41 protein-coding genes, 3 tRNA genes and 2 pseudogenes are annotated in these 46,819 nt (G+C 68.3%); 13 read left to right on the plus strand and 33 right to left on the minus strand.

From position 1 onward, the window contains the following. The first annotated feature begins 349 nt into the window (after nt 1-349). A complete protein-coding gene (locus BKH32_RS01860; RefSeq protein WP_075248371.1) occupies nt 350-1,198 on the plus strand; it encodes a hypothetical protein in 849 nt (282 codons plus the stop codon). A gap of 144 nt (nt 1,199-1,342) precedes the next feature. On the opposite strand, the gene BKH32_RS01865 is transcribed toward BKH32_RS01860, so the two are convergent. The 7 genes and pseudogenes from BKH32_RS01865 to BKH32_RS01895 all read right to left on the minus strand — a co-directional run bounded on the left by BKH32_RS01865 (nt 1,343) and on the right by BKH32_RS01895 (nt 11,710). Then, nucleotides 1,343-2,167, minus strand: a complete 825-nt coding sequence (locus BKH32_RS01865) for a fumarylacetoacetate hydrolase family protein (protein WP_075248372.1) — start codon at nt 2,165-2,167, stop codon at nt 1,343-1,345. A 25-nt stretch (nt 2,168-2,192) separates the two neighbouring features. Continuing rightward, nucleotides 2,193-3,797, minus strand: coding sequence for an alanine/glycine:cation symporter family protein (locus BKH32_RS01870; RefSeq protein ID WP_075248373.1), 1,605 nt, complete (start codon nt 3,795-3,797; stop codon nt 2,193-2,195). Between the two features lie 241 nt (nt 3,798-4,038). Continuing rightward, a pseudogene (locus BKH32_RS01875) lies at nt 4,039-5,509 on the minus strand (alanine/glycine:cation symporter family protein). Between the two features lie 5 nt (nt 5,510-5,514). Then, the gene (locus BKH32_RS01880) at nt 5,515-6,969 is read right to left on the minus strand and encodes an alanine/glycine:cation symporter family protein (protein WP_075248374.1); all 1,455 of its coding nucleotides are present in this window, start codon (nt 6,967-6,969) and stop codon (nt 5,515-5,517) included. Beyond that, on the minus strand, nt 6,966-8,510 hold the full coding sequence (locus tag BKH32_RS01885) for an alanine/glycine:cation symporter family protein (protein ID WP_075248375.1): 1,545 nt from the start codon (nt 8,508-8,510) through the stop codon (nt 6,966-6,968). Before BKH32_RS01885 ends, BKH32_RS01880 begins: the two co-directional genes overlap by 4 nt. Before the next feature lie 123 nt (nt 8,511-8,633). Next, nucleotides 8,634-9,803, minus strand: coding sequence for a hypothetical protein (locus tag BKH32_RS01890; RefSeq protein WP_075248376.1), 1,170 nt, complete (start codon nt 9,801-9,803; stop codon nt 8,634-8,636). A 119-nt stretch (nt 9,804-9,922) separates the two neighbouring features. Then, nucleotides 9,923-11,710: an oleate hydratase gene (locus tag BKH32_RS01895; RefSeq protein ID WP_075248377.1), complete on the minus strand. Its 1,788-nt coding sequence runs from the start codon at nt 11,708-11,710 to the stop codon at nt 9,923-9,925. A gap of 152 nt (nt 11,711-11,862) precedes the next feature. Between BKH32_RS01895 and BKH32_RS01900 the strand changes: the two genes are divergently transcribed. Then, a complete protein-coding gene (locus BKH32_RS01900) occupies nt 11,863-14,553 on the plus strand; it encodes a DEAD/DEAH box helicase (protein ID WP_075248378.1) in 2,691 nt (896 codons plus the stop codon). Here the strand turns inward: BKH32_RS01900 and BKH32_RS01905 are convergent. The 5 genes from BKH32_RS01905 to BKH32_RS01925 form a co-directional block, all read right to left on the minus strand. After that, nucleotides 14,550-15,185, minus strand: a complete 636-nt coding sequence (locus BKH32_RS01905; RefSeq protein WP_075248379.1) for a GyrI-like domain-containing protein — start codon at nt 15,183-15,185, stop codon at nt 14,550-14,552. The two genes, BKH32_RS01900 and BKH32_RS01905, sit on opposite strands and share 4 nt — an antisense overlap. Beyond that, nucleotides 15,175-15,693, minus strand: a complete 519-nt coding sequence (locus tag BKH32_RS01910; protein WP_075248380.1) for a PadR family transcriptional regulator — start codon at nt 15,691-15,693, stop codon at nt 15,175-15,177. The genes BKH32_RS01905 and BKH32_RS01910 overlap by 11 nt, the downstream gene beginning before the upstream one ends. Before the next feature lie 84 nt (nt 15,694-15,777). Beyond that, on the minus strand, nt 15,778-16,755 hold the full coding sequence (gene mmuM, locus BKH32_RS01915) for a homocysteine S-methyltransferase (RefSeq protein WP_075248381.1): 978 nt from the start codon (nt 16,753-16,755) through the stop codon (nt 15,778-15,780). Nucleotides 16,756-16,880: 125 nt separating this feature from the next. Then, a complete protein-coding gene (locus BKH32_RS01920; RefSeq protein WP_075248382.1) occupies nt 16,881-17,255 on the minus strand; it encodes a YccF domain-containing protein in 375 nt (124 codons plus the stop codon). A 50-nt stretch (nt 17,256-17,305) separates the two neighbouring features. Beyond that, on the minus strand, nt 17,306-18,226 hold the full coding sequence (locus BKH32_RS01925; RefSeq protein ID WP_075248383.1) for an ATP-grasp domain-containing protein: 921 nt from the start codon (nt 18,224-18,226) through the stop codon (nt 17,306-17,308). A gap of 180 nt (nt 18,227-18,406) precedes the next feature. On the opposite strand from BKH32_RS01925, the gene BKH32_RS01930 reads away from it, so the two are divergent. From BKH32_RS01930 to BKH32_RS01960, 7 genes are all read left to right on the plus strand, one after another. Next, nucleotides 18,407-18,919, plus strand: a complete 513-nt coding sequence (locus tag BKH32_RS01930; protein ID WP_075248384.1) for a hypothetical protein — start codon at nt 18,407-18,409, stop codon at nt 18,917-18,919. A 175-nt stretch (nt 18,920-19,094) separates the two neighbouring features. Next, nucleotides 19,095-19,167, plus strand: a tRNA-Lys gene (locus BKH32_RS01935). A 48-nt stretch (nt 19,168-19,215) separates the two neighbouring features. Next, nucleotides 19,216-19,291, plus strand: a tRNA-Lys gene (locus BKH32_RS01940). Nucleotides 19,292-19,579: 288 nt separating this feature from the next. After that, nucleotides 19,580-19,804 (plus strand): hypothetical protein, encoded by a 225-nt coding sequence (locus BKH32_RS01945; protein ID WP_178384528.1) that lies wholly within the window; start codon nt 19,580-19,582, stop codon nt 19,802-19,804. Between the two features lie 155 nt (nt 19,805-19,959). Next, nucleotides 19,960-20,436: a thioredoxin-dependent thiol peroxidase gene (bcp, locus tag BKH32_RS01950; protein ID WP_075248385.1), complete on the plus strand. Its 477-nt coding sequence runs from the start codon at nt 19,960-19,962 to the stop codon at nt 20,434-20,436. Nucleotides 20,437-20,505: 69 nt separating this feature from the next. Further along, nucleotides 20,506-20,587, plus strand: a tRNA-Leu gene (locus BKH32_RS01955). A 114-nt stretch (nt 20,588-20,701) separates the two neighbouring features. Next, the gene (locus BKH32_RS01960; protein ID WP_075248409.1) at nt 20,702-22,054 is read left to right on the plus strand and encodes an SMI1/KNR4 family protein; all 1,353 of its coding nucleotides are present in this window, start codon (nt 20,702-20,704) and stop codon (nt 22,052-22,054) included. Between the two features lie 51 nt (nt 22,055-22,105). Here the strand turns inward: BKH32_RS01960 and BKH32_RS01965 are convergent, their stop codons facing one another. Both BKH32_RS01965 and BKH32_RS01970 read right to left on the minus strand, forming a co-directional pair. After that, complete coding sequence (locus BKH32_RS01965; protein ID WP_075248386.1) at nt 22,106-22,711, minus strand: STM3941 family protein; 606 nt, start codon at nt 22,709-22,711, stop codon at nt 22,106-22,108. 139 nt (nt 22,712-22,850) lie between these two features. After that, entirely contained in the window at nt 22,851-23,144 is a 294-nt protein-coding gene (locus BKH32_RS01970) for an antibiotic biosynthesis monooxygenase family protein (RefSeq protein ID WP_075248387.1), read from the minus strand. 153 nt (nt 23,145-23,297) lie between these two features. Here BKH32_RS01970 and rph point away from each other — a divergent pair, with 153 nt between their 5' ends. Beyond that, nucleotides 23,298-24,104, plus strand: a complete 807-nt coding sequence (rph, locus tag BKH32_RS01975) for a ribonuclease PH (protein WP_075248388.1) — start codon at nt 23,298-23,300, stop codon at nt 24,102-24,104. 3 nt (nt 24,105-24,107) lie between these two features. Then, the gene (rdgB, locus tag BKH32_RS01980) at nt 24,108-24,815 is read left to right on the plus strand and encodes an RdgB/HAM1 family non-canonical purine NTP pyrophosphatase (protein ID WP_075248389.1); all 708 of its coding nucleotides are present in this window, start codon (nt 24,108-24,110) and stop codon (nt 24,813-24,815) included. A 16-nt stretch (nt 24,816-24,831) separates the two neighbouring features. Here the strand turns inward: rdgB and BKH32_RS01985 are convergent, their stop codons facing one another. The 6 genes from BKH32_RS01985 to clpS all read right to left on the minus strand — a co-directional run bounded on the left by BKH32_RS01985 (nt 24,832) and on the right by clpS (nt 29,592). Further along, nucleotides 24,832-26,271: a L,D-transpeptidase gene (locus BKH32_RS01985; RefSeq protein ID WP_075248390.1), complete on the minus strand. Its 1,440-nt coding sequence runs from the start codon at nt 26,269-26,271 to the stop codon at nt 24,832-24,834. An 84-nt stretch (nt 26,272-26,355) separates the two neighbouring features. After that, nucleotides 26,356-26,886 (minus strand): DUF3054 domain-containing protein, encoded by a 531-nt coding sequence (locus BKH32_RS01990; RefSeq protein WP_256690436.1) that lies wholly within the window; start codon nt 26,884-26,886, stop codon nt 26,356-26,358. After that, the gene (locus BKH32_RS01995) at nt 26,883-27,680 is read right to left on the minus strand and encodes an MBL fold metallo-hydrolase (RefSeq protein WP_075248392.1); all 798 of its coding nucleotides are present in this window, start codon (nt 27,678-27,680) and stop codon (nt 26,883-26,885) included. The genes BKH32_RS01990 and BKH32_RS01995 overlap by 4 nt, the downstream gene beginning before the upstream one ends. After that, nucleotides 27,677-28,540, minus strand: a complete 864-nt coding sequence (gene murI / locus BKH32_RS02000; protein WP_218638454.1) for a glutamate racemase — start codon at nt 28,538-28,540, stop codon at nt 27,677-27,679. The genes BKH32_RS01995 and murI overlap by 4 nt, the downstream gene beginning before the upstream one ends. Before the next feature lie 30 nt (nt 28,541-28,570). Next, complete coding sequence (locus tag BKH32_RS02005) at nt 28,571-29,257, minus strand: DUF2017 family protein (protein ID WP_075248394.1); 687 nt, start codon at nt 29,255-29,257, stop codon at nt 28,571-28,573. Then, nucleotides 29,257-29,592, minus strand: a complete 336-nt coding sequence (clpS, locus tag BKH32_RS02010) for an ATP-dependent Clp protease adapter ClpS (RefSeq protein WP_075248395.1) — start codon at nt 29,590-29,592, stop codon at nt 29,257-29,259. The genes BKH32_RS02005 and clpS overlap by 1 nt, the downstream gene beginning before the upstream one ends. An 80-nt stretch (nt 29,593-29,672) precedes the next feature. Here clpS and BKH32_RS02015 point away from each other — a divergent pair, with 80 nt between their 5' ends. Continuing rightward, entirely contained in the window at nt 29,673-31,043 is a 1,371-nt protein-coding gene (locus tag BKH32_RS02015) for a nicotinate phosphoribosyltransferase (protein ID WP_075248410.1), read from the plus strand. 56 nt (nt 31,044-31,099) lie between these two features. On the opposite strand, the gene BKH32_RS02020 is transcribed toward BKH32_RS02015, so the two are convergent. From BKH32_RS02020 to BKH32_RS02080, 13 genes are all read right to left on the minus strand, one after another. Further along, the gene (locus BKH32_RS02020) at nt 31,100-32,923 is read right to left on the minus strand and encodes a DEAD/DEAH box helicase (protein WP_075248396.1); all 1,824 of its coding nucleotides are present in this window, start codon (nt 32,921-32,923) and stop codon (nt 31,100-31,102) included. Continuing rightward, entirely contained in the window at nt 32,920-33,285 is a 366-nt protein-coding gene (locus BKH32_RS02025) for a DUF3039 domain-containing protein (RefSeq protein ID WP_075248397.1), read from the minus strand. Before BKH32_RS02025 ends, BKH32_RS02020 begins: the two co-directional genes overlap by 4 nt. Before the next feature lie 92 nt (nt 33,286-33,377). Next, nucleotides 33,378-34,118: a glucosamine-6-phosphate deaminase gene (nagB, locus tag BKH32_RS02030; RefSeq protein WP_075248398.1), complete on the minus strand. Its 741-nt coding sequence runs from the start codon at nt 34,116-34,118 to the stop codon at nt 33,378-33,380. Nucleotides 34,119-34,258: 140 nt separating this feature from the next. Further along, nucleotides 34,259-35,983, minus strand: a complete 1,725-nt coding sequence (locus BKH32_RS02035; protein WP_075248399.1) for a transporter — start codon at nt 35,981-35,983, stop codon at nt 34,259-34,261. Further along, on the minus strand, nt 35,959-36,804 hold the full coding sequence (locus tag BKH32_RS02040) for an ABC transporter ATP-binding protein (RefSeq protein ID WP_075248400.1): 846 nt from the start codon (nt 36,802-36,804) through the stop codon (nt 35,959-35,961). Before BKH32_RS02040 ends, BKH32_RS02035 begins: the two co-directional genes overlap by 25 nt. A gap of 207 nt (nt 36,805-37,011) precedes the next feature. Next, the gene (locus BKH32_RS02045) at nt 37,012-37,293 is read right to left on the minus strand and encodes an HU family DNA-binding protein (protein WP_003783064.1); all 282 of its coding nucleotides are present in this window, start codon (nt 37,291-37,293) and stop codon (nt 37,012-37,014) included. Nucleotides 37,294-37,495: 202 nt separating this feature from the next. Further along, nucleotides 37,496-38,245: an N-acetylmannosamine-6-phosphate 2-epimerase gene (locus BKH32_RS02050; RefSeq protein ID WP_075248401.1), complete on the minus strand. Its 750-nt coding sequence runs from the start codon at nt 38,243-38,245 to the stop codon at nt 37,496-37,498. 36 nt (nt 38,246-38,281) lie between these two features. Next, a complete protein-coding gene (locus BKH32_RS02055) occupies nt 38,282-39,322 on the minus strand; it encodes an ROK family protein (protein ID WP_075248402.1) in 1,041 nt (346 codons plus the stop codon). Between the two features lie 173 nt (nt 39,323-39,495). Beyond that, entirely contained in the window at nt 39,496-40,416 is a 921-nt protein-coding gene (locus BKH32_RS02060; RefSeq protein WP_075248403.1) for a dihydrodipicolinate synthase family protein, read from the minus strand. 202 nt (nt 40,417-40,618) lie between these two features. Then, nucleotides 40,619-41,446: an ATP-binding cassette domain-containing protein gene (locus BKH32_RS02065; RefSeq protein ID WP_075248404.1), complete on the minus strand. Its 828-nt coding sequence runs from the start codon at nt 41,444-41,446 to the stop codon at nt 40,619-40,621. Continuing rightward, the gene (locus tag BKH32_RS02070; RefSeq protein ID WP_075248405.1) at nt 41,446-43,596 is read right to left on the minus strand and encodes a dipeptide/oligopeptide/nickel ABC transporter permease/ATP-binding protein; all 2,151 of its coding nucleotides are present in this window, start codon (nt 43,594-43,596) and stop codon (nt 41,446-41,448) included. The genes BKH32_RS02065 and BKH32_RS02070 overlap by 1 nt, the downstream gene beginning before the upstream one ends. Further along, nucleotides 43,596-44,561 carry an ABC transporter permease gene (locus BKH32_RS02075; RefSeq protein ID WP_075248406.1) on the minus strand — a complete coding sequence of 322 codons (966 nt, stop codon included), beginning with the start codon at nt 44,559-44,561 and terminating at the stop codon, nt 43,596-43,598. The genes BKH32_RS02070 and BKH32_RS02075 overlap by 1 nt, the downstream gene beginning before the upstream one ends. Before the next feature lie 208 nt (nt 44,562-44,769). After that, a complete protein-coding gene (locus tag BKH32_RS02080) occupies nt 44,770-46,395 on the minus strand; it encodes an ABC transporter substrate-binding protein (protein ID WP_075248407.1) in 1,626 nt (541 codons plus the stop codon). 191 nt (nt 46,396-46,586) lie between these two features. Here BKH32_RS02080 and BKH32_RS02085 point away from each other — a divergent pair. Continuing rightward, a pseudogene (locus tag BKH32_RS02085) lies at nt 46,587-46,819 on the plus strand (GntR family transcriptional regulator); the annotation flags it as partial.

Below are 46,819 nucleotides of genomic sequence, written 5' to 3' on the forward strand. Positions count from 1 at the left end.
GGGCAGAAACGCACGCGCACAGACGATGAGCCCTGCCCCGGAACGCCGGAGGCGGCTGCGGGCTCGGGGCGGACAGCGGATGAGTGATCACTGAGTTCAGGCATGATAGGTCCAGGATAGTCCCCTCAGGCGCCGCTCAGGGAACAGGGTGGGTAACCCCCTGAAGGGGGTTCCCCACCATTCCGAGAGATGGGGATCTCACCCCATCGCACTGCGCATACAGACGAATTAACGTGCCACCCATGAGAACATGATGTCGCCGCCAGGAAGTCCTCGCGGCTTCCACCAGAGGTGCTGACATCCCCAGCCTGTTCGGGAAGACCCCGACTCATCGTTCCTTGGAGGCCTCATGTCCCCGTCCCTGCATCCCTTGGCGCGTTCCGCCAACCACCGCCGATCGGCTCTCAGACTCCCTCTTGTCGCTGGGCTCAGCCTCGCTCTGGCCGTCCCGGCTCTCGCTGCGTGCCAGGACGAGTCCGGCCCCGCGCACCCCAGCGCCTCCAGCAGTGCGTCATCATCCGCTGAAAAGTCGGGCAAGAGCACGGAGCCGTCGGGAAAGCCCTCCAAGGGAGGTAAGAACAGTAACGTCGAGTACGTTCCTTCGTGGGAGTTCCCGCAGTCCCACTCCGGTTGGAAGGTAACCGTCTACGACACCGACGGCAAGAACAGAATGGAAAAGTCGAACGGATGCGTGTTCTCCGCGACGCAGAACCTGTACGAATCAAGCGGGGAAGGCGATCGCGCCGAGTCGGACTATCAGGCAGAAGCCTTTATCACCGCCTATCAGAAGCCGGACTTCACGAACGTCTCCTTCGAACCCACCAAGGACGATTCCACCCTGGTCAAGGACACCGATGGTCACGGCATCGAGACCAGACGGCTGGATTTCACATACACCGGTACGGAAGACCACAAGGACTACAAGGTCACCAGGGTCATCCGTGTATTCAGCACGGTGGGCACACCCGTTATGCTCCAGGCGGCGTACGCCTGCCCTGTTGACGCCTACTCCTCCAGCGAGATGGAGACGCTGTTCAAGGCCACGCCGATCAGTAACCCCGGCCCAGCCGACATGGATGAGGCCGGGCCCGACAACGGATCTGGCAAGGACTCCAAGAGTAACAACAAGGAGAAGAGCGATTCAGGCGACAAGAAGAGCGACGAGAAGGGCTCGGGAAGCTCTCCCAAGGACACCTGATCGGGCCCGCGGCTCCCCTTGAGCCGATGAGCAACACCGGTACTCACCGGGTATGGGTGGGGTTCTCGGGGCATGCCACGAGAACCCCACCCGTCGTCGTCTTCGGGGCGAGGACTCCAGCTCCTCGGCACCAGTCACATTGCCTCAGCGACGGACCACCGGGTTGGAGAAGAAGCCGATGCCCTCGACCTCGACCTCGACGCGCTGACCGGCGCGGATCTCGCCGACTCCCGCCGGCGTTCCAGTGAGAATGACGTCGCCGGGCAGGAGGGTAAAGATCGTCGATACGTAGGAGGCCAGCTCGGGAATCGTGCGGATCATGTCCGTGGTCCGTCCCTCCTGGACGAGGCGGCCGTCGACCCGGGCGCGCACCATCGCGTCGCTGGGTGAGAAGAGCGGCTCGCGGCCGGGCTCGGGAACCTCGATCCACGGCCCCAGAGGGCAGGAGGTGTCGAAGGCCTTGGCCCGCACCCACTGCGGCTCGGCGCGCTGGCGGTCTCGGGCCGAGACGTCGTTGGCGACCGTGTAGCCCAGGATGACGTCGTCGGCGTGGTCCACGGGAACGTCCTTGGCGAGGGTCTTGATGACGACGGCGAGCTCGGCCTCGTAGTGAACCTCCCCGCTCCAGGAGGGCAGGACGATGGGAGCATCCGGTCCGATGACGGAGGTGTTGGGCTTGAGGAAGACCACCGGGTCGCGCGGCGGCTCGCTCTCCCCCATCTCAGCGATGTGGCCCGCATAGTTCTTCCCGATCCCCACGACCTTGGAGCGCGGGATGACCGGTGACAGGAGCCGGACCTCACGCAGCTCGACGACCTCCCCGGTGGCCTCGGGCAGCGAGTAGAGGGGGTCCCCTTTGAGGACCAGGAGGTGCCCCTCGGACTCACCCGAGGCGGTCTGCTCCTCAGGCAGGCCCTGGACGATGCCGTAGCGGGGCTCGTCACCGATGGAGAAGCGCGCGATCTTCATGGGCCTCAGCCTAGCGCTGTCGGGCTCAGCTGCCCGAGGCCTCCTCGAGCGCGGCGCGACGCTCCGTGATGGCGGCGTGGGCAGCGCCGTCGACGGCCCAGATGTCTCCGGGGAGCGTGCCGGGCAGGTAGGGGTTGTCGGTGGCGATGAAACGGATCTCGTCCTTCTCACCGGCCTCGACGGCGCGGCGCTGGGCCTCCCAGTCGCGCAGGGCTCCGAAGGCCCAGCCTCCCAGGGCGAGGATGGAGACCATGTTGATGACAGTCATCGCCCCCATGACGAGGTCGGAGAGGCTCCACACGAAGGTGAGGGTGGACAGGGAGCCGACGGCGGTGGCCACGATGATCATGGCTCGCAGGGCGTAGTGCTTGTGCTGCTTGCCCTGGAGGTAGTCCATGTTGACCTGCGCGTAGGTGTAGTTGCCCAGGAGCGAGGAGTAGGCGAAGACGAAGATGATGACGGCCATGAGGTACTGCGCCCAGTCACCGAGGACGTTGGTGACCGATGCCGAGGTCAGGGTATTGGCGGCCTTCTCAGCCGCGTTGGCGGCCTCTTCGGAAACATTGGGGCCTGCCGGAGTGTATTCCCCGGAGAGCAGGACGATGAGGGCGGTGACCGTGCAGACCACGATTGTGTCGACGAAGACGCCCAGGGACTGCACGAATCCTTGCTGCGCGGGGTGGGGGACGGTGGCGGTGGCCGCAATATTGGGGACCGATCCCTCACCGGCCTCGTTGGAGAACAGGCCTCGGCGGGTGCCGTTGAGAAGTGCGGCGGTGAATCCCCCGGTAGTCCCCGCGAAGGCCTGGTTGGCCCCGAAGGCGCCCTCAAAGATGGAGAGGATCGCACCCGGGATCGCACTGATGTTCAGCACCAGGATGGTCACGGCGATGAGGGCGTAGACCACCGTCATGATCGGCACGAGCCACTCCGAGACGGCAGCCACCGACTTGATGCCCTTGAAGATGATCGGCGTGGTGATGACGACCAGAGCAACGGCGGTCATCCACGGCTCGACGTGGAAGGTGCTCTCCATCGTGGCGGCGATCGTGTTGGCCTGGGTGGCCTCGTAGGCGAAGCCGAAGACGAAGGTGATGACGACGGCGAAGACGCGGGCAGCGGGCTTGGACCCCAGGCCGCGCTGGATGTAGTAGGCGGGGCCGCCACGGAAGGTGCCGTCGGGGTGGGTCACCTTGTAGAGCTGGGCGAGGGTGGCCTCGATGAATCCGGTGGCCATGCCCACCAGCGCCACGATCCACATCCAGAACACGGCGCCGGGGCCGCCCATGGTGATGGCGATGGCCACACCCACGATGTTGCCGGTGCCCACGCGGGAGGCCAGCCCGACGGCGAAGGCCTGGAAGGAGGAGATCCCGCCCTCCTTGCTGTCACGGGAGGAGGTGATGGCCCGCACCATGTAGGGGAAGAGCCGCAGCTGCACGAATCCGGTCCGCACAGTGAAGTACATGCCGCCCATCACGAGCAGCCAGGCGAGCAGGTAGAGGAACAGGTAGCCGGCGGCATCGTCGAGGATCTTCGCTCCATCGTCGAAGAAGCGCTCCAAGGAGGCGGTCCAGCTGTTGTCTGCGCTGGATGCCGCACTGTTCAGGGAAGCCAGAACCGGTTGCACGTGAGAACCTCCGTAGGGGTGGGACGACGGCGCGGGCGAGGTGGGCGATAGGCGCGCGAACAGCACGGACATGATCCAGACCGAAACACACGCCCGTCCCATATCCGTCCCTCCTTCGGGAGGGGCGGGCACCGTATTCGCGAAGGCTACGGATACAGTGTTTCGATTCGGTGACAGCCCTGTGGCATTGCTGCCGCACGTGCACGAGGCGGAGTGGGGAGCCGATCGTGGGAGCGCTGTTCTACCGGTCGCTCGAACCCTCCCACGCACCTTCGGACAGGGGTGCCGGAAGGTAATCGGAGTCCCCGCGGAAGACCGGCTGGCCGTCCTCCGAGGTCGACGAGCCCCGCCTCCCAGTCCCTCAGCGCGCCGACCACCCATCGACTCAGGAGCACCAGCGCCACGAGGTTGATGATGGCACCGAGCCCCAGGAGCACGTCCGCCAGAGTCCACACGGTGGTCAGCTGCTGCACGCTGCCCACGCCGGCGCAGACGACGGCGCTGATCTGGAGCGCGCGCGAGACCTCGGGACGGTCGGTGAGGTAGTCGAGGCAGACCTGGGCGTAGGAGAAGGCCCCGATGATGGTGGTGTAGGCCAGGACGACGACGAGCAGCGCCATGGGCCAGCGGCTCCACTCCCCCACGAGGTGGGCGATGGCGTCCTGGGTCAGGGTTCCCGCACTCTCCTTGGCGCTCACCCCGGGCTGGAGGATGTTCGCACCGGCGACCAGGATCGCCAGCGCCGTCGCCGTGCAGACGAACAGGGTGTCCACCACGACCCCGAAGGCCTGGATGAATCCCTGCTGCACGGGGTGGCTCACGGTGGCCGATCCCGCGGCGCAGGCGGCCCCTCCCAGTCCCGCCTCATTGGAGAACAGGCCGCGGCGCACCCCGTTGAGCAGCGCGGCGGTCACCCCGCCGGCCAGGCCGCCCAGCCCCTGGCGCAGGCCGACGGCCCCCTCGATGATGGAGCTCAGCGCCTCCACCGTCTGGGCGGGGTGGGTCACGAGGATGGCCAGCACCAGCACGAGGTAGGCCAGCGCCATGAACGGGGCCAGGTACTCCGCCACCCGGGCCATGGCGCGCAGGCCCCCCAGGAGGACCGGTGCGGTCAGGGCCACGACGAGGGCGGCACCCAGGCTCGGCGAGAGCCCCCCGGCCCCCTGGAGGGATGCGGTGATGGCGTTGGCCTGCACCATGGGCATGACCAGGCCGTTGGCGATGAGGAAGACGACGGCGAACACCCCGCCCAGGATCGGCAGCCTCAGTCCTCGCGAGATGTAGTAGGCGGGGCCGCCGCGGAAGGTGCCGTCAGGGCGACGCACCTTGAACAGCTGGGCGAGCGTGGCCTCGCTGAAGGCGGTGGCGGTTCCCAGGATCGCCACGAGCCACATCCACAGCACGGCTCCGGGCCCGCCCATGATGAGTGCCAGCGCGACCCCGACGATATTGCCGGTCCCCACCCGGCAGGCCAGCCCGACGGCGAAGGCCTGGAAGGAGGTGATGCCGCCGTGGCTGCCGTCGCGTGAGCCGACCACCGAGGCGGCGATCGCGTCGGCGTGCCGCAGCTGGACGCCCCGGGTCCTGACGGTGAAGAAGATTCCCGCGCCGATGAGGAGCCACATGAGGCCCCAGGAGTAGAGCATGTCGGAGACGGAGGCCAGGACGGCGTCGACCTGCCCCATCCAGGAGATGCGCCCCAGAGGTGACATGATGATCAGCCCCGCTTCGCCACGTCGTCGGGCTCCCAGATGCCGGGGACCACGTCTCCGGGTAGGAGGGAGTTGCCGTGGCCCACGAAGGCGGGCTCGGTGATGCCCCGAGCGCGCTGGGACTCGAAGTCCCGCAGGGCTCCGATGACCCAGGGGGCCAAACGGACGATGACGACGAGGTTGAGCACGCCCAGGAGCCCCAGGGCGATGTCGGACAGGGCCCAGACGACGGGCAGGGTCAGGACGGTGCCGCCGAAGGCCGCGGCGGTCAGGACGATCCCGAAGATCTGCTCGGCCCGGCGCTCTCCGCCCAGGAAGTTGACGTTGACCTGCGCGTAGGAGTAGCAGCCCAGCACCGTGGAGAAGACCAGGACGAAGATGAGCACCACCATGGGCCAGGTGGTCCAGGCACCCAGGTGCTCGGCAACGGCCTGCTGGGTGAGGATCGCTCCGACCAGGGAGCCGTCGCCGGGACGGTAGGCCTCAGTGGTCAGCAGGATGAGCAGGCCGGTGGCCGTGCACACGAGGATCGTGTCGACGAAGACGCCGAAGGACTGGATGAGGCCCTGTCGCACGGGGTGGGCGACGGTCGCCGTGCCGGCGGCATTGGGGACGGTTCCGAGCCCGGCCTCGTTGGAGAACAGCCCGCGGCGCACGCCGTTGAGCAGCGCCGCGAGGATTCCTCCGGCGGTGCCGAACAGGGCCTGGTTGAGGCCGAAGGCCCCTTCAAGGACGCTCCCCAAGACCTCGGGGAGCCTGCCGATGTTGAGGATGATGACCACCACGGCCATGAGCACGTAGGCCAGCGCCATGATGGGGGCCAGCCACTCCGCGACGCGGGCCACGAGCCGGACCCCGCCCAGAACCACGGGAGCGGTCAGCAGGACGAGGAAGACCCCGACCATCCAGCCCGAGACGCTGGGGACGGTGGCGGTGATGACCTGGGCCAGCGAGTTCGTCTGCACCATCACCACCGTCACACCGACCGAGACGATGCAGATGGCGGCGAAGATCTTGCCCCACAGGGCCGATCCCAGACCGTTCTTGATGTAGTAGGCCGGTCCCCCGCGGAAGGTGAAGTCCCGGCCGCGCTCCTTGAAGATCTGGGCGAGCGTGGACTCCACGAAGCTGGTGGCCATGCCGATGAGGGCGACGGCCCACATCCAGAACAGGGCCCCGGGACCGCCGGCCACAATGGCCAGGGCGACTCCGGCGATGTTCCCGATGCCGACACGTGCGGCCAGTCCCACGGCGAAGGCCTGGAAGGAGGAGATACCGCCCTGCGCACCGGAGCGGGACCCGGACAGCGAGTTGACCATGGTGCCGAAGTGGCGCAGCTGAACCAGACGGCTACGTGCGGTCAGGTAGATGCCGGCCAGGATGAGCAGGGCGGTGAGAAGATAGGTGTAGAAGAAGTCGTCGACGGAGTTGAGCAGGTTCTCGATGCTGGTGAGGTTCATGCGTCGGCTCCTGTCGAGGCGGCGGGCTGGCTGCTGGACGGGGTGGCTGCGGGAACGTCGGCGGCGGTGCTGTCCGCCTCGGTCAGGTGGGTCCTCTCGCAGGTCCAGACGTCACCGGGGAGGTCACCGGGCAGGTAGGGGTTGCCCACGCCGTTGAACAGGGGGGCGACTCGTCCCGCCGAACGCTGGGCGTCCCAGTCCCTGAGCGCGCCCACGCCCCAGCGGGCAAGCAGGATGAGGGCGACCAGGTTGGTCAGGGTCATGACGGCCATGGTGATGTCGACGGTGTTCCACACGACGGTCAGAGAGGCGAGGGCTCCCAGCCCGGTGGAGACCACTGAGACGAGTCGGGGCAGCCAGCGCCACTCGGGCCGCTCGGAGATGAAGGTCATGGAGACCTCGGAGTAGGTGGCCGCGGCGATGATGGAGGAGAAGGCCAGGACGAAGATGACGATGGCCATGGGAACGGCCGTCCAGTCACCGAGGGTGGCGGCGACGGCGTCGGAGGTCAAGGTTCCCGCGGCGTCGGGGGTCAGCGTGCCGGCCTTGACGTGGGCGGGGCTGTAGACCCCGGAGACCAGGATGATGAAGGCGGTCGCGGTGCACACGATGATGGTGTCGACGAACACGCCGAGGGACTGAATGAGCCCTTGCTGGACGGGGTGGGCCACGGTGGCGGTGGCGGCGGCGAAGGGGGCGGTGCCCTGCCCGGCCTCGTTGGAGAACAGGCCGCGACGGGTCCCGTTGGTCAGGGCGGCGATGATTCCCCCGGTCACCCCTCCGGCGAAGGGCGCCGGGCCGAAGGCCGAGGAGATGATCGTGGCCAGCAGCACCGGGAGCTGAGTGATGTGGAGGGCGACGATGACAACGGCCATGACCACGTAGACCAGGGCCATGATGGGCGCCATCCACTCGGTGACGCGGGCGACCCGGCGTACTCCGCCCAGGATGACGAGGGCGGCCAGCCCCACCAGCACCGCGGCGGCGATGCTCGGGGGCAGGTGCAGCGGGGAGTCCGGGCCGATGACGCCGGCGACGGCGTTGGACTGGACCATGATGATGGAGAAGCCGCAGGTGAAGATCGTCAGCCCCGCGAAGGCGACGCCCAGGGGGCGGCTGCGCAGCCCACGCGCCATGTAGTAGGCGGGCCCGCCGCGGAAGGAGCCGTCGGTGTGGCGGACCTTGAACATCTGGGCCAGGGTCGCCTCGAAGAAGGCGGTGGCCATGCCGACCAGGGCGACCACCCACATCCAGAAGATCGCGCCAGGGCCACCCAGGATGAGGGCGGCGGCCACTCCGAAGACGTTACCGATGCCCACGCGGGCGGCCAGGGAGATCGTGAAGGCCTGGAAGGAGGAGATGCCTCCTTGAGCCCCGGAACGCGAGCCGACCACCTGACGGAACATGTCCGGCAGGCGGCGGAGCTGCACGAAGCCGGTGCGGGCGGTCAGCAGGATCCCGGTACCGACAAGCACCCACATGGTGATGTGGAGCGTGATCCAGTCCGAGACCGCCTCGAGCTGAGCGGCGAGGGCATCCATGGGAGATTCAGCCTTTCACGGTGTCGCGACAGGTGGGGACGGCCCGCATGCTCTCATGAATCGCCGCCCGGAACATAGTGCGGTCGTTCCTCAGGACGCGGGCGCGGGCCGACGCCGCACGGATCAGGACGTGGCCTCGGGCGGGTCGGCGGGCGCCCAGAGCTCCTGGTAGTCGAGCACCAGCTGGACGGGCCGGCCGTCCTCGTCCAGCCCCCAGTAGGCCTGGGCGACGCCGGGATGTCGGCCGGAGTAGGTCGAGGCGCCGATGGGCCCCGATCCCGGATCCATGAGGAAGGTCTGTTGCATCTGTCGCCATACTCGGGAGTACTGCCGGTGGGTCATACCGAAGTAGGCATCGGCGTCGGCGATGGTGCCGTTACCCGACCTGGTGTCCAGCTCAGGCCACGAACAGAAGTCCATGGAGCGCGCCGGCTTCGTTCCGACGATCGCGTGCTTCCACTGCACCGGTTCACGGTCCGCGAGGATGACGCGCAACGCGGCCACGCTCCGTTCCCCACCCAGTGTGGTGAGCAGGGCCTGAGCCCGCGCCATTCCGGGATCGATCCTGAGGGCACACAGGCACATCTTTCCGAAGGGGTCTCCGACCGCCAGGTAGCTGCCGTGCGGGAACTGACCGACCTCCTGAATCTCGACCGCTCCGACCTCAGCATTACGACGCGCCTGCTCAATGGCCTTGGTGAGCAGAGGGGCGAAGACCTCCGGGGTGTCCCAGTCGCCGTCTCCCTCCTGCCACTCCATGCCCTCCTCGATGAACTCCTCACTGAGCGCCTCGCAGGCCCAGGAGGCGGAGAACACGGCCGCAGGGTCGGGCATGTCCTCCTTGTGCTGCGCCTCCATCGGCTCCGTCTTGTCGGCGGCGGCCTTCCATGCCTCGAGCACGTCCTTGTCCACCAGTGGGGAGCCCGGCTCCTCGTCGTAGTCGTCAATGGTGTCGATCCGCCAGTCGTCGCCGAGGCGAACCAGCATCATCTCGATAATGGGGCACCCCATGGCGTGCCGGCTTCGAGCCAGCCGTGCCATAGCGCTCGTGCCGTAGACATCGATACGTTCAATCGTGACGGTCTGCGGACTGAAGGCTGCTGGCTCAGAAAAACCGGCGATGTCACCCTTGAGCGATCTCTCCAGCTGATGAGTAGCTCGGAGTTCTGCCGTCTTCGCAAACCACGTGGGGAACGGATCTGCCTCTTTCCACTTGTCGAACAGCGGCTTGACCTCGGCGTGGGCGGCGGCGTAGTCGGCGAGGAAGGCCTCGATGCGGGCACGGGGGTCCATCATTCTCCTACGGCAGACTGGACGGACGGTAAGTGCCCAGCATGCCACAGGCCGACCGCGTCCCCCTTCACAGCGAGCCCTTGACCGCCGTCCTGCCGAGCCGCCCCCGCCCGGCCCGATCAGGGAAGGATGTCTTCGTAGTACGTGCCTCGCAGGAAGCGGTTCAGGACCTTCTCGCCGGGGAGCCTGCCGTCATTCATCGTTTTCGCAGCCGCCAGCAGTGCACGGACGTCGTACTGGGCGGGCCAGATCGGAGGAACGTCTCGGTCGAGGTCGAGCAGCCCGTAGACGGCCATCATCGCCGTGCGCGCCGATCCCTCGGTCGTGAAGACGCAGTCATCGGGCGTCTCAACGAACTGCCCGAGAAGACCGAGGTTGACGCAGCCATCCGGAATCACCTCGGGCCTGTCCCCGCCACGTCGAGGCATGAAGAAGGAGGTGATGTAGGGCATCGTCGCCAGGCGAACCTTGGTGCGCCTTTTGATCTCCTCGAACTGTCCGATCAGGCCGAAGTGGTAGCAGTACTCCTTCAGGACCTCCTCACCGGTGCACTCGATCATCGGCTTGCGCACGCAGTTCCCCAGGGCGTGCGGATAGAGACCGTAGGCCCAGGCCACGCCCCAGTCCTTCGGCTGGGCCCGGAACTGGGGCTGACGATTCATGGTCAGTGACAGGCACCAGCCTGAGTCCTCCGCGGTGATGATGCCTCCGGTGACCGTACGGCCCGACAGGGGATCATTGCCGGTGAGCTCATGGATCTTCTTCAGGAAGGGGTGGTCGGCCCCGATGAAGCTGAAGGAGGCGGATTCCCACACGGTCTTGTGGGGCTCGGAGCAGAACACGTCAGGGCGGCCGAAGACCGCTGACTTCTTCGCGAGGTTGCGCCACAGTGTCCAGGCGCCTCCGGGCTGGTCGGTGAGGAAGGGAGGAACGGTGTCCATATCGCCGTAGCCGGTGGACTCGGTGCACGAGCCGATGGTGGCCAGGACAAGATCCTTCTCGGCGACGTCGATAGATCCCTCCTCCCCGTCAGCTCGATGGAAACGAATACCGGTGACCACCTTGCGCCCGGAGGTGATGATCATCTCCAGGTCGTCGACACAGGTGTCGTACTGGAAGACCACGCCCTTGTCCTTCAGCCAACGGGTCAACGGCAGGATGAAGGACTCGAACTGGTTGTAACGGGAGAAGCGCAGACAGGACAGATCGGAGAACCCGGGGAAGTACTGAAGGAAGCGGTGCATGTACCGCTTCATCTCGGTGAGGGACTCGTACTGCTGGAAGGCGAACATGGTCTTGAACAGCGTGTAGAAGTTCGAGGCGAGGAAATCGGCGTCGAACCAGTCCTCAATGGTCTTGCCGTAGGTCGCCTCCTCCTTGGCCATCAGCAGCTTGATGACTGCGCGCTGGCCCTTCTTGTTCAGCCCCATCTTGTAGGTGTCCCGACGACGCCCGCGGTGGTGGATCACCCGGCAGGGGTCGATGTTGGGGTCGTTCTCGTTAACCGTGCGGAACTCGTCAAGGACGGTGTAGGGCTCGGGCATCTCCAGTGCCGGGATCTCACGCATGATGTCCCAGAAGCACTCGAAGTGCTGGCCCATCTCCCTGCCCCCGCGAGCAATGAAGCCCTTGTCGGTGTCCCCGGCGCCGTCGAATGAGCCGCCGGGGACGGCGAGCTGCTCCAGGACGGTGATGTTGCACCCCGGCATGCGCCCGTCACGGATGAGGAAGGCCGCGGCCAGCAGGGCGCCGATGCCCGAGCCCACGAGGTAGGCCCTGCGATCGGCAATATCGGCCGGCGGCACGGGGTGGTTCTGGGTGTAGAGGCCGAGGTCGTTGTGGACGAACGGGTTCCCGTCCGGTGAGACGGGGTAGGTCCGCTGGTAGGTGGGCACGGTTCGCGTCATGGTCTCCTCCTGGGAGCAGCCGGATGTCACTTGTTGGTATGTCCGTGAACGCCGGCGCGGCGACGGTCGGCCGGTGCGGGGCACTCACACTGTATGCCTGCCTCCTGGGGTCTTGCGCCGCCATCGCGGCACCTCCATGAGAGCATGTCGCCATGACGGCCCCTGCACTGAACGCGATGCTCGACGCCCTCATCCCGGCTGACGATCCCGAGCGCGTCCCCGAGCCCGAGGAGGTCTACCTGGCCTTCTCAAGCTGGGCGGAGACGACCGGCCGTCCCCTCTACCCGCACCAGGATGAGGCGCTCTCGGAGATCCTGGAGAACCGCCACGTCATCGCCGCCACCCCGACCGGCTCGGGCAAGTCGATGATCGCGCTGGCCGCCCACACCGCCTCCCTGGCCCGCGGTGGCCGCTCCTACTACACGGCCCCTCTCAAGGCCCTGGTCAGTGAGAAGTTCTTCGAGCTGGTGCGCCTGTTCGGGGCGGATAACGTGGGCATGGTCACCGGGGACACCTCCATCAACGCCGCCGCCCCGATCATCTGCTGCACCGCGGAGATCCTGGCCAACCAGTCCCTGCGCGAGGGCGAGGACATGGACGTGGACTGCGTCATCATGGACGAGTTCCACTACTACGCCGACCCGCAGCGCGGCTGGGCCTGGCAGGTGCCCCTCCTGGAGCTGCCCCAGGCGCAGATGGTGCTGCTGTCGGCAACGCTGGGCGACGTCTCCTTCTTCGTGCGGGACCTGCGCGAGCGCACGGGCCGCGAGGTCGCCGTCGTCGACGACGCCGTGCGGCCGGTGCCGTTGGAGATGGAGTACGTCGTCGAGCCGATCGGTGAGCTGCTTCAGCGCCTGGTGGGGCAGGACAAGGCGCCGGTCTACGTCGTCCACTTCTCCCAGAAGGAGGCGGTGGAGCGGGCGACCTCCCTGCTGAGCGTGGACCTGGTGCCCAAGTCCCGTAAGGCCGAGGTGGTGGGGGCGCTCGGTGACTTCCGCTTCGGGAGCGGTTTCGGGGCCACGCTCTCGCGGCTGCTGCGCGCCGGGATCGGCGTGCACCACGCGGGCATGCTGCCGCGCTACCGGCGGCTGGTGGAGCGTCTGGCCCGCGAGGGACTGCTGTCCGTCATCTGCGGCACGGACACGCTCGGGGTGGGGATCAACGTGCCGATCCGCTCGGTGGTCATGACCTCCCTGGTGAAGTTCGACGGTTCCAAGGAGCGTCACCTCACCGCCCGCGAGTTCCACCAGATCGCCGGGCGGGCGGGGCGCGCCGGTTTCGACACCCGCGGCTACGTCCTCGTCCAGGCCCCCGAGCACGTCATTGAGAACGCCAAGGCGCTGGCCAAGGCCGGCGACGACGAGCGCAAGCGCCGCAAGATCGTGCGTAAGAAGGCCCCTGAGGGGCGCGTCAACTGGACGGACAAGACCTTCGAGCGGCTGCGCGACGCGGCCCCGGAGACACTGACCAGCCAGTTCCAGGTCACCACCACCATGGTGCTCAACCTCATGGAGCGAGCCGGCGACCCGGTGGCGGCGATGGCGGGCCTGCTGGGGCGCGCCCACGAGCCCGAGGCCCAGCGGCGTCGACACGTGCGCCGCGCCCTGGAGATCTACCTGTCGCTGCGCACGGCGGGCGTCCTGACGCACGTCTCCAGCGCCCAGGCCGCCGCCGACGGGCGCCCCCGGCTGCGCCTGGCCGTGGACCTGCCGGCCGACTTCGCCCTCAACCAGCCCCTGGCGCCCTTCGCCCTGGCGGCCATGGACCTGCTGAACGTGGAGGCCCCGGAGCACACGGTTGACGTCGTCAGCGTCGTCGAGGCCACCCTGGACGATCCGCGTCCGCTGCTCTACGCCCAGCAGCGCGCCGCCCGCGGCGAGGCGATCGCCGCGATGAAGGCCGAGGGCATGGACTATGAGGAGCGCATGGCCGCCCTGGAGGAGGTCACCTGGCCCCAGCCGCTGGCCGACCTGCTCTCCCCCGCCCTGGAGATGTACAAGCAGGCCAACCCGTGGATCGCTGAGCACGAGCTGGCCCCGAAGTCGGTGGTGCGCGAGATGGTGGAGAACGCGATGACCTTCTCCGACCTCATCTCCCGCTACGAGCTGGGGCGCAGCGAGGGCGTGGTGCTGCGCTACCTGACCGACGCCTACCGGGCGCTGCGCCAGGTCGTGCCCGAGGAGCACCGCACTCCCGAGGTCGTCGAGCTCATCGACTGGCTGGGGGCGCTCGTGCGCGCTGTCGACTCCTCCCTGCTCGATGAGTGGGAGGCGCTCGGCCAGGCCCAGGCCGGCAAGGCCGGCGAGGCCGCCGGCCTGCTGGAGGGTGACCGTCCCGGCGCGGACGACTCGGCCGGGGTGGAGCGGGCCTTCGGCGCGGACGAGGACGGGACGGTGGCCTTTACTCGCAACCGCCACGCCTTCCGGGTGGCGGTGCGCCGGGAGATGTTCCGGCGCGTGGAGCTCATGGCGCGCGACGACGTCGAGGCCCTGGGACGCCTGGACGCCTCCTCCGGCTGGGACGAGGACCGCTGGGACGAGGTGCTGGGCCGCTACTGGGACGAGTACGACTGGATCGGCACGGACACCTCGGCCCGGGCGATCTCACTGGCGCCGCTCGACGAGGCCCCCGATGAGACGGCCCTGGCGGCCGCCGGGGTCAGTGAGCGTCTGCGCGAGGCCCTGGAGGCCTCCGGACGGCAGGTGTGGCTGGCCACGCAGGTCCTGGAGGACCCCGACGGCGACCACGACTGGCGTCTGACGGCCCTGGTGGATCTGGCCGAGTGCGACCGGGACGGGCGCGCGGTCGTCCACCTGCTGTCCGTGGGGCCGCAGCAGGGTTAGCCCGCCTCGGGGGTGTCCGCGATGGGCCTGACCGGCTGGCGCAGGACGGTCTTCATCCTCTCCGGTGCCACGCGCCTGGGGTCGCTGAGGTAGATCTCGTGGTGGGGCCCGTTCCAGGTGAGGCCGAGGCCCGGCATGACCTCGTCGTGCAGGCGCGCCAGGGTGGGGGCCTCGTCGTCGTAGGTGCCCACGTGGAGGATCTGCAGCGACCTGCCCTCGCTCAGGGGGAGCTCCTTGAGGGCGCAGACGGGCAGCTCGGGCTTCTTGCTCGCCGCCTGCGCCAGCCCCTCGGTGATGTCCTGCAAGGAGACCGCCTCGGGCAGAGGGATCATCATGGTCCAGTCCCACTCCCCCTTGTCACCGACGACGAAGGCCGCGTTGTCGGCGCTCGTCCACAGTCCTTCCAAGGGCCCGACGACGAAGTCGTCGCCGGTTCGTCTCTTCAGCACGGCGCGGATCGCGTAGGCGCCCGCGTAGAGCGCCTGGATCGCGGTGGCGTAGGCCGGTGAGGTGTTGGGGTCGCCGTGGCCGTCGATGGCCAGGTAGGTCATGGCCGGTACGTCCACCTCCGTGAAGTCGACCTTTCCCGGCAGGTACAGGTCCTTGCGGTCCTTCTTGATATCAGTCCTCATCACTGTCTGCTTTCTTCAGGAGGGATCGGGTCCAGGCGAGATCCGCCTCCTGGCGCAGGATCTCGTAGTCGAAGATGGCCAGGGCGTGCTCCTCGTCGACCTGGGCGCGCAGGGCGCGCAGCTCATCGAGCCGGTCAAGGAGCGCCTCGACGCGCTGCGCGAGGAGGGCCACGAGCTCGGGATCGTCGAGCCGGGGGTAGGCGTTGAGCGCCGGTAGCACGCCGGCGCAGGGCGGTGCCGGAGAGAGGACACGTGCACCGGCTGCGTTCCTCAGCTCATGGCGCCCGGCATCGGTCACGCGGAAGACGGTGCGCCGTCCCCGGGAGCCCTCGTCGGGTTCGAGGAGTCCCCGTTCCGACAGGCGCTTGAGGAGGTAGTAGACGGAGGAGAAGGCCAGGGAGGTCCACTGGCGGTAGCCGCGCTGCTCGATGACTCGGTCGAGGTCGTAGCCATGGCGCGGCTGCTCGGCAAGGAGCGAGAGGAGAACGATGTCGGCGTCCGATGACATACCGTTACTCTAGCACTAGAGTAACGGCGGGCAAGGCGATTACTTGACTGATTCACAGGGGCACGAGGTCGGAGGGCTGCGCGGTTACGGGCGGACCGTGCGAGCGAGCCGGCGGATCTGGGCCGGACGGGTGCGGCAGCAGCCGCCGACGAGCCGCGCCCCGACGTCGATCCACGATGGCGCCAGCGCCGGGATTCCAGCCCCTTCACCAGTGGAATGCCAGGTCTTGGTCGCCGGGTCGTAAAGATCGCCCGCATTGGGACAGGCCACCAGTGGTTTGACGGTCGCCGCACGCAGCACCGGCAGCGCTCGGCCGACGACGTCCGGGGCCACGCAGTTGATGCCGACTGCAACGACCATCTCCTCCTGCGCGACCCGGGCCGCCGCCTCAGCCAACGACGTGCCATCAGCGAGACTGGCGCCGTCGGAGCGCACCTGGAAGGAGACCCAGCACTCGGCTTGAGGAGCGAGGCTCTTCACCATGGCGACGAGCGCCTGCGCCTCGTCCAGACGCGGGAGCGTCTCCAGGGCGAACAGGTTGATCCCCTCCCCCGCCAGGACCTCGATGCGAGGCAGGTGAACCTCCCGGAGACGGGGCCCCTCGGGGATGTCGATGCTGTAGGCACCGGTGTACTCACTGCCATCGGCCAGATAGGCCCCATAAGGTCCAAGCCCTCCGGCGACGAGTACCGGCTCCTCGGGGTGCTCCTTGCCGAACTGACGGGCCGCTTCCTTGGCCAGACGGGCGCCGGCCGCGATGATCTCCCTCGCGCCGGCAGTATCCTCCCCGGAGCGGATCAGCGCCGGAAGCGTGGCCTGGTAGGTGTTGGTCGTGATGACGCGGGCCCCCGCGTCCAGGTAGTCGGAGTGGACCTCGCGCACGACGTCGGGCGCCGTGGTGAGCGCACGCGCCGACCACAGCGCGTTGCGGGTGTCGATCCCGCGGGCGTCGAGCTCGGTCCCCATCGCCCCGTCGAGGACGACCGGCCCTCGGGCCAGCAGATCAGACAACCGAGCCGGCTCGCGCCCGAAGGACGTGGCGGATACCGAGAACGTTCGCATTGCGACACGGTATCGGAGGCTCGAGACGGTACCGGTAGCGCCTCGGGCATGGACCCGGTTGCACCTCACCGCGGGCCCGGGCCGAGGTTCCCAACGCCACCCGCTGCGCCATATGGCACAACCTCTTAGCGGGTCTCAATGATCTGCTTGCCGAAGGGGAAGCAGGTGACGGGGATGAGCTTGATGTTGGCCACGGCCAGCGGGATCCCGACGATGGTGACGGCCTGTGCCGCGGCGGTGGTGATGTGGCCGATGGCCAGCCAGAGCCCGGCGACGAGGAACCAGATGATGTTACTGATCCCGCTCATGGCGCCTGCCCCGGGGGCCGGAACCACCTCACGCCCGAAGGGCCACAGGACGTAGGCGGCGATACGGAAGGAGGCGACGCCTGCGGGAATCGTGACGATGAACAGGCAGGCGATCAGTCCGAAGAAGAGGTAACTGAGAAACAGCCAGAACCCGCCGAAGACGACCCAGATGATGTTGAGCAGCGTGCGCATGACACCTATCTACCACACCCGGTTACCTGAAGACGTCCGCGCCTGCGCGGTTACCAGAAGATGCGCTGAGCGATGGCGTCGGCGAAGTTGTCCAGCGCCTCGGGTGCCGCCCCGAGATAGAGGCCCGCGTCGATCAGCGAGACCTCCATGAGGTAGAAACCGCCCTGACCGTCCCCGACGACGTCGACACGGTTGAACAGGAGCTGGATGTCCCGGCCGGAGACCTCCTTGATCAGCGTGTGGATGGCCTTGCGCACCCGCTCGCCCCAGAGCCACTCCTGCTCGCTGGGTTCGCGCGCCGTGACGATCTCCTCGTGGATCTGGTCAGTGGACTTGAAGGAGGGGTGGAGCATCGGCGCCTTCTCCACCGCGTGGGACAGCACGCCGTTGAAGTAGACCAGCGAGACCTCACCCTTGCGGTCGACCTCCTCGAGGTAGCGCTGGACCATGACGGTGCGCCCGCGGCGCAGGTGGTGCATGGCGTCATTGATCGCCGCGGACCGGGAGGCGGCGTCGGTGGCGGTGTAGCGTCCGGTGCCGCGCCCGCCCGAGGAGACGGCCGGCTTGACGACGAAGTCACCATGGGCCGGGAAACGGGTGTGAACCTGGTGCTTGGAGTAGCCGGCCTCGGGCTCCAGCCACATCGTCGGAATCATGGGAACCCCCCACTCGTTCAAGCGGGTGAGGTAGTGCTTGTCCGAGTTCCAGGTGACGACGTCGGGGTGGTTGGCGAGTCTGGGCACCGACCGGGCCCACTGGAGGAAGCGGGAGTAGTTTCCCTTAGTGGCGTAGTCACGCACGCTGCGCAGAACGACCGTGCCGGACTGGCTCCAGTCGACGTCGGGATCGTCCCATACGGCAACCCGCGGCTCGATGCCGCGCGCACGCAGGGCATCCGGCAGACCGCGGTCATCGTCATCAAGGTCGGGGAAGTCGGCGCAGGTCGCCAGCGTCACGATCGGGTCGCTCATACGGCCCACGCTACCGCGCGCAGCATCGCGGCGAGAGCCACGGACATGTGACACTGAACCGCGCCCGCACCAGCGGGCATGACTGCCTACTGGTTGGAGTGGCCAGCCGGCCTCCGTTCCGCAGCCTTCGACACCCGCGCCTTGCTCAGTCGTCACGCTCGAGGGTGTCACAATGCCGAGGTGACTTCTGAAACCCGCAAGCCGCGCATCACCGCCGCGCAGCGTTACTGGGCATCCATGGCGGCCATCGTCGTCGCGACCATTCTCATCGCGGGACTGCTCGGAGGAACCGTCTCGGTGCTCACCGGAGCCCGCGCGGGCCGCAGCAGCATGTGGGGCGGCATGGTGGTCGCGCTGGTCATGCTGGCGGGCTGGACCCTCGGCAGCCGCGTGCGCGACCGCAAGAAGCTCGATCTGCCCCTGTGGCACCGTCTCACCGAGGAGCAGGCGGCCACGCTGAAGCAGTACCACCAGTGGTCTCGCACCGGCCGCATTGACCAGGACGACGACGTCGAGGCCACCCCCTCCGGGCGGAGCGGCCATCGCCGGAGCGGGCGAACAGGCACCGGTGCGTCAAAGGCAGCGCCGTCGAGGAAGCCCCCCTCACAGGGTGCGATGTCGAAGCGCGACCGTGCTCGCGCCGCCGACGTGCGCCGCCGCCGACAGGACCGCGAGGGCGGTCCGTCGCACTGAGCGGGCTACCGGACGGAACGCAGTGGCAACGCGGCTCCTCACCCGCCCCCACCCTTGAGACTTGCCGCACAATCGCCTGGTTTCATGGATCCTGACTGGACGAAGCCCTTCTCCATCCGTAAAGTGTTCCTCCGTCGCCCAGCGAGCCGCGTCGAATGACACCGCTGTGGTGAAAGCACCGCTAGCTCAATTGGCAGAGCAGCTGACTCTTAATCAGCGGGTTCAGGGTTCAAGTCCCTGGCGGTGTACGGATCTTCCAGCCCTCAGGGCCGGAAGAGCTGGTCACGATTGACCGAGCACCGCTAGCTCAATTGGCAGAGCAGCTGACTCTTAATCAGCGGGTTCAGGGTTCAAGTCCCTGGCGGTGTACCACGAAGGGCACGAGCTTCGCCCGGGATGACCCCGAAGGCGCAGCAGCGGGCACATGACGGCGGTCAAAGACAACCGCCTCCGCACTGAGAAGCATCTCAGGATGCCACCGTCTCATCGGTTTCCACGCCCTCGTGACCACAGTCTGCGACGGCGGCGCCAACCAGTCGCCGCGCTAGGAGTCTTGTTCCGCAAGCACGCCGGCTCGGCAGGTACGTACCCGCCCCGGCGTGCGCTGCTGCCCCAGGCCCCATCGGGCCGACGACGCTGAAGGAAGATGAGGAGATACGTATGACACGCGACATCCACACCATGACCACGATGACGACTCCGGCCACCGGGCCGGCAGCCACTGGAACCCGGACCGACGAGGCCGCCAGGAGGGAGCTCTTCGCCGCACGCGCGGAGCTCGCCTCGCTGGGGGCGACCGCCTCCCCCTCGCGACTTGAGCGCGCGCTGGAACGACTGGAGGCGGCGCAGCAGGCCTCACGGCGAACGCTCGCCCAGGCCGCCTGACCCGGAGGCCTCACCCGGAGCCGGGTCGGGGTTCCCTCGGGACTGACGTCCTGAACGTTTGCCAGATCACGAAAGTAAGTCCCCGAATTCACTGCCACTGGCCCCGGAGGCGATGCAAGGATGAGTGCATCCGTCCAGCAGCCCGAGGAGGACCCATGACCCAGCTCGCCGCCGGTGACCGAGCCCCGGAGTTCGCCCTGCCCGACCAGAACGGCCGCACCGTGACTCTTGGCGACCTTTGCGCCAGCACGGACAAGGGCGTCATCGTCTACTTCTACCCCAAGGCTTGTACTCCGGGCTGCACCAAGGAGGCGTGCGACTTCAGGGACTCCCTGGAGGCGCTCGAGGCGGCCGGCTACGCCGTCGTCGGTATCTCCCCCGACCCGGCGAGCGCGCAGGCCAAGTTCTCCAACCGCCACAACCTGCCCTTTCCCCTGCTGTCGGACACCGACCACGCCGTCATGGAGGCCTGGGGCGTGTGGGGCGAGAAGAAGAACTACGGCAAGGTCTACACCGGCGTCATCCGCTCCACCGTGGTGGTGGCCCCCGACGGGACCGTGACGCTGGCCCAGTACAACGTGCGAGCCACCGGTCACGTCAAGCGGCTGCGCGCCGCACTGGGCGTGGACTGACAGAGCCCACAGGAGCGGTCGCCGCATTCTGCCATCCGGTACTGAGGTCGGTAGAGTGGGCGCCGCACAGCGCGAGTGGCGGAATTGGTAGACGCCCCAGGTTTAGGTCCTGGTGCCTTCGGGCGTGAGGGTTCGAGTCCCTTCTCGCGCACAGATTTCAGTTTCAGTTCCCAGCACCAAGAGGGTCTTCATAGGCGGACAAGAAGTTCTGCGTCCTCCGCACGCTCCGACACCTGCCGCTTCCACCGACCTGTTCCGAGGCATGATGACAGACAACTCCTTCGATTCGGGCACCCCCGCATTCGACGTCGTGCTGGCGCAGACGATCGCCAGACACTTCCGGGGAGCCACGGCCGAGGCAATCGATGACGTCCAGACGGTTCGGCTGGGCGAGGGGCTTCCCATCATCGAGTGCTTCATCGACGAGATTCAGGACCACGAGCCATACGGCGCGTTCCTCTTTCTTCAGATCAGTGGAGGCGCCTTCGGGAGCAGACGGGTCCTGGTCACGGCCAGCGGCTACGGTTCCAGCCAGCTGGCGTCGGTTGCCACTGCCGGCTGCAACTGGGCCTGCGCCTTCGGCCCCGTCCTGCTGACCGGAATCGGCCGCCCAGACCTCATCGATTCTGACAATCCCGACGTCGAGCAGTTCGAGGCCACTGTGGGAGGCAGACGCTACCGGGTGGCCACCGGGCATCTCGACCGCAGCATGAACATGCCGATCGAGGAGGTGGAGGCCTACCGCCGGCGGCTGGGCGGCCCCCGCGCCCTGACCGACCGGGTACTCGCCAGCCCCTTGATTCCCGCCACTCGCTCCGATGAGCCGATGGCACTGGGCTGCTACGCGGCCATCGGCCCCCACTCGATCACCGAGCTCAAGCTCGCCGGCGCCGACTGGCCCGCGGGACGCAGCATCCTGGACGCGATCCCGCCCGAGCCCGGTGGCCACCGCATGCTCCGGGAGTGGTCGGTGCTCACGCCCTTGGAGCCCGCCCCGCCCCTGACCAGGGACGGGCTCCAGCACACCCTCAACCTCATCGCGGCCGCCTCGTACAATCCCAGCAGCGAAGCCGGCTGGCTCGGCAGCCGCCACCACGGCATGAGGCTGGGACCGCCGAACCTTCCTGTGGGGCTCTCGCTGCCGGAGGACCTGCGCTGGTTCCTCAGCACCATCGCGGGCTCGGGCGCCGGCCCCGGCTACGGGCTGGACATCTACCCGGCCGACGATGGAGGCATCCACCTGGCCGATGCCGGCTGCGGCGCCGAGTGGCGCATGAGCCCCTACGACGGCAGTGTCTGGCTGGACTCACGGGCCTGCGACGATGGATTCACCCGTGTGGCCCCGAGCTTCATCTCCTGGTACGAGGCCTGGCTCGACCACGCCATCCGCGGCGGCGGGGCGTTCGCGCAGTGGTCCTACCAGGTCGATGCCGCCTACAAGATGCTTGAGCAGAGCGCTGCCGAATACGGCGTCGAGCGTCTCCCCGAGACCGTCACCCGGGTGAAGATCCAGACCCCGGCCAAGGCCTTCGGCCCCTGCCACTCCTGTCAGCTCACCTACTCCAGGTGCGGCGTGCCGGAGTCGGTCTTCGTCACGGCCCCGTCCCCGGCTCCCTGAGCCGCCCCGCACCCACCGGGACGCAGGCGCAGTGCGTAGTGGACGAAGGGACTAGACGCGCCCCGGTGCGCCGTAGAGCTGGTGTGCCTGTTGAAGCAGGGCCAGCAGGTCCTCCTTACTCCCCTCCAAGGTGCCGGGGAGGTATACGCGCTCCTCCTTGCCCATCCCACGGTCGGCAACCTCATTGATCTGCTGGCTCAGCTGGGCGGTGGTCGCGTCCTGGCGGCGCATCTGCTGCCCCAGCGGCGTCAGGATGTAGCCGATCACCAGCTGTCCTCGCGTACCGTCGGGAGCGACCTCCTGCCCGAAGAACTCGGCGATATCCACCCAGCGGGCGGACTCATTGACGATGTTGCGCCGTTCCAGGCGCAGCCCCTCAGGCGTCACCACCAGTCGGCTGCGGAGGATGATCTTCCGGATCATGCCGGGGATACCGATGACGCCGAAGAAACCGATGCTGGCGATACCAGCGAGCATGTAGAGAAGCGGGGAACTCGACTGATTCGCGATCAGAATGACCACGACCCCCACCACTGTGAAGCCGACGCAGCCCAGAAGGCTCCCCCATAGACGCATCGGGGACTCCGGAATGACGAGCATCCCGGTGCTGCGCAGCTGCTCGCTCATCTGACGAACTCGTCCGGCATCGACTCCCACGTGACTCGTCTCCTTCTCCTGATCGGTACGACGGATGCGCACCCCTACCCTAGCCGCCTCAAGGCGGCTAGGGGCCCCGTCCGACCAGGCAATCACCCGAAGAGCTGATTCCCGTCTCCCGTCCCGGCGGCGTCCTGAGTCACTCCTCGTGCTGGACGACCTCGAAACCGAGGACCTCCACGCTCATGCCCCGGCGCTTGTCGTCCTCGTGCCCGCCGGCGGGGCGCGCCGCCCTCCAACGCTCGTAGTCCTCGCGCGTGTCCCACCGCGTCACCACGAAGTAGCGGTCCTCCCCGACCACCGGGCGCAGCAGCTCGAAGCCCTGAAAGCCCTGTGAGACGTCAACGCCTCGCTTCCGGGCGGCGAAGCGCTTCTCGATCTCGGCCTGGGCGCCCTCGGGGAAGGTCAGCGCGGTGATGTTGACATAGGTCATAGGTGTTCTCCTCAGTGTCTCCGTCGGCTCCCGGCCAGAAGCAGGCATCGCGAAGAACGCTACCGTCTGACGGCCGTCGCGGACTACAGACATTGGGCATCCCGCGGTGCTGAGCCGTCCCGAGACCGGATGGCCGCCGGGTAGCCTGAGCCCATGACAACTGCCCCCTTCACCCGCAAGGACGGCCGCGCCGTCGACGAGCTGCGCCCCGTGACCATGACCCGACACTGGCTCGACCACGCCGAGGGATCGGTCCTGGTGACCTTCGGGCGTACCCGGGTCCTGTGCGCCGCCTCCTTCACCGAGGGAGTTCCGCGCTGGCGCAAGGGCAGTGGTGAGGGGTGGGTGACCGCCGAGTACGCCATGCTCCCGCGGGCCGGGTCGGAGCGCTCCGGTCGGGAGTCCGTTCGGGGCAAGGTCGGTGGCCGCACCCACGAGATCTCCCGCCTCATCGGCCGCAGCCTGCGCGGCATCATCGACGTCTCCGCACTGGGCGAGAACACGATCGCCCTGGACTGCGATGTGCTGCAGGCCGACGGCGGCACCCGCACCGCGGCGATCACCGGCGCCTACGTGGCCCTGGCCGACGCCGTCGCCTGGGGCACGCAGCGCGGCCTCATCAAGGCCCGCCCCGGCAAGCCGGTGCTGTCCGACTCCCTGTCGGCCATCTCGGCGGGGATCATCGACGGCGTTCCCTGCCTCGACCTGCCCTATGAGGAGGACGTGCGCGCCCAGACCGACATGAATGTCGTCCAGACCGGGGACGGCCGTTTCATCGAGGTCCAGGGCACCGCCGAGCACGCCCCCTTCGACCGCTCCGAGCTCGGAGAGCTGCTCGACCTGGCCGCCACCGGCAACTGCCGCCTGGCGGCGCTCCAGCGCCGGGCCCTGGCCGGCCCCAGCGGTGATCCCTTCACCGTGTCCTCCTCAGACTCCTCAACCCAGCCCACGCAGGCCTGAGCCGTGAGTGCCTCGTCAGACGCCGACGGCGCCGCCCCGCTCACTAACCGGGTCCAGGTGCCTGCCGGAGCCCGCCTCGTCCTGGCCACCCACAACCCCGGCAAGCTGGCCGAGCTGCGGCAGATCCTGGCGCCGCTCGTACCGGGGCTGGATCCCGGTTCCATCATCTCGGCCGCGTCCCTCAAGGCGCCCGAGCCGGTGGAGGACGGCCTGTCCTTCGCCGACAACGCCCTGCTCAAGGCCCGGGCCCTGGCCCGGGCCACGGGCCTGCCCGCACTCGCCGACGACTCGGGCCTGTGCGTCGATGTCCTGGGTGGGGCGCCGGGGATCTTCTCGGCGCGCTGGAGCGGCCGGCACGGGGACGACACCGCGAACCTTCAGCTGCTCCTGGCCCAGCTGGCCGACGTCGCCGCCCCGCACCGCGGCGCCCGCTTCACCTGTGCCGCGGTCCTGGTCCGGCCGGGCTCCGGCGGGCGACCGGAGCTGGTCACCACCATCGAGCGATCCATGGAGGGGCGCCTGGTCAACGCTCCTCAGGGCGAGGGGGGCTTCGGCTACGACCCGATCTTCGTGCCCGTCCAGGAGGACGAGCCGAGCGGTCGGGGCCGCACCACCGCTCAGATGACGCCTGAGGACAAGCACGCCATCTCCCACCGGGGGCAGGCCTTCCGTGCCCTGGCACCGGTCCTGGCCGACATCCTGGCCGGCTGAGCCCTCGAAGGCGCCGTCAGTAGTGCGTCACCACGGTGGTACCGATCTCGGACCACTGCCAGATCGTCTGAGCGTCCGCCACCGGGATGTTGATGCAGCCGTGGGAGGACTCGTCCGTCCCGATGCCGAACTCCTTGACCCAGGGGGCTCCGTGGAGGGCGTAGCTGTTGTGCCAGTAGCTCACCCACGGCACCCCTCGTTCGCAGTAGGGCCACTCGGGAGTGCACCCCATGTCCTGCGCCTGGTAGCGCAGGTAGATCTTGTAGGTGCCGGTGATGGTCTCGTGCCCGACGCCGCCGTGGTTGATGAGGATCGGCCCGTGGACGACCTTCTGGCCCTCATAGGCGGTCAGCGTTGAGTCGGTGAGGTTGACATCGATCCACTTCTCCCCCGCCTTGGCCTGGTAGGCGAAACGCTCCGGCCCGTTGGGCACCACCCGGCTCTCGGTGGAGTGGGGCACCTCGTTCCAGGTGATCTGCTGGCTGACGCTTCGGCCCTGGCCGAGTCCCTGGACGAGTGCCGCCGTCACCGGCTCGATGTTGCCGGCCTTCCTTCCGGACTTGCCCGGGCGGGCGAGCTGGAGCACCGTGCCGGCTGAGTCGACGTCGTTGATGGCGTTGACCGGTTTCCGCTCCTCCTGCGCACTCAGGGAGGTCACCCACGCCCTGACCCTCTCCTTCGAGACCGTCGGCACGATGCGGCCATCGTTGACGGGGAAGTCGATCCATGAGGCCTTCTGAGCCTTGGAGGCGGCGTGCGCTGCGCCGTCGACCGTCACTTGGAGCTCGGCGTTCAGTAGTGCGGTTGCCGATTGCGCGACCGAGCTCGCCTCCTGGACGCTCACTGTGGGCTCGGTCCGGTGGATCGACACCGGTGCGGTATGGTTCGCCAGCTCGCGTGCGGCGACGTCGATCGCCGCGTCAAGATCATTGGGGTCGATGGCGTCGCCTGATCGTCCCGATGAGGAGGTGAAGCCGCCGCTGTTCTCGTTCCAGGTCACTGCCGGCTCGACGACGTGGTCGCGCAGCGTGTTGTTCAGCTGCGACACCAGCGCGGCGCGGGCCTCCTTGCTGACCACGTACCGCACCGCCACCTCCCGTGTCCCCACGACGCCGCGCAGGTGAGTCGTCAGTGACCCCGCTCCGGACACGGCGGCCTCCACGGTGGCCCGGGCGTCGATCTGGGCGATCTGGGTGAGCGGAACCGTGGTGGGGGCTCCTTCAACACTCAGCGTCAGTGACGCCGATGCGGCTCGCTGAAGCACGAGCGCGGTCAAGGTCGACCGGTCCATTCCGGAGACGTCCTGGCCCATGAGGATGGTGCCGCGCGGAGCCCGCCCCTCGTGCCTGTGGAGGTAGACGACGGATCCGCCCACTGCTCCTCCCAGGATGAGGGAGACGGCGATCAGGACGCCGATCCACCGATGTGGTCGACGCAGGTTGGCGCAGTGGTGCATGGCGTAAAGGTACGAATGGCCGGGTTGTCATTCCATAAAGACAGCGATCTGATACCGAAACGAGTCGGGCCGCCTCCGGCGGGGCTAGCCGCCGTCCCTCTCCTGCTCGGCGAGGCGACGTGCCACGGGCTTGGGGGTCAGGGAGTCGTGGGCGCGCACATAGCCGTAGAACCATCTCCATCCTCCCAGGAACACCAGGAGGAAGGCCCCGGTCATCACCGCCCAGGAGACCATGGCGGACACGTTGTCGAATGCGGAAACCACATGGCGCAACGCGGTCCAGACCATCCAGCTGATCCCCACGATGATGAGCCCCTCGGGCAGCGCCATCTCCAGATGATCTGGGTGAGAGCGCCGCAAGAGCCAGGTCACGCCCCAGGCGACGAGGAGGGCCGCACCCGCCTGCCACAGGGACGCGGGGACCTGCCCCAGGCTGCGGGTGGAGGCGGCACCGAACAGGGCCACGAGCGCCACGGCCGCCAGGTCCGCGGGAACCACCAGCCACCAGCGCGTCCGCCTGCCCCGGGTCCAGGGGCAGTCCACCCCGTCGGGAAGAGCCGGGGTGAAGGAGACTCTTCGTCGTTGGGTGGGGCGATCGTGCCCTTCAGCGCTCACAGCTCCCAGACGGCGTCCGCCGTCGCCGCCTCCAACGGGCCGGAGTAGACGGCTGCGGCCTCCTTGAGGGGCACGGCCGGATCCGTCCAGGGCTGGATGTGGGTGAGGACCAGGTGCCTCGCACCGGCCTGAGCGGCGAGCTCACCGGCACGACGCCCCGTCATGTGCATGCCGCCCACGGTGTCGCGGCCCTCAACGAAAGCCGCCTCGGCCAGGAGGAGGTCCACGCCCTGAGCCATGTCACTCATCCCCCGGCAGATGTCCGTGTCCCCGGTGAAGGCCAGGCTGACCTGCCGGGAGGGATCCTCCTCACTGGGGCCCTCGATCCGGTAGCCGTAGGCCTCCACGGGGTGAAGCGCCTCGAAGGGTGAGATCACCAGGGGGCCCACGCTGTAGGACCGGCCGGGTACGGCGGTGACGAAGCCGAACTCCGTGGCGTAGCGCTCACTGGGCGGGACGCCGTCAACCCCCTGGAGGCGCTCCAGCAGCTCCGAGGGCCCCAGGCAGGCGACCGGCCCGAGCGCCCCGGTGGGCAGCCAGCGCCGGTAGACGTGCATGCCTACCAGGTCGACCATGTGATCGGCGTGGCAGTGGGAGATCGCAATGGCGTCGAGCTCGGCGGGATCGAGGTGGCGCAGCAGCTGCCCCATCGACCCCGGCCCGAGGTCCAGCACGATCGAGTAGGTGCGCGGCGCGCCGTCGGCGTCGACTCCGTCGGCCTGCACCAGGTAGGAGGAGGCCGAGGACTGGGGCCCCGACATGGATCCGGAGCAGCCGATAATCGTGAGTCTCATACAGATCCTTGATGGGAGGTGGGAGGTGAGGGAGGGTGGGGCAGCCCGGCAGGGGCGCCGGCTGCCTCACGGGTGAAGGCGACATGCTCAACAGCGGTGACCTCCGGGCCCAGGAAGCGCCGGGCCAGGACGGAGAAGGCCTCCGGGTCACCGGTGGAGGCGAAGTCATGGCGCGGTTCGGGGGCATCGGAACCACGCAGAAGGTTCTTGCCCGCCAGCGCCCGGTAGACGTCCTTGGCGGTCTCGTCCGAGGAGGTCACCAGGGTCACGTCCTGCCCCATGACGTAGGAGATCGGCCCCACCAGCAGCGGGTAGTGGGTGCAGCCAAGGATGAGGGTGTCCACGCCGGCGGCCTTGATGGGGGCCAGGTACTCCTCGGCGACGTCGAGCACCTCAGGGCCCGTGGTCACCCCCCGCTCGGCCAGATCGACGAAACGCGGGCACGCCTGTGAGACGAGCTCGACGCCGGGAACGGCCTGGAGGGCGTCGTCGTAGGCGCGCGAGTCGACCGTGCCACGGGTGGCGATCAGACCCACCTTGCCGTTGCGGGTCACTCGGGCCGCGGTGCGTGCCGCCGGGTGGATGACCTCGATGACCGGGACGCCCCGCCCCAGGGTGTAGCGCTCCCGCGCATCGTGCAGGACGGCCGCCGAGGCGGTGTTGCAGGCGATGACGAGCAGCTTGACCCCGCGGTCCACGAGCTCGTCCATGATGCTCAGAGCCAGGGACCGGACCTCGGCGATGTCCCGGGGACCGTAAGGACTGTTGGCGGTGTCCCCGATGTAGAACACCTGCTCATGGGGCAGCTGGTCGAGGACAGAACGGGCGACGGTGAGGCCACCGACCCCAGAGTCGAACATCCCGATCGGAGCATCATTCACACCGCGAGACTATGCGGGCCCTGTGCCCCCGAACAGCGCGGATACCAGTGATTCCTGCCACCAGGTGACCATGTCGTAGACGAGCGCCGTCCCCCGGTACCACTGCTCGCGAGACGTCTCCTCCTCGGGGACCTCCTGGAAGGCGGCTGCGTGAACGCGCTCGGCGTCCTGAGCCGACTCGATGCCCAGGCGCTGGGCCAGCACGAGCCGGATGTCATTGGTCGCCCCCAGCCAGTCAGGCTCCCGTCCCGGGACCACCAGCACCGTGTCCTCAGGGCCCGACGGCGCCCGCAGCTCGGCGGCCAGGCGCTCCAGGCGGTCGACCTTGTCATCTCGCAGGCGCGCACGAGTCAGGCTGCTGACCTCCATCGCGGTGAGGGGATCCTCCGAGGCCTGCGGGAGCAGGACGGCGACGACGGGGTCCGCGTTCGGGCGACCGGCGTGAACGTGGTTGGTCGGCGGATCGAGGTCGAAGTCCAGAGCCTCCAGGACCTCACGGTCCCGCTCGCTCTCCCCCGGGCGCACCGGGTCGGGACGCGACGGCGAGGAGGCCTCGGACTGCCCCGTCCCCCCGCCGGGGGGAGCATCCGACTGGAGAAGGGCCCTCACCTCCAGGGCCAGCCTGGCCAGGAGCTCGCGCTCCCAGTCGTCAAGACCGCAGACCAGCCCCTCGGGGACTCGGCGGAAGGCTCGCATCACCGTCCTCCTGAGGAGTCATCCGCACCAGCGTCGGCGTCGTCGCCCATGGGCTCGATGGTGGCGCGCAGGCCGTAGCCGTGCATCGCCGTGACATCGACCTCCATGCGCTCGCGGGCTCCCCGGGAGACCACGGCGCGGCCGGCGGTGTGCACCTGCATCATCCGGGCCTCGGCCACTGGCAGGGAGAAACCGAAGTAGGAGTGGAACACCCAGGTCACGTAGCTCATCGTGTTGACCGGGTCGTCGTGGACCACGGTGCACCACAGGCGCTGGGCACGGACGCGCGACTCCTCCAGGATCTCCGGCTCCGCAACGGGCAACGAGGTGCTCATACCACCAGGGTAGCGGTGAGTCGCGATAGGTTGTTCCCGTGAACAGCTACGTGCCCTCTGCCGATTCCACCGCCGCCTCCATGGACGTGTCCACAACCTCGACCTCTCTGCTGACCGACATGTACGAGCTCACGATGCTGCAAGGAGCACTGGCATCGGGTGCCGCCTCCCGGCGCAGCGTCTTCGAGCTCTTCGGCCGCAGGCTCCCAGGGTCGCGCCGCTTCGGTGTCGTGGCGGGCACCGGCCGGCTGCTGGATGCCATCGAGGCCTTCACGTTCGCCCCCTCCCAGATCGACTTCCTGCACCGCACCGGGGTCGTCAACGACGAGACCCTGGACTTCCTGCGCGGCTACCGCTTCACCGGGACGATCCGCGGCTACGCCGAGGGCGAGTGCTACTTCGCCGGCTCCCCGCTGCTGACCGTGGAGGGCACATTCGCCGAGGCCTGCATCCTGGAGACCCTGGCCCTGTCGATCTACAACTACGACTGCGCCGTCGCCGCGGCCGCCTCCCGCATGACCATCGCCGCCCACGGGCGCCCCTGTGTGGACTTCGGGGCGCGCCGGGCTCACGAGCAGGCGGCCGTCGCCGCGGCCAGGGCATCGGTCGTCGGCGGTTTCGTGGGGACGAGCAACCTGGAGGCGGGGCTCCTCTACGGCATCCCCACGGTGGGGACCTCGGCCCACTCCTTCACCCTCCTGCACGACACCGAGGAGGAGGCCTTCGCCGCTCAGGTGGCCAGCCTTGGACCGGGCACCACGATCCTGGTGGACACCTATGACATCGCCACCGGCGTGGAGCGGGCGGTCAAGGCGGCCCGCGCCGCCGGTGGCGAGCTCGGGGCGGTGCGCCTGGACTCCGGTGACCTGGTGGCCGAGGCCTTCAAGGTGCGCGCCCAGCTCGACGCCCTGGGGGCGACGTCGACGAGGATCACCGTCACCAACGACCTCGACGAGCACGCCATCGCGGCACTGGGGGCGGCCCCCGTGGACTCCTACGGCGTGGGCACCAAGCTCGTCACGGGCTCGGGGCGCCCGACCGCGGCGCTCGTCTACAAGCTGGTGGAGCGCGAGGGCGCTGACGGCGCCATGGAGGAGGTCGCCAAGTTCTCCTCGGGTGGCAAGTCCACTGTGGGTGGCCGCAAGTGGGCCGGCCGCATCCTCACCTCCGAGGGCACGGCCGCCGAGGAGCTGGTGGTCTCCTCCAGCTCGCAGGACGAGGGGATGTCGGCGTTGAGCCAGGCCGGCGCCCGGTCGCTTCAGGTGCTGCTGGTCGATGAGGGCCGGATCATCGAGGAGCACCGCGGCAAGGAGGCCTTGAGCGCGGCGGCGGAGCGGCACCGGGCGTCGCGCGCCGAGCTGCCCTACGACGCCTGGCGTCTGAGCGACGGCGAGTCGGCGCTGCCGACCCGCCACATCGACCTCGACGGGCGAGGCGCCACCCGACGCTGACCGGCGGCCAGGGGCGCATCCCGCCCCTGGCCGGCGCTCCTTTGTCGTCAGCGCTGTCAGCGCTTGCCGACGAACCAGCGCCGCAGGGTCTGGATGCGCTTCTCGATCTCCTCGGTGGAGGCCGCCGCGACCTCCGGCCCCCCGCACACGCGCCTGAGCTCGTTGTGGACCACTCCGTGGGGCTGGCTCGAGCGGCGGGCCCACGCGGCCACCAGCTGGGAGAGCTCCTTACGGGCCGCTGCCCGGCGCCGGGCGTCGTCGACGCCTGCGTTCTTCCGCCTCTGCGCCTCGGCGGCGGCCTGCTTCTTCTGGGAGGCGATCTGCTTGTCCTGGCGCTGGCGCAGCAGGGCGGTCACCTGCTCGGGCTCCAGCAGACCCGGCAGCCCCAGGTACTCCTGCTCCTCGACGCTGCCCACCATGGCGCCGGTGCCGAACTCGCCGCCGTCGAAGAGCACGCGGTCGAACTCTGCCTGGCTGTCCATGGCCTCGAAGCCAGGCAGCAGCTCGGCCGAGGCGTTCTCAGTCCTGTTGGCCTCGGCGAGCAGCCGGTCCTCGGGGCTGAACAGGGCGTCCTCCTGCGACGCCGAGTCGGGGCGGCGCAGGACGTGATCGCGGGCCACCTCCATCTCCCCGGCCAGGGCCAGCAGCGGCGTGACCGACGGGAGGAACACCGAGGCGGTCTCCCCCCTCGCCCGCGAGCGCACGAAGCGCCCCACCGCCTGGGCGAAGAAGAGCGGGGTGGAGGTGGAGGTGGCGTACACACCCACGGCCAGGCGGGGCACGTCGACTCCCTCGGAGACCATGCGCACGGCCACCAGCCAGCGGCCGGTGGAGGCGGAGAAGGCCTCGATGCGGCTGGAGGCGCCGTTGTCGTCGGAGAGGACCACGGTGGGGGCCTCTCCGGTGATGGCGCGCAGCTGCTTGGCGTAGGCGCGCGCCTTGGCCTGGTCGGAGGCGATGACGAGGGCCCCGGCGTCGGGGACCTGGCGGCGCACCTCGGTCAGGCGCTGGTCGGCGGCGGCCAGGACCGCGGGGATCCACTCCCCCGCCGGGTCGAGCGCGGTACGCCAGGCCTGGGACTCCAGGTCCTTGGTGAGGGGCTCACCCAGGCGCGCCGCGACCTCGTCGCCGGCCTTGGTGCGCCACCGCATCTGCCCCGAGTAGGACATGAACATCACCGGGCGCACGACTCCGTCGCGCAGCGCGTCGGAGTAGCCGTAGGAGTAGTCCGCCTGGGAGCGCTTCGCCCCGGAGGCGTCCTCCTTGTAGCGCACGAACGGGATCGGGGAGGTGTCGGAGCGGAAGGGCGTTCCGGTCAGGGCCAGTCGCCGCCGCGCCGGGGTGAAGGCCTCCCTGATCGCGTCACCCCAGCTCAGGGCGTCTCCCCCGTGGTGGATCTCGTCGAGGATGACCAGGGTTCGGGCCTGGTCGGTGCGGGCGCGGTGGAGATTGGCGTTGGCGGCCACCTGGGCGTAGGTCAGGGCCACGCCGTCGAAGCGTGAGCCGAGTGCTCCTTGGGAGTTGGAGTAGGAGGGGTCGATATGGATGCCGACGCGGGCGGCGGCCTCGGCCCACTGGTACTTGAGGTGCTCAGTGGGGCAGACGATCGTCACCTTGTGGACGTCTCCGGAGCTGAGCAGCTCGGTGGCCACTCGCAGCGCGAAGGTCGTCTTGCCGGCCCCGGGGGTGGCCACCGCCAGGAAGTCCTGGGGCATCGTCTCCAGGTACTGCCCCAGCGCGGCGGCCTGCCAGGCCCGCAGTGAACCGGCGGTTCCCCAGGCGGCGCGGCGCGGGTAGGCCGGGGAGAGGTTCTGGGCCGCCGACGTCGAGGCTCGCGTCGGGGTGGGGTGGGTCGCCTGGCCGCCGCGGGCGGCGTTCACCGACCGCCTCGCCCGAACGGGAAGCGGGGGAAGCGCGGCCCCTTGCCGTCGCCGGAGCCCTCCCCGTTGCGCATCTCCTCGTAGATGGACTTGCAGGTGGGGCACACCGGGTACTTCGACGGGTCGCGCCCGGGCGTCCACACCTTGCCGCACAGGGCGACAACGGGACGCCCGGTGACAGCGGCCGCGGCGATCTTGTCCTTGCGGACGTAGTGGGCGAAGCGGTCGGCATCGCCGTCGTCGGTCGATTGGAGCTCCTCGCGCTCCAGGACAGCAGTACCGACGCCCTGGGTGGGCTCGGCGGTCGGGTCGGTCGGGGCTCCGGGCGATCCGGGATCGGCACTGGCGAGGACGTCTGTCATGCCGCCCAGTGTAGGTCGGACCGTGCGCACCGGCAGTGGCCAGCCCCGCCCCTGTGGGCAGGCTCTCCCTTGAAGAGAGCCCGACGCCGCCGTCAGTGCTTCGACGTGAGTCGGCTGGCGGCGGCGGGATCGACCAGGACGAGGGCGTCGTCGTGGCGCTGCATGACGGTCGCCGGCCACTGGGTGCTGACCTCGCCCTCGACGAGCTGGGCGATGGCCTCGGCCTTGCCCTCGCCGGTGGCGATGAGGACCAGCTTGCGGGCCTCCATGATGGTGGCCAGCCCCTGGGTGATGCACTGGGTGGGCACGGCGTCGACGTCACCGCCGAAGAAGCGGGCGTTGTCCCGGCGGGTCTGCTCGTGGAGCTCGCCCAGGTGGGTGCGCGAGTCGAGGGCGCCGCCGGGCTCGTTGAACCCGATGTGCCCGTCGGAGCCGATGCCGAGGATCTGCAGGTCGCAGTATCCGGCCGCGGCCATCTGCGCCTCGTAGTCCCGGCAGGCGGCCTCGAGGTCCTCCCTCAGCGCGTCCGGGCCGTGGAGGGCTCCGGGACGCATGTCGACGCGGGAGCGCAGATTGGTCTCCATGAAGGTGGCGTAGCGCTCCGGGTGCCCGGCGGGCAGGCCCACGTACTCGTCGAGCATGAATCCGGTGACCTCGGCGAAGCTGAGACGTCCTGCGGCGCAGCGAGCGGTGAGCTCGTCGTACAGGGGCAGGGGCGAGGAGCCTGTGGCGGTCCCCAGCACGGCTGCCGGTTTGGCCTTGAGCAGTGCCTCGATCTCGTCGGCCGCCCGCTGCGCGATCGCCTGCGCGGAATCCAGAATGACTAGCTGCACGATGATGTCCTCTCTGACATAACGACTGGTTGTTCTGAGTTTACTGGTCTCTGAGAGCCGCCACCTGTGTGAGCGGCTTTAAAGCAACCCTACCTCGAGTCATCAGAATCGCTCACTCCGTCGCGGTGTGACCAGCGCGATCACACCGGCTGGGAGTGTCCCGGCCAGGTGCGGATCGTGGCGAGAACCTGAGGTCCTCGCCGGTCCAGCGCCCGCCCGCCGACGACGACTCCGCCCCACAGCAGCAGACCGCACCACACGGTCCCCGCGGCGAGCGCCACCCAGCCCCACACCGGTGCCCCCTGGACGACGCCGTAGACCGCCGCTCCCAGGACCGGGGAGCACACGGCCAGGAGAAGCAGGATCGCCACCATCTGGATGAGCGCGGCCAGCAAGGCCGTCCCCGAGGTCCGCGAGCGCATGGGGCTGTCCCCGGGGGCGAGCGTCTCGTAGGGCAGCAGGACGCTGGCGAGGCAGGACCAGGCCAGCGCGCAGCCGTAGAGGGCCAGGCAGGCGCCGGTGATGGCGGGCAGCGCCTCCCAGCGGCCTGTCCACACGACCATGAGCACATCGACGACGAGCATGACGGGCGCCTGCCACACAGCCGCCCCGACCACCCGTCCCAGACGGTCGTGCGCTCCGCTGATGCCGGCGCTGATATGGCTCCACAGGGCGGTGGAGTCCATTCCGAGGTCATTGTGGAGAGCCCACCCCATGAAGACGGCCAGGGCGGGTGCCATGAACAGCAGTGCGGCCGGTGCGTGCCCGAGGGCGAAGCTGGTCTCCATCCGCTGACCGTTGACGTAGACGACGAATCGGGAGGAGTTGAGAGCGGGAGCCAGAACGAGCGTCAAAGGAATGAGCAGGACGGACAGGAACTGAACCAGGTACCTGGGATCGGTGCGCCAGTAGCGCAGGCTGCGTGCCGCCACAGCGGCGGCGGGCGCGGGCAGGGCAGTACTGAGCCTGCGGGCCCATGGCAGCACGTCGGGCAGGCTCCGATGCTGCACGTCGGAGCCCGCGCCGTCGGTCGCGTAGGCCCGCGTCCGGGTGTGCGACGTCCCCGGAGAGGTCATCACCTTGTTCACCACGCGCTGCCACAGGGGCAGCAGGATCACGGGGAGGATCCACGCGCCGATCGCCAGCGCCAGAGCCTGCAGCACGGTGCCGGTGGCCATGAGTCCAGGAGCGGCGAAGGCCCACCCGAAGGGGCTCAGGCCCACGGCCTTGGCCAGGGTCCCGAGCTGTTGAAGAATGTCGGTGGGATCGTCCCCGAGGAACCGGGGGATCAGATTCGGTGCCTGCGTGAACACCAGTAGGACGATGAAGGCGATGATCGCCGTCGTCTCACGCCCCCGGCGCGAGGAGGAGATGCCTGCGGCCGTCACGACGATCCGGGACAGCAGCACGCAGGTGGCCAGTGCGGCCGGAGCGCACAGCAGCGCCAGGAGCGCAGCCGGGAGCTGGCCCGCCAGCAGCCAGGTGAGGACCGGAATGAGGCAGACAACAGCCGTGATGCAACCGGGGATTCCCAGGGCGCCGGCCGCCAGCAGGCCGAGCGCCAGCCCTCTGGACGGAGCGGTCCAGGCCGCCATGGCGCGGGGGTCCAGGGTGGAGTCGACCCCGGTGACGAGCAGAGGCACCACGGCCCATCCGGCCACCAGCAGCGCCCCGAGAGCCCCGAGGACCAGCCCGATGACGTCGGGGTCGGTCTTGAGTCCGAGTCCGACGGCGCCGGCCAGCACCATGACGAGCACCCCGATACCGTAGAGGGCCCCGAACACGGTCCCGATGATGGCCCAGACGTTCTTGGTCAGGGCATTGAGGGTCAGGCGCCACTTCAGCTTGACGAGGGTCGCAACCATGACAGCCCCTCCGTTCGCACCTGGCCCCCCACCAGCTCGGTGAAGCGCTGTTCGAGGTCTGCGCCTGCAGCGACCTGCTCCGTCGTGCCCGCGGCAACCACCCGGCCGGCATTGATGATGGCCACGTGGTCGCACAGGCGCTGCACCGTGGCCATGACGTGGCTGGAGATGACCACGGTGCCGCCGGCGGCGGCGTAGTCCCGCAGGATCGTCTGGATCGTCTGGGCCGAGATCGGGTCGACGGCCTCGAAGGGCTCATCCAGGACCAGGGTGGAGGGCGAGTGCACCATGGCGCAGGCCAGGTGGATCTTCTTGCGCATACCCGCCGAGTAGTCGGCGACCAGCGTGGTTCCGGCCTCCCACAGCCCCAGCACCTTGACCAGCTCGGTCGCCCGGGGGACGACGACGTCGCGCTCGAGCCCGCGCAGGAGTCCCGAGTAGGTGACGAGCTCAAGACCGTTGAGACGGTCGAAGGTGCGCAGCCCGTCGGGCAGGACTCCCAGCAGGGTCTTGGCCCGCTGAGGCTGCGCCCACACGTCAACACCATGAACGAGCACCTGACCGGCATCGGGGCGCAGCAGGCCGGTGGCCATCGACAGGCTGGTCGTCTTGCCCGCCCCGTTGGGGCCGACGATGCCGTAGAAGCTGGACACGGGGATGTCGAGGCTCAGTCGGTCCACCGCGACCTTGCGATCGAAGACCTTGACCAGCCCCCTCATCTGAAGCGCTGGAACGGAGGCGGGACCGGGAGCGGCCCCGACCAGTGCGCCAACCGTGTCTGTGCCGTCGGGCGAGCTCACCGCGCATGTGGAAGCAGACATGTTTCCACTGTAAAAGCCCTCCCCTATTCGGCCCTCCGCCGGGAGGAGGAGATCACCGTCCCTGCCATCCTCCCGGAGAACCGCCCTGAGCATCATCAGTCCGATGAGGAGGGCGCCGGGGCGCAGACATGATTCCGGTCCGTTGCCACGCCCCGACGGGGCGGCAACGGACCGGAGATCAGGACGTCAGGGGCGCGGCCCCACGTATCACTCGGCGACAGCCTTCTTCAGCGAGGAGCCGACGGTGACCTTGACACCGTAGCCGGCGGGAATCTGGATCTCCTCACCGGTGCGGGGGTTACGGCCAGTGCGTGCGGCACGCTCGACGCGCTCGATGCCCATGAGGCCGGTGATCTTCACGGCCTCACCCTTGGCGACGTTCTCAACGAGGACATCCTGGAAGGCTCCCAGGAAGGCGTCGGCGTCGGTCTTGGTCAGGCCGGCCTTCTCGGCGATGGCGGCGATGAGCTCGGTGCGGTTGACGGACATGTCTTCCCTCTCGATCGTGGACGGACACCCTTATGTGGTGCCACTTCTGGCAACGCTACGCATAAAACCTTGGGTTTGTCAGGTCAGACCGGAGTGTCGCGCTGGATAGCGAGTAACAATTCGCACATTTACACCACAGCAGTCACATCCGTCACATGCGGAGCAAGTCGCGGAACGACGCCGTTTCCTTAAGCCCTTCCGTTCAGCCCTTCCGCAGGGCTCCCGGCAGCGCACTCGCGAACCACGAGGTGATGGTCGTCGGGTGAGTGATGGCGGTACCGACGACGACGGCGAAGGCCCCGTGCTCCATGGCGGCGGCCGCCTGCGCGGGCGTGTGGACCCGTCCCTCGACCACCAGGGGGACCTGCGCGATACCGGCGACCTGGTCGACGAGCTCGAGGTCGGGCCCCTCGGTCTTGGGGCGCTCCCCGGTGTAGCCGGCCAGGGTGGTCCCCAGGATGTCCACTCCCGCGTCCTGGGCGGCCTTGGCGTCATCCAAGGAGCCGCAGTCGGCCATGATGAGGACCTCGGGGCGGGCCTGCCGCAGCCCCTCGACGGTCTGGGCCAGGCTCAGCCCGTCGGGGCGGGGACGCCGGGTGCCGTCCAGGGCCACGATCTGGCTCCCGGTGGCGGCCACGGCGATGGCGTGGGTGAGGGTCGGGGTGATGAAGACGCCGTCGTGCCCGTCCTTCCACAGGCCGATGACGGGGACGTCGACGTGCTGGCAGATGAGGGCCAGGTCCGCCAGCCCTTGTGCGCGGATGCCGACGGCGCCTCCGGCGACGCAGGCCTGGGCCACCTGGTCCATGGTGCGCGGGTCGCGCATGGGCTCGCCCGGGTAGGCCTGGGCGGAGGCGATGAGCCCTCCCTTGAGACGTTCCAGGACGGGGTGGATCCCCGCGGTGGCGGCCTGCGTCTGCGTTGACGACTGTGAGGGTGACTGCTCGGTCATGGGTGTGTCCTGTCTGATGGCGCCCGAGCCCGGTGGCTAGAGGCGGTGGTTGTCGTTGCTGGAGGCCAGGGCGAGGGCACCGCGAGCCGCGCCGACGATCGGCGCGGTGGTCCCCAGGGTGGCGGGAAGGATCTTGATGGGGGCCAGGGGGGCGATGATCTCTGCGGCGAAGGTCTGCCGCAGGGGCCCCCACCACAGGTCGCCGGCGCGCGCCAGTCCACCTGAGACGACGACGACGTCGGGATCGATCACGGTGGCCAGTCCCGCCAGGGCCCTGCCCAAACAGGCGGCCGAGTCGCGGTAGACCTCCGCGGCGATATCGTCCCCCGCAGCGGCGCGCTCCTCGACCCCGCGGGCGTCGGGAACGTCGGGGTCTCCACCCTTGGCCAGGTAGCGGCGATGGATCTGCGGCCCAGCGGTGACGCCCTCCAAGTGCCCCGCCCTGCCGCAGGTGCAGGGCTCGCCCTGGGCCCCGGGCACGGGGACATGGCCGATCTCGCCGGCCACGTGATGGGCGCCCCTGCGGGTTCGCCCCTCGATGACGAGGGCGCCGCCGACCCCGGTTCCCACCGCCACCATGAGGACGACCTCGGCCCCGGTGCCGGCACCGAGCCAGGCCTCTCCTGCGGCGTAGGCGTCGACGTCGTTCTCGACGTGGATCGGCAGCTCACCCAGCCCCTGGGCGGCGAGCCGCTCGCGAACGCCGGCGGCGACCTGCGTGCCGGCCCATCCGGTGATGGCGTCGGTGGCCGACAGGATGGTCCCGCGCTCGACGTCGACGACGCCGGCGGTGCCGATCCCGACTGCCGTGATCGCCGCGGCCTTGCCGGGTTCCTGGTGCGTTCCGGTCTCGACGACCTTCGCGACCAGGCCGCTGATGGCATCGAGCATGGCGTCAGGACCGTCGTGAGCCGGGGTCGGGCAGGAGCTCACCGGTCCTTGCAGGACTCCGCCGGCGTCGACCAGTGCGGCGGCCATCTTGGTGCCGCCCAGGTCGAGTCCGACGACGAGCGGAGCCTGGCCGGACGGCGATGGCGGTGGGTTGAGGGGGGTGGATGGGAGGACATCCTGACTCATGACGCTCTCCGACGGGAGGTTGGGCGCTGGCGCGCCGGGTTGAAAAGTAGAAGGGATGAGGGACGGCCCCAGGAGGCCGTCTGGAACGGGGCTCGGGGCCTCGCCGCGGCGATGGCGGCTGCATGCCCGGCGGTCGCCACCTCGGTCGACACGGGCATGCAGCCGTCGGGAGGTCAGATGAGGCCCTGGGCCTTGACGATCTCCAGGACCCGCTCCTTGGTCTCACCCTCGAGAGCCTTGACGGGGAAGGCCATCTCGTTGGTGGCGATGATCCCGATCGCCTCCATGGCGGTCTTGAAGGCGCCGATACCGGTCGCGTCGGCCGAGCGGCCCTGGGGCACGAAGACGATCTCGAAGCCCGCGCAGACCTCGTCCTGGAGGCGGCGCACCTCGTCCCACGCCCCCTCGCGGGAGGCCTTCCACATCTCGGCGTAGCGGACCGGGTCCACGTTGCCGTATCCGGGGACGAGGCCGTCGGCGCCCAGCAGGAGCATGCCGTCGACGACGCACTCGTGGCCGGTCAGAAGGGCCAGGGGGTGGCCCGCGGCCTCGTTGGCGGCAACCAGCCTGCGGAAGGCGACGTCGTTGCCGGAGGAGTCCTTGACGCCGGCCAGGACGCCCTCCTTGCCCAGCTCGACGAGCAGGTCGCAACCGAGCTTGGCGCCGCCGAGGCGCACGGGGACGTCGTAGGCGAAGACGGGGACGTCGATGGCCGCGGCGATGGCCCGGAAGTGAGCCTTGATCTCCTCGGCGTCGTTGAGCGCGTAGAACGGGCAGGTGGCCACGATCGCCTCGGCGCCCAGGGCGGCCGCCCGACGAGCCTGGTCAATGACCCGGTGGGCGGTGGTGTCGATGGCACCGGCAAGCACCGGGACACGTCCTGCCGCGGTCTTGACGACTCGCTCGATGACGGCGTCGCGCTGGGCGTCGGTGAGGTAGGCGACCTCTCCGGAGGACCCCAGGGCGAACAGGCCGTTGACACCACCGGCGATGAGGTGCTCGACGACCTTGTCCAGGCTGTCGAGGTCAACCTCGCCCTCGGCGGTGAAAGGGGTGACGACCGGCGGGATGACGCCGGCGAAACGGTTGTCCATTGCGGTGACTCTCTTCATTGAAAGGTTATCTGACGTCTGACATCTGACGTCACGAGGTATTGTTGCAGATGCTCCCGGTTGGCGCCACCCCGCTGCCTGGGGTTGCCGGCGACCTTACGTGCCGGGTGAGGGGCGGACCTGAGTGGGCCCGCCCCTGACCTGGAGGTGCTGACGGCGCCGGCCGCGGCCGGGGGCCGTCTACTCAGACATCGAGCAGCGAGGGCACTGCTGCCAGCAGAGTGCGCGTGTACTCCTCCTGAGGATTGTTGAAGATCTCCTCAGTGGTGTTGATCTCGAGGATCTTGCCGAAGTACATGACGGCGATCCGGTCCGAGACGTAGCGCACCGTGTTGATGTCGTGACTGATGAACACCAGCCCCAGCCCCAAGGATGCCTTGAGGTCCTGGAGGAGGTTGAGCACCTGGGCGCGCACCGAGACATCCAGGGCCGAGGTGGGCTCGTCGGCCACGATGATGTCGGGGTCGAGAGCGAGTGCTCGGGCAATGGCGACGCGCTGGCGCTGACCACCGGAGATCTGCCGAGGCAGCACGTTGAGGGCGCTGGGAGGCAGGCCGACCAGGTGGAGCAGGTCGCGAACCCGGGCCTCGCGCTCCTTGGGGGATCCGACTCCGTGGACGTTGAGCGGGTCGATGAGCGCGTCGTGCACGATCATGCGCGGGTTGAGAGCCGTGGCCGGATCCTGGAAGACCACCGAGATGCTGCGTCCCAGCTCGCGACGGTCCGAGGCCGAGCGCCCCAGCGGACGGCCCTTGAAGATGACCTCACCGGAGGTGATCGGCTGCAGCCCCACCATGACCCGGGCGGTCGTGGACTTGCCGCAGCCCGACTCCCCCACGAGCCCCAGGGTCTCTCCGCGCTTGACGGACAGCGAGACGTTGTTGACCGCGTGCACCGTGTCCGGGTTGAACAGGCCGCCGGTGCGGGACTTGTGGATGACGTTGACGTCCCTGAGCTCGACGACCGGCTGGTCCTCGCTCCATGAGGACGATGCAGACGTGTTGGGCGACATCAGTGCTTCTCCTTCGCGAGCAGAGCCTCGAGCTCGGGGGTGATGGCGTAGCTGTGCTCCGTCGTGCCCGGCACGGGCTTGAGCACGGGCCGGGTCTCAAGGCCGACCGTCGGGTGGGACGATCTCGGGGCGAACCGGTCTCCCTTGACGAACTCGCTGGGTGAGGGGACGACCCCTCGCACCTGGTGGAGCCGCTTGGAGCCGGCCTCGATGGAGAGCACGGCCCCGAGAAGGCCCCGGGTGTACTCGTGAACAGGGTTGGCCAGCAGCTCGCTGGTGGGCGCCTGCTCCACCACCTGGCCCGCGTACATCACGGTGATCCGGTGCGCCAGCTTGGCCACGAGGGCCAGGTCGTGCGAGACGAAGACCATCGCGAAGCCGAGCTTCTCACGCAGCTCGTTGAGCAGGTCGATGACCTGCTTCTGGACGGTCACGTCCAGGGCGGTCGTCGGCTCGTCGGCCAGGACCAGGGCGGGGTCGCGGGTCAGCGCCATGGCGATGAGGACGCGCTGGCGCTGGCCGCCGGAGAGCTCGTGCGGGTAGCTGCGCAGCGTGCGCTTGGGGTCGAGTCCCACCAGCTCGAGCAGCTCGGAGGCGCTGCGGGTGCCTCCACGCGCGCTGAGCTGGGCCATCTGGGTGCGGATGAGCATGGAGGGGTTGAGCGAGGACAGGGCGTCCTGGTAGACCATGCTCATCTCGTGACCGCGCAGCGCGTTGTGCTCGGCCGGTGTCATCTCAAGGATGTTGCGCCCCTTGAAGAGGATCTCACCGGAGAGCCGGGCAGAGGGCGGCAGCAGCCCCATGACGGCCATCGAACTGATGGACTTGCCGCAGCCGGACTCCCCCACCAGTCCCATGGTCTCGCCGGGGCGCACGGAGAAGGAGACGCCGTCGACGATGTTGACCTCGCCGTGCTGCTCGGGGAAGGCGATCGAGAGGTTCTTGACCTCCAGGACCGGGTCCTCACCGGTGTCCTCGTAGACCAGACGGTCCCGCCGGGCGAGCTCGGCCACCCGCAGGGAGCTGAGCCGCTCGGACAGAGGAACGTCCTCTGCCGCAGGAGCGACGACGCCGGTCAGTGAGCTGAGCCCGTTCGTGGCGTCATCGCCGTCGGCGACGGAGGCGTTGGCGACCACCGCCTCAGCAGCGTCGTCCCAGGCGTTCAGGGTCTCCTGGGCCTCCATGGCCTCCTCGTCGGCCTGGACGTCGGGCTTGGCCTTGATGCGCGGCGAGGCCATCGCGTCGGTGAGCCCCTCGGACAGGACGTTGAGGCACAGGGTGGTGATGAGGATGAGCAGGCCGGGGAAGAAGGTCGGCCACCAGTGGCCCGACAGGAGCAGCTCCTTGCCCTCGGAGAGCATGTTGCCCCAGGTCGGGGTGTTGACGGACTTGATGCCCGCGCCGATGAAGGACAGCGAGGCCTCGAAGACGATCGCGTCGGCCACCAGGACGGTCGCGAAGACCATGATCGGGGCGATGCAGTTGCGGGCCACGTGCCTGAGCAGGATCCACGGCACCGGGGCCCCCATCACCTTGGAGGCGGCCACATAGTCCTCGCCGAACTGGGAGATGATGTTGGCGCGCACCACGCGGGTGAGCTGGGGGATGTAGAGGATGCCGATGGACACGATGATGACCGGCAGCATCGGCAGGCGGGTCGACATCGCCGAGACGAGGACGGCCGCCAGAGCGATGCCGGGGAAGGACATGACGACGTCGAGCACGCGCATGAGGGTCTCAGCGATCCACTTGCGGGAGGTGGCGGCAATGGCCCCCAGGACCGAGGCCACCACAAGCGCCAGTCCGGTGGCCGTCAGGCCCACGACCAGTGAGACCCTGGCGCCGTAGACGGCGCGGGAGAAGATGTCACGGCCGGTGCCGTCCGTACCGAACAGGTGGGACGCGGACGGAGCGACGACCGGATCGGAGGAGGTCACCTCACCGACGCCCTCGATGTAGGACGTCGTCTTGGTCTCCGCCAGCCCGGTGGCACCGGGAGAGTAGGGGGCGACGACGGGAGCCAGGATGGCGATCAGGGCAATGAGGCCCAGCACGATGATGGCGATCTTCGAGCCGACAGGCAGCGCCTTCCAGCCCTGGAAGCGCAGCCCGGGCCGCGAGGCCTTATCCAGTGTGGAGCGGTGCAGCATCAGATGCTCCTGATTCGTGGGTTGACGAGGACGTAGAGCATGTCAACAACAATGTTGATGATGATGAAGGCCAGTGCCACCGTGATGGAGACCCCCTGGACGATGTTCACGTCATTACGGGTGATGCCCTGGAAGATGAGCTGGCCCATCCCCTTGATATTGAAGATCATCTCAATGACGACGGCGCCTCCCATGGCGTAGCCGATGCGCAGTCCCAGCACGGTCAGCGGAGTGATGAGCGCGTTGCGCAGCACGTTGCGGGCCACAACGACGTTCTTGGGAATACCGCCACCGATAGCGGTGCGCACGTAGTCGCGGTCGAGCTCCTCAACCATGGCAGTACGCACCACGCGGGTGAGCGAGCCGGTGTTGGGAACCGCGATGGCCAGTGCCGGCAGGAAGATCTGGTTGATGTACGTTCCGGGATCCTCGGTGAAGGGAACCCACTCGGACACCAGCGCGGGGAAGGCCCCCGTTCCCCCCGGAATATCGGAGAACCACTGGATGAGCAGCAGGGCGAGCCAGAAGGACGGAGTGGCCAGGCAGGCGATGGAGATAACGCGGATGACCTGGTCCTGCCACTTGTCGCGATAGAGGGCCGCGATGATTCCCAGGATCGTGGCCAGGATGACGGCCACGAAGATTCCAATGAAGGTCAGCTGGAGCGTGATCGGGAAGGCCGCGGCCACCATGTCGGAGATCTTGGCTCCGGTGAAGGAGGTACCGAGGTCACCATGAATCAGGCCCAGGAGGTACTCCCAGAACCGCTTGAGAAGAGGGTCGTTGAGATGGTGGGCGACTCGGTACTGCTCGAGGGCGTCTGGCGTGGCCGACTCACCCAGCGCGAGACGCGCCGGGTCTGCCGAGGAGAACGACATGACGATGAAGACGAGCAGCGTCACGCCCAGCACCATGACCGGCAGCGCGACCAGGCGCCGTCCGATCAGGCGGATGAGGTTGGACACTGAGATGCTCCTTTGCGTTAGCGTCCTGCCGCCTTAAGCGGGCGGCCGGGTCACGTGGCAGCCGCAGAGCCAGCCGCCACCCCAATTGTCTGATGTCTGACGTCAGATTGCAAGTCCGTTGCTCTCACTTCGGACACACTGACGCCCCGAACACGGCACGGGCGGTGTGGCACCCTCCAGCGACTACCACACCGCCCGCACGTGAGTCTCAGGACTTGGTCGACCCCGTCCCCACGAAGGACAGGCCGGTCAGCGAGATCGGCTTGAAGTTCTCCAACGTCGTCGAGTCGTAGGCCGTCGGAGTCTTGCGGTGGAAGATCGGGTAGAGCGGAACGTCCTCGGAGATCTTGTCGAAGATCTCCTGCCACTTGGCGACCTGCTTGTCACCCTCCAGCTTGACCGCTTCATCGAGCAGCTTCTGGACCGCGACCTGGCTCTCCGAGCCCTTCCAGTGCATCCGACTCTCGGTCCACACGTCACCGCTGTACCACCAGCGCATGAGCAGGTCCGCGTCATTGCCGAAGACCGAGGGGTCCCCGGGAGCGATCAGCACGTCCCACGCCCCCTGAGAGGAATCGATGAAGGAGTAGGTGTCCGCGGACTTCTTCTCGTCGTACTTGACCGTCACCCCCAGGGCCTCGAGGTTCTCACGGATGATGGGCCTGACGGCCGAGAACCAGCCGTGGTCCGTGCACAGCAGGTTGATGGTCGTGATACCCGCCTCCGCCAGGAGCGACTTGGCCTTGGCCGCGTCCTTGGAGTAGACCGTCTTGGCCTTCTTGTACGCGGGGTGCCCGTCCTGGACGAAGCAGGTCGCCGGCGTCGCCAGACCAGCCATACCGGTGTCGCAGATCTTGGCGTAGTCCAGCGCGTAGAGCACTGCCTGGCGCGCCTTGACGTTGGAGAAGGTGGTGTTGTTGAACATGGCGAAGAGCAGTCCGAAGCCCTGCTGCGCCGCCACCTTGACCGGGTCCTTGAGCGTCGAGAGGTTGGCTGCCGGGACGGCGTCGATGGCCTGCACGGAGCCAGAGGTCATCGCGTTGGTGCGGGTCGTGTCATCGGGCAGAACCTGCCAGGTCATGGACTTGGCCAGCGCCGGGCGAGGACCGTTGTACTTGTCGTTGCGCTCGAAGACGATCTTCTGGCTGGCGGCACCGTTGTCGGTCATCTTGTAGGGACCGCTTCCGACGGGGTTCATGTCGAACTTCTTGGCGTCCGCCCCGACAACCGCCTTGGGGACGATCTTGACGACGCTCAGACGCTCCGCCACCAGCGAGAAGGCGTACTTGAGCTTGATGGTCACCGTGCCTGCGTCCTTGGCCTCCACCTTGTCGATGAAGGGAAGGAACTGGGAGTACAGCGACTTGTTGGCCGGGTCGAGCACGCGCGTGAAGGAGAAGACGACGTCGTCGGCAGTCACAGCCGAACCGTCGGAGAACTTCGCGTCCTTACGCAGCGCGACCTCATAGGTGGTGTCGTCCACCTTCTTGGGCATCTCCGCGCCCAGAGCCGCGTACACCTCGCGGGTGGCCGGGTGAAGCTCGGTGAGCCCCTCCAGGGTGTGCCAGTTGGCAGCGACCGTCAGAGCCGACGACGTCGTCATCGGGTCGTAGCCGTTGGTGCCCAGCTCATAGGAAATACCTGCGGTGATGACACCGTCCTTGTGGGTGACCTCCTGATCGGTAGCCATACCACTGGCCTTTGCGCCACCTGTGGTCTTGCCCTTACCGCCGCAGGCCGCAAGGCTGACAGCCAGACCAGCAGCCATTCCGAGGGTTCCGGTCAGCCTGATGAAGTCCCGGCGGCTGGAGCCGGCCGGAGTCGTGATCGCCATTGATTCTCTCCTGATGTCTGACGTCTTATGTCTGACGTTGGTAGGATGACTGTAGCAGAAGTCAGGACGTTCAGACCACTCATGACCTCGCAGGCAAGACGTTCACGAACTGCCACCCCACCGTCGGGGCGAGTCGTTCGACGAACGGAATCACATCGCAGTGATCAACAATGATTGACAGGGCAAGAACCGTGGCCAACATCAAGAAGAACAGCACCATGAACAGAGCACCCGTACCACAAGCAGCCACCATCACAGGAAAAGAGATAAACGTCACACTAGCTGCCGATGAGTCGATCATCCCTCACGGTCCCTACTCCACGCTGATGTCGTCGCCCGTCACCCAGGCGGAGGCGACGATGGCCGAGATCAAGAACTACATCCTGCGCTCCGACCTGCAGATGGGTGATGCGTTGCCGACGGA

Source organism: Actinomyces oris (assembly GCF_001929375.1).
In the GTDB taxonomy this organism is placed as follows: domain Bacteria; phylum Actinomycetota; class Actinomycetes; order Actinomycetales; family Actinomycetaceae; genus Actinomyces; species Actinomyces oris_B.

Coding starts and splice junctions, on each gene's coding strand:
- BKH32_RS01860 (WP_075248371.1), top strand. CDS start 350: ATGTCCCCGTCCCTGCATCCCTTGGCGCGTTCCGCCAACCACCGCCGA.
- BKH32_RS01865 (WP_075248372.1), bottom strand. CDS start 2,167: ATGAAGATCGCGCGCTTCTCCATCGGTGACGAGCCCCGCTACGGCATC.
- BKH32_RS01880 (WP_075248374.1), bottom strand. CDS start 6,969: ATGAACCTCACCAGCATCGAGAACCTGCTCAACTCCGTCGACGACTTC.
- BKH32_RS01885 (WP_075248375.1), bottom strand. CDS start 8,510: ATGGATGCCCTCGCCGCTCAGCTCGAGGCGGTCTCGGACTGGATCACG.
- BKH32_RS01890 (WP_075248376.1), bottom strand. CDS start 9,803: ATGGACCCCCGTGCCCGCATCGAGGCCTTCCTCGCCGACTACGCCGCC.
- BKH32_RS01895 (WP_075248377.1), bottom strand. CDS start 11,710: ATGACGCGAACCGTGCCCACCTACCAGCGGACCTACCCCGTCTCACCG.
- BKH32_RS01900 (WP_075248378.1), top strand. CDS start 11,863: ATGACGGCCCCTGCACTGAACGCGATGCTCGACGCCCTCATCCCGGCT.
- BKH32_RS01905 (WP_075248379.1), bottom strand. CDS start 15,185: ATGAGGACTGATATCAAGAAGGACCGCAAGGACCTGTACCTGCCGGGA.
- BKH32_RS01910 (WP_075248380.1), bottom strand. CDS start 15,693: ATGTCATCGGACGCCGACATCGTTCTCCTCTCGCTCCTTGCCGAGCAG.
- mmuM (WP_075248381.1), bottom strand. CDS start 16,755: ATGCGAACGTTCTCGGTATCCGCCACGTCCTTCGGGCGCGAGCCGGCT.
- BKH32_RS01920 (WP_075248382.1), bottom strand. CDS start 17,255: ATGCGCACGCTGCTCAACATCATCTGGGTCGTCTTCGGCGGGTTCTGG.
- BKH32_RS01925 (WP_075248383.1), bottom strand. CDS start 18,226: ATGAGCGACCCGATCGTGACGCTGGCGACCTGCGCCGACTTCCCCGAC.
- BKH32_RS01945 (WP_178384528.1), top strand. CDS start 19,580: ATGACACGCGACATCCACACCATGACCACGATGACGACTCCGGCCACC.
- bcp (WP_075248385.1), top strand. CDS start 19,960: ATGACCCAGCTCGCCGCCGGTGACCGAGCCCCGGAGTTCGCCCTGCCC.
- BKH32_RS01960 (WP_075248409.1), top strand. CDS start 20,702: ATGACAGACAACTCCTTCGATTCGGGCACCCCCGCATTCGACGTCGTG.
- BKH32_RS01970 (WP_075248387.1), bottom strand. CDS start 23,144: ATGACCTATGTCAACATCACCGCGCTGACCTTCCCCGAGGGCGCCCAG.
- rph (WP_075248388.1), top strand. CDS start 23,298: ATGACAACTGCCCCCTTCACCCGCAAGGACGGCCGCGCCGTCGACGAG.
- BKH32_RS01985 (WP_075248390.1), bottom strand. CDS start 26,271: ATGCACCACTGCGCCAACCTGCGTCGACCACATCGGTGGATCGGCGTC.
- BKH32_RS01995 (WP_075248392.1), bottom strand. CDS start 27,680: ATGAGACTCACGATTATCGGCTGCTCCGGATCCATGTCGGGGCCCCAG.
- murI (WP_218638454.1), bottom strand. CDS start 28,540: ATGTTCGACTCTGGGGTCGGTGGCCTCACCGTCGCCCGTTCTGTCCTC.
- BKH32_RS02005 (WP_075248394.1), bottom strand. CDS start 29,257: ATGCGAGCCTTCCGCCGAGTCCCCGAGGGGCTGGTCTGCGGTCTTGAC.
- clpS (WP_075248395.1), bottom strand. CDS start 29,592: ATGAGCACCTCGTTGCCCGTTGCGGAGCCGGAGATCCTGGAGGAGTCG.
- BKH32_RS02015 (WP_075248410.1), top strand. CDS start 29,673: ATGGACGTGTCCACAACCTCGACCTCTCTGCTGACCGACATGTACGAG.
- BKH32_RS02025 (WP_075248397.1), bottom strand. CDS start 33,285: ATGACAGACGTCCTCGCCAGTGCCGATCCCGGATCGCCCGGAGCCCCG.
- BKH32_RS02035 (WP_075248399.1), bottom strand. CDS start 35,983: ATGGTTGCGACCCTCGTCAAGCTGAAGTGGCGCCTGACCCTCAATGCC.
- BKH32_RS02040 (WP_075248400.1), bottom strand. CDS start 36,804: ATGTCTGCTTCCACATGCGCGGTGAGCTCGCCCGACGGCACAGACACG.
- BKH32_RS02045 (WP_003783064.1), bottom strand. CDS start 37,293: ATGTCCGTCAACCGCACCGAGCTCATCGCCGCCATCGCCGAGAAGGCC.
- BKH32_RS02050 (WP_075248401.1), bottom strand. CDS start 38,245: ATGACCGAGCAGTCACCCTCACAGTCGTCAACGCAGACGCAGGCCGCC.
- BKH32_RS02055 (WP_075248402.1), bottom strand. CDS start 39,322: ATGAGTCAGGATGTCCTCCCATCCACCCCCCTCAACCCACCGCCATCG.
- BKH32_RS02060 (WP_075248403.1), bottom strand. CDS start 40,416: ATGGACAACCGTTTCGCCGGCGTCATCCCGCCGGTCGTCACCCCTTTC.
- BKH32_RS02065 (WP_075248404.1), bottom strand. CDS start 41,446: ATGTCGCCCAACACGTCTGCATCGTCCTCATGGAGCGAGGACCAGCCG.
- BKH32_RS02070 (WP_075248405.1), bottom strand. CDS start 43,596: ATGCTGCACCGCTCCACACTGGATAAGGCCTCGCGGCCCGGGCTGCGC.
- BKH32_RS02080 (WP_075248407.1), bottom strand. CDS start 46,395: ATGGCGATCACGACTCCGGCCGGCTCCAGCCGCCGGGACTTCATCAGG.